Origin of the sequence: Neotamlana laminarinivorans, from assembly GCF_020523925.1 — a bacterium.
Lineage (GTDB): Bacteria > Bacteroidota > Bacteroidia > Flavobacteriales > Flavobacteriaceae > Neotamlana > Neotamlana laminarinivorans.
Genome location: NZ_JAJAPW010000006.1, coordinates 115343 through 173013, shown reverse-complemented (window position 1 = coordinate 173013; position 57671 = coordinate 115343). Strand labels below are relative to the sequence as shown.

Genomic DNA, 57671 nt, shown 5'->3' with positions numbered 1-57671 from the left:
CCTATAAAGGTTTAACAGTGGATTATTGTAAAGAAATGAACGCTGAATTTATTTTACGTGGATTAAGAAATCCTGCCGATTTTGAGTTTGAAAAAGCTATTGCACACACCAACCGAAGCCTCTCGGAAATTGAAACCGTATTTTTATTAACGGCATCTCGAACCTCGTATATTTCATCGTCTATTGTACGTGATGTTATTAGAAATAACGGGGATTATACCTTACTTGTTCCAGATAGTGTTCGGGTAAAGTAATATGTGAATTAAATGCTAAAATCATACACTAGCCTTAATTTATAATTATCTTGCCACAAAAAAACGCATGAAAACATTAAGAGAGCAAACCGATGCTAAAATAGCTGCAGGACGTAAAGCTAAACCGAGTTTTATGGCTGGCGTAGATGAAGTAATTAGTAAAGCTAAAGCTTTTGAAGAAGGCGCTGATGCATTAAAAGTTGGAGAAAAAGCTCCCGATTTTAATTTACCAAATGCAAAAGGCGACACTATTTCCTTATATAATTTATTAAACAACGGGCCTGTTGTGTTAACGTTTTACCGGGGTAGCTGGTGCCCTTATTGTAATTTACAACTTAGAGCTTTACAAGCGAAATTAAACGAAATTGAAGATTTAGGAGCCACTTTAGTTGCTGTTAGCCCAGAAGTTCCTGACGGGTCGCTTACAGAAAATGAAATTAGCAATATGGAATTTACTGTTTTGTCTGATCAAGATGCTAAAACAGCTAAAAATTATGGTGTTGCATGGGAAGTTCCTGAGTTTTTAATGGAACATATGCGCGTAGATAGAAATCTTGATTTAAAAAAGATAAATAACGGTAATTCAAATGTGTTGCCTATACCAGGAACCTTTATTATTAATAAACATGGTATTGTTACATGGAACTATGTTAATGTTGACTACAGAACCAGATCTGAGCCTGATGAAATTATTGAAGCTTTAAAGGCTTTGAAATAGTAAATCAACTCCTAATAGAAATAAAAAAAGCATCTTTAAAAGATGCTTTTTTTATATTATAATTTATAATGCGATAATGGTTTAGGGAATTGTTCTGGATTTGCGGCTAAATGATAACGCGGATCTTCAACATCTTCAACAATAACCTCTTTAAATTTAGGACTCGATTTATAAAGAAGTACTTTACAATCTTCACTTAAATGCTTCAATTTTATTTTTTTTCCGGCAGCTTCATATTTTTCAACTAAATTAAAAATAGCTTCAATAGCAGAATGATCGCTTACTCTTGATTCTACAAAATCAATTTCAACCATTTCTGGATCTGTTTTCACATCAAACTTTTCATTAAATGCTTGAATCGACCCAAAAAATAATGGTCCCCAAATTTCGTAAACTTTTGTACCGTCTTCTCGCATGCGCTTTCTAGCTCGAATACGTTTAGCATTTTCCCAAGCAAAAGATAAGGCAGAAATAATAACCCCAACAAAAACAGCTACGGCTAAATCTACAAAAACAGTAACTAACGATACTGTAATTAATACAACTGCATCAGATAAAGGTATTTTCTTTAATATACGGAAACTAGACCAAGCAAAAGTTTCGATAACCATCATAAACATAACACCTACTAAAGCCGCAATTGGCACCATTTCAATAAGTTTATCTGCAAAAAGAATAAACGATAATAACGTAACCGCCATCATAATTCCAGATAATCTTCCGCGTCCGCCAGCATTTATATTAATAACAGTTTGCCCAATCATTCCACAACCTCCGGTTCCACCAAATAACCCAGACATAATATTTCCAGCCCCTTGGGCAACACATTCTCTATTTCCGTTTCCTCTAGTTTCGGTTATTTCATCTACTAAATTCATAGTCATTAAAGTTTCAATTAAACCAACCGACGCCGCTAAAAACGCAGGTAGTGCAATAAACTTTAAAGTATCTAAATTTATAGGTAAGTTTTGCCAAAGCTCGATATTTGGTGTAGGAAACTCGCCTTTTAAACCTGTCCCTCCACCTTCAATGATATATGAACCAACTGTAGTAACATCTAAATTAAAACCAATAACAATTAACGAAGTAACTATTATAGCGGTTAAAGCTGCTGGTAACTTTTTAGTTAGTTTTGGTAAACCCCAAATAATTCCCATAGTTAAAAGCACTAAACCAATCATGGTGTAAAGCTCTGTGCCTTGCATATAATGACTTACATATTCTTTTACTCCGGCACTAGAAACTTGTAATGTTTTATGTGAAAACATTTTTACCTGTGCCATGAAAATTACAATAGATAAACCGTTTACAAACCCCATCATTACAGGATGCGGAATTAAACGAACAAATCGTCCTAGTTTTAATACACCTGCTAAAATTTGAATAATTCCCATAAGAATTACACAAGCCATTAAATAGAAGAAACCCATGTTTTCTATTGGTGTATCCATAAGCATACCCTTGGTGTGCCCTTCGGCAATCATGTGAACAAAAATTACGGCTACCGCACCAGCTGCTCCAGAAATTAAACCTGGGCGACCACCAAAAATAGCTGTAATTAAACCAATTATAAAAGCCCCAGATAATGCCATTAAAGGATCGATTTGAGCCACAAAAGCAAACGCTACTACTTCAGGAATCATAGCCAAGGAGACTGTTATTCCGCTTAAAATATCGTTTTTAACATTAGGGCGTTGCTTTCTAAAAAAATTTGTCATGATGCATTATTTCTAGCTGCAAATTTACGTTTAATAAATAGCTATGCAAGAATGGCGAACTAAAATGAAAAATAATTGATATAACTCTTAAAAAATCAAATAATTAATAATTTTTAGAGTGATATTTCATAAAATTGAGAAAGGCGCCCGTTAACTAAAACGATGCGCCTATTCTCAGCTATCAAACCAACTCTAAATCAAAAAAAATTATCTTTCTGGACGTTCGCCGCCTTCATGTTTACCGCCACCTCTTGGTTCAGGTTTTGGTGCTTTATCAAATTCTGTTTCAGAAATAAACCCATCTGCATCTGTATCTATAGTATCAAAATCTTCAGCTAAAGGGCCTTCTACTTCTGTTTTTGCAAGTTTACCATCGTTGTTTGCATCCATATCTTCAATAATTTTAGAGAAATCTGGAGGTCCTTCAGGGCGACCTCCCTCTTCTCTTCCTTGTCTTGGAGCTTCGTTATAAGGTATTTCTTGCTTAATTTCTGTTGATGTTTCCGTTTCTTTCTTTTTCTTTGAACCACAAGACACTAAGCTAATTATAGCAATTAACAGGAAACTTGTTTTTATTATATTTTTCATATTGATAAATCTTTTTAAATTATTCACATTCATAATCAGATCCACTTTCAATAGTACCTTGAGACTCTAAAGTATAATAAGCTAGACCTTCATAATCTGATTCATATTTTTCACAACGAAACACGAAGTTTCTACTTGGTGTACTGTATTGATCTACTGCCCCTGTTTCATCAACTGGATTAACGTATTTCCAAACGGTATTTCCATCGTAATCTACCTCAAAGAATGTTCCTGTTGTTCCTTCGCAAATAATTGTATTTCCGTTAGATAAACGACGAGCACCTGAAATATTTGCTGCGTAAAAATCTGTAGATGGATTTGCCTCATAAGTCCATGTAAAATCGGTTGGCGCATAAGTTCCATCTGTATTTAAGCTATATGAACCATCTGTATTTACATTGGTATCTATAACATCAATTGTAGAATAATCTATACCTTCATAATATCCTGTTTGATTATTAAAAACCATAATTTGGCCACCATCTTGATATTCTGAATTTATCCAGTTAGCATTATGCTGTACAAAAAGTTTTTGATCGCTATCATCTCCCATATCATAGGTTTGCGGATTTCCCCAACGGTACAGTATATCGCCTCCTTTACCATAAGTACCTCCAGAATGTGATGCAGCTTCAGTAGTTGTAGTTGAATGATCTATAATAAAGAATTCACTAAAATTACGGCTGCTTACCACAATTTGATCTAGGGTTTCGTTATAATCTACACCATTCATGTGTAACCAATCTGCTTCGTAATCTGAAGCTTCGTATGTATAATTAATATTTAATAATTGTGGATTATCAGACAATATACCATAATTATCTTCATCTGGATTTTCATCTTGTACTAAATGATCCCAAGCATCCCACTCCCAAACAATCTCATCTGTAGATGGATCTATTTCTACAATTCTCTCACTCCATAGTGCAGTTGCATTAGTCCGTCCTGCTGCTTCTACTTCTGCTACGGTATGTTTTTCCCAAACCATTACCATTACAGTTCCTGTACTTTCAATGTACTCCAAATCATGGTGCATAAATTCTGTTGCACTATTAAATTCATAGTACCAATATAAATCGCCATCTGTATTAAATAATTCCACCCTGCCGGTTTGTCCTCCTGCAGATTCGAACTCTGAATTGACTGCTGTTAAAGTAGCCGAACGTAATATATGTCCATTTTCTAGCATATAAACACCTTGTGGTGTATAGTCTGATGACCAAGTTTGCACTAAGTCGCCACAATTATCGATTAAATATGTATTTGTGCTTCTAATTGGAGAAAACAGAGTGTATCCATCTGCAACATCATCAGTTTTATATATTAAACCCACTGTGAAGTCTGAGTTGTTTACTGTTGTTTCTGTTGTTTCATCTTCGTCTTCTTCTGTATCAGTTGCAGTATAATCATCATCACTACAGCCTACAAACATGAAGGCAGACATTAAGGTTAATATTGAGAGTTTAAAAAATGAATTTTTCATTATGTAAATTAATTTTTGTAAAAGTTGAAAGATTGTTTAACTAATTATCTAGGGCCTCCACCTCCGCGTTGTGGTTTGGGAGCGTTTTCCATTTCAGATTCTGTGATGTAGCCATCGCTATCACTATCTATTGTAGAAAAATCATTTTTTAATGGTCCTTTAGCTTCAGATTCTGATATTTTTCCATCACCATCAGTATCCATTTCTTCTAATATTTTAGAAAAGCTTGGAGCTCCTTTTCCTTGCCCTGAGCCACGTTGATTTTGATTAGAAGTTTGTTGTGAACCGCAGGAAACGATTACTAAAGTTATGGCTAGCAAAGCCATACTTTTTACTGTATTTTTCATATCTATTTCTTATTTATCTTAATTACAAGACAAATATGACAAATAGATAAACACAAAATTTTAGCTTTCTGTGAATACAGTTATATTTTTAATGAAGTAGGCTAAATTTTCTGTGAAAAAATAAAGCTAAATTAAATACAAATATTTTCTTGAATATTTAACCAGTTTAAAGCCTCATCGTTTTCATGAAAAATTTTCAAATTTATTTTACGATCTTTATTTACCTCTAATAAAGTTTCAGTAGATAGCAATGCGGCGGAGGTTTTTACTAATATAGCCATGCCTTTTATATTATCAATATGAGCTATGGTTTTAAGCGCACCATAAGTATAAGAATATGAGTTTTTTTTATTGATAAATAATAACATTGGTTTTTGAAGATTACTTAATAAAAAATCATGATATTCATCAACCATAATCTCATTTACAATAACACCTTCATCAACGATAACCTCAGCTAGATTAGGTTTTAAAATTTTTATTTGACAAAAAGAAAGCTTATAACTTTTATTCATTTAAGTTTGTTTGAGAGAATAATAATACAGCTACTATTTTTTGTAACATACCGAACGAATTTAGAAATTTAATTTAAATAACAATAGTTTAAATTGTAGTTTTATAAAAAATCTTCTTTGGATGAAAAAACTCATATTTCTTCTTTTAATAATAAGCTCATGCTCTCAAGCTGAAAAAACTCATAATTTTAAAACAGTTTTTGAAAAAAATGATGGTAAAGAAACAGCAACATATAACGAAACTATAAGCTTTTATAAAAAACTTGCCCAAGCTTACTCTTCAATAAAAATTGATAGTTTTGGCTTAACAGATTCTAACAAACCTTTACATCTTGTTACCTTAAACCCTAATAATGAGTTTAATTTTAAAACAATAAGAAAAACAAAACGAATTTTATTTATAAATAATGGTATTCATCCGGGTGAACCAGATGGTATTGATGCTACCATGATGCTTTTTAGAGACTTAGCTAATGGCAAAATAAAAGTACCTAACAATACCGTTTTAGTAACTATACCTATTTATAACATTGGCGGAAGTTTAAACAGAAACTCCACATCAAGAACTAACCAAAATGGGCCAGTATCATACGGATTTAGAGGAAACGCAAGAAACTACGACTTAAATAGAGATTTTATTAAATGTGATACCAAAAATGCAAAAAGTTTTGCCGAAATTTTTCATTTAGTAAAACCCGATGTGTTTATAGATAACCACGTGAGTAATGGTGCTGATTACCAATACACCTTAACTCATTTATTTACACAACATAATAAACTAGCTGGCAATTTAGGTGAGTTTTTACACGAATCGCTTATGCCTGAATTAGAGCAGAGTTTAGCAGCAAAAGAATGGGATATTACACCCTATGTAAATGTGTTTAACAAAGTACCAGAAAGTGGTTTCAATCAATTTTTAGATTACCCAAGATATTCTACAGGTTACACAACCCTTTTTAACACTTTAGGTATGATGGTTGAAACACATATGCTAAAACCCTATAAACCTAGAGTTGAAGGCACTTACGAACTCATGAAAAGCATGCTTGAAATAACCGATAACGAAGCTGAAGAAATATTAACCTTACGAAAAAATGCTTTAAACACAATTTTAAACACCCCGCTTTACACCTTAGATTGGCAAGTTGATACCACGAAACATACTACATTGCAGTTTAAAGGTTTTGAAGCCGAAACAATAACTAGCGAAATTACAGGGCTTGATAGATTAAAATACAACAGAGATAAACCATTTACTAAACCTGTTAAATACAACAACTATTTTAAGCCAACTACTCAAGTAAGCATCCCTAAAGCTTATATAATCCCTAAAGGATGGCATAACGTTATAAATTTACTTCGGTTAAATGCAATTGAAATGGAAGTATTAACCCAAGATACGATTATAACTGTTGAAAATTATAAAATAAAAACATTTGAAACTAGAAAATCGCCTTACGAAGGGCACTATCAACATTACAATACCCAAGTTGATGCTTTTACCAAACAAGTAAATTTTAATAAAGGAGATATTATTGTAAACACCAATCAAAACGGTGTAAGATATTTACTTGAAACTTTAGAGCCACAAGCTCCAGATTCATTTTTTAACTGGAATTTTTTCGATACAATATTACAACAAAAAGAAGGTTTTTCTCCTTATGTATGGGAAGACAAAGCTCTAGAATTAATAAAAAATGATACCGCTTTACAAAAAGCTTTTAATTCAAAAAAAGAAAAAGATGAAACTTTTGCTAGCAATTGGTACGCACAACTAGATTGGATACATAAACGTAGCAACAACTACGAAAAAGCACATTTACAATATCCTATTTACCGCATTATATCGCAGCCTTAATAATCGAAATACCAATTAAACAAATCGGTACGTAAACCAAAATTAAACCAAACTGTATTACTTTTATAAGTTTGTTCGGTAGTAGCTTCTGGGTTAAAGTTTCTAACTGTAATATCTGTAAAAAGCTTTAAATTACTCGACGGATTTACAACGTAACCTGCTTGTAAGTTTCCATAAAAACTATTGGTTGTTATACCTTGACCTATTTCTACACCTGTATCAAATGGCCTATCATTATAATTTTTATAAATATCGCCACCGTAACTAAAATTATCGGTATCATCATTATAATCAAAACCACGTTTACCAAAAATAAACTTTGCGTTTGCATACCAACGGTTATAAAAATAATTTCCCATTACTATTAACTCACTAAAATTGGCTCCCCATAAATGCGCCATAGATTGGTTATTATGGCCGTAATTTGTAGCAATTGTACTATGTGAATAGGTATATGGCCTTACACGATTATATTCTATTTGTAACATTAAATTTTCAACTTTAAAAGCATTATAATATTTAACACCTAGTTGATAGCCAAACTTATTTTTCCAGCTTTTATTACCAGCTCTAACATCGCTAAGCGAAAATTCATCTAATATAAATTGACTATACAAATTAATGTTATCGTTGTATTTATATTTTGCCGAAGCTCCCATAATTGCATTACCTGCATCTTGTCCTGTTTCAAACTCTACAGCACGATAAAATACAATTGGGTTTAAGTAATTAATATCAAAATTTCGATTTGTTGTATTTGCCCAAATTATAGATTCGAAAAAACCTACGTTAAGTCGTTTTGTAACATTCCAGCTTAAAAAATGTGTAGCCATGTATTTGGTTAAAAAAGCATCATCTACCGTTACTTCTGGCCTAACATCTTTTAACCACATCCAGGTATTAGTGTATTTAATTTTCCAAAATTTTGTATTAAGCTTAAAAAATGGATGCGGACTTGCAACGTCACTTAAAAATAGAGATCTATAACCATCTCCTATAAAGTTTTTACCATGCCCAAACTGCACGTTTACAAAATCTGCAGGAGAGTAAGATAAATAGGCTTCTGCTACCGGGTAATCGTAAGAATCGGTTTTAAAGGCTTTTGCTATACCACGTCCTGGAATTATAGCTGGATCTGGACCAAAAGCTTGTAACGTTTCTGCATATTCATTAAAATATTGAGCAAAACGTCCTTGACTTTCAAAAACTGAAGTATAAAAACTAAATCGTTTACCTAACGCACCTTTTACCAATAACCCACGGGTATTATTGTATGTTGAATTGAAATCTGCTTCGGTATCTTTTCCAACTTCTAAATCGAAAATAGGATCTATAGTAAACCAATAATTTTTACCTTGTAATTCTACCATATGTTCGTTCCAAAGTTTTTTACCAAACCATGTTTTTCTTGATTGAATTACTTTTTCTTTTTCTGCTTTAAAATCGTAATAATTTGAAACTTCGTTATATAAAAATGGCTTTGATGCTGTATGACTATTAGTACCAACTAAATTCATTTGCCTATCGAATTTAGCATAATCACTGTGTGTAAATTGTACATTTAACTGGCTAGTAAAAGCATTATCGTTATAGGCACTAATGCTTCTATTAATATCATCATACTCGCTTTTTAAAGCTGCTTCTAGTTTATTAACTTCTTTTGTTACTTCTATATTTTCTGTATTTGAAGTTTTATAATCTCTTAACGGAATTTTAATTGGTAAACTATATTGCTTAAACGTTTTTCTTCCGTTGTATGAAGCTGGTTCTATTTTAGGAAATGTTTTAAATACGCGTTCTGTTTCTTCCTTTAATGCTTTATAAAGTGTATTAACATAAATAAGCTTAAATACTCCTAATGTATCTACTTCAAAAATCACAGATATTTCGCCTTTATATTTATCTTTTTGTACATTTTCTGGAACCTTAAATTCCGATTTTATGTACTGCAAAACTTTTTGATTAAAACAAATTTTTAACGAATCAGCAGCTATATTTTCACAACCAGGAAACACTGGTTGTTTTTCTTTTACATTATAATTTTGTGCAAAAGTTTTGATTTGAATTACAAGTAGAAATAGGACAATGAATTGCTTCATTTTTACACTTTAAAAATTAATTATTAGCGAAAGATACTATATTTTTATATAAGCCATAGCACTAATTATTTTATTCAATTTTTTTTAATAAAAGAAAAAACCGTTATTTTAAAAGATAACGGTTTTTGTTATGTAAAATTATACTACGGTTATTGTACTTGAAACACAATTGGCAATGTATATATTACACCTACATTCTTATTATTCTGTCTTCCTGGTGTCATTTCTGGAAGTAAATTAATAACACGCTGCGCTTCACTTTCTAAATCTTTATGTATAGCTCTTGTTTTAACATTAGTTATAATACCATTTTTATTTATTGTAAATTGAGTTTGAATAACCTGCTTACCATACAAACCAAGTTCTGAAGCTAGATCTGTATTAAACTTACGCTGTACAATTTTAGATATTTTACTCGTCATACATTTTATTCTTTGGTCGTTTGTTTTTTCATTTTCACAACCTGGATAAATTGGTACGTTTTGTATAAAATTTACAGGAATATCGACTGGAACATCAATGTCAACAACATCAATATCTTCTGGTTTTATAGGGCTATCTGTGGTTTTAGGAGTATCTGGAATTATTAAGTCTTTAACGCCTTCCTCTTCAACATTATCATCAACTTCTTTGTACTTTTCAATAAACCTTGTATTAGCTTTAGATTTAGGTGTTACTTTTTGAGCTACATGCTCTTGATATACTTGGAAATTATTGACTACATATTCGATATCATCATCAGGAGGCAAAACAGTTCCTATGCTTAGAGTTTCTGTTTTAAATTTCATTTCTAATAAACCAAATGCCGATAACAAACACACTATTAAACCTATTTGAAAGTACAAGGTTGTGTTTTTTTGTAAATTTGCATCATGCTTTTGTGATTTTTTCACGTTTTGTCCGTTTTGGCGAGTGGACTCGTGAGAATTGTGAAGATTTCTCATAATAATTATAATTTAAAATGTTAATATTATGATAAAGTCACAATAAGCATACCAAAAAAAGAAAACCCGTTACAAAACTGTAACGGGTTTTTATATGATGCCTTCCTTTTGGTTGGCTTTAATGAAATTTAATCTTGAACTTGGAAAATAATTGGTAAGGAATATGGAACGTTTACTGGCTTTCCACGTTGTTTACCTGGTTGCATTTTTGGTAATAAACCAATAACACGTTTAGCTTCTTTTTCTAAACCTGGATGTGGTGCTCTTGCACGAATACCAGTAATATTTCCTGTTTTATCAATTTTGAAAATAACGTTAATACGTTGTCTACCTGATAATCCTAAATCTCCAGCTAAGTCTGTATTAAACTTTTTGTTTACAAATTTTGAAATTTTTTCTGACATACATTGTCTTTTCGCGTTGTTACTTTTTTCTTTTTCACAACCTGGAAAAACTGGTACATTTTCAATAACAGAAAACGGAACGTCTATATCTTCCTCTACTTCAACCACTTCTACTTCTTCTACCTCAACAATTTCTGTTTCTTGATCAACCTCAGTAGATTCTATAACAGTTTCTTCTACTTCAACTTCATCTTCAACAATTTCAATTACTTCCGGAGCTGCTGGTGGTGGTGGTGGTGGTGGTGGCGTTTGTATCTGCTCAGTTAAAACCATTTCCTCTTCTTCCTCAGCTTCCATTTCAATCATTCCTATGTCTATTTCTTCTTTTTCATAGGTTTTATAATTTATTGCGTAGTTTGTTAAGAATAGCATTAAAGCTAAACCAATAGCGAAATAAAGCGAGCTATTGCGCGATACATTTGCTTTAGGATTTTTTTTAGGTTCCATTTGTTTTATTTGTTTTTCAAGATTGGTAAAATAACTATTTATTTATTAAAAATGCAACAGTTTAATTGTTTTTAACTTGAAACTTGTTGTTAAAAGTTAAGAATACTGATGCCAAAAGAGCTCCTGCTGTGTTTGCAACCATATCAAAAACATCAAATGCCCTTGTGGTTGTTAATTTATCTTGTAATACCTCAATAATTATACCAAATACTACAGAAAATAGTAATGCGTAAATTAATGATTGTTTTCTACTAAAATTAAATGTGAATTTACATGTAAAATACCACAGTAGCATAAAAACAGCATAAGTAACAAGGTGAAAAATTTTATCTGCAAAAGAAAACCCCACATTGGGCAAATCTGAAATATTAATTAAACACACCCATGTTAATGCTCCTGTAAATATTAAACTTGGTATTATTACAAGTTTTTTAAGCACTTATTAAAGCCTTATAATCCTCATCAGACAATAAACCTTCTACTTGAGATAAGTCGCTACATTTTACTTTAATCATCCAGCCTTCTCCATAAGGATCTGTATTAACCTTTTCTGGCTCGTCTTCTAACCCTTCGTTAAACTCGATAATTTCACCAGATAATGGTAAAAATAAATCAGATACTGTTTTTACAGCTTCAACCGTTCCAAAAACTTCATCGGCATCTAAAGTTTCATCTAAAGTTTCAACTTCTACATAAACAATATCACCTAGCTCGCTTTGTGCAAAATCTGTAATACCTATTGTTGCAATGTCGCCGTCTAACTTAACCCACTCGTGGTCTTTTGTGTACTTTAAATCTGAAGGAATAGTCATGTTTTTATTAAGTTTGATTTTAGCAAATGTATTTATTCAAACTTAAAATTAAAACCTTTTTTTATTAATTTCCAAAATTATATCGTAAGGTAATACCTGAACGGATACTTGTTTGCGGATATGCCGTGGATATTGCATAATCTGAAAACGTATAATCGAAGTAAAAAATGCCTGTTAAATTTTTACTAAAAGCATAATCTGCACTATAATTTACGCCCCATATAGTTTGCCCTGAAGTAATTTCGTTATTATCTAAATCGAGATAACGAATAATTGTTTTATTTTCTCGAACCGAAATATCTGCTTTCATATTAAGATCGCTTACAATACGTTTTTGTGGCCCTGCTAGGTTAGAGTTAATTCGTAAGTCTTTTATTCTGTAACCTAAGCCTATGGTATATTCATTGCCTTGCACTTCGGTTAATAGATTATTATCAAAGCTTAAAGACAACAACCTATCTCGTGCTATTTCGGCTAATATTTTTACTGAGTTTTTCATCTCAAAGTCTAAACGCATTAGCGGGCTAAATGATTCACTTAAGTTAATATTGCTGTAAATAGTTTCGTTTTTATAATTGCCATTAGCATCCAGAGCTTCGTCTGGTTGTGCTGCATAAGCAGAACCTGGTATGGGTTGCTCGCCTGCATCTGCATCTAAATTTAAATCTAGGTTAGTATTAAATTGATTTATGGTATAGGTTGAACGATAGCCATGAGTTAAAGAGAAACGCTTAAAACGTTTTTTAAACCATTTAAACTTCATGAAGCCTGTATATTTTAAATCCCAATTTGGAATTGGAAAATCGCGAAATGCACTCGTTGATGTTTTATTTGCATCTTGCCCTGAATATGCAGATAAAAATGCTGGTATTAGAACAGCTTGATTTGTTTTTCCAAAACCTAAAGGATATCCATCTTCATCACGCTCTAACTCGGTTACCGCACCATTATAAAATTTCTGAGCTAATTTATCTGCTATTTTTAATCGGTTAGATTTAAAAGTTTCAAAAACTTTACTTGTACTTTCATCGCTTCTATTAAATGCGGTTTTAATTAGAACTGTAGATATATTAAAATTACCATAGGTATTTGGGGTTAATGATTGATACTCGTAATTACCTCCATCTGTATCTACTTGATAATTTTCGCTGAAATTTTCGTAATAGGCACGACTACCAACCAAGTCTATTTTTAAATCTTTAACGGGCTCTAAACTTGCTGAAAAATCTATTTGCTTTTGTTGAGTTCTTGCAAATTGTTCGTTAAATTCTGGATATAGGGTTAACCAACCTTTTCTAGCTGCTAAATATCTAACATCGCTTTGTACCCCAAAAGTAAAACCTGTTGTTGGCTTTAAAGTACCTATAAAACCGGGTGTTGGTGTATATCCTGGCAAATAGGTTCCACTATTTTCATTGTAATTAAAATTAACACGTTTTACACTTGTTAAAATATCTATACCTGCATTTAGTAACTTTCTAACGGTTTGATTTTGCTTTTTTGGAGCTGGTGCTTTTCGTTGATTTGAACCTGGAGGTCCTCCCGCAGATGTTGTTCTGGTTCTAACCGTTCTTACTGGTTTTTTAACTAAACCTATGTATTTGTAAAAACGTGTCATGTCTAAAGTGGTAACAAAATTATGTACACTAGAGTTTTGAACTGAATTACCTAAATTAAAGGTTCCTGGAATTTCATTGGTTTCATCATCTGGATCTGTATAGTACAATTCTATTTCTCCATATAAATCTGATGTTTTTTGCCATAAGAAATTGCCTGTATATTGATAAGTAGCATCAATAAAACTGAAAGTTGGAATTTTATTAAACGGTAATTGATATGTTATACCTAATGTTTGAGATTGCCTATTTGGGTCTCCTACATCAAATAAGCCATCCCAAACGCCCAAAGTTTCATCCTGTTCTCCTGCTATTAAGTCGTTATCTTTATAATAATTTCTAACAATATTATTGTTTGATGCCGTAAAGTTAAATTGTAACGATTTGGTTAAATTGTAATTTATACCGTATTGAAAATCGAAAGTATATGTTCTACTAAATAGTTCTTCAACAGAAATATCATCATCTGTTAAATCTATTTCTCTAAACTTTTGTTTTGTAAACTGCCTGTTTATTCCTGCATTTACATTAAAGCTTGTTGGCAATAGGTTAAAATTAAACTCTTTTAAAAATTTCCAATACTTACTTCTAAAAATAGAATCGTTATTTTTAAAAGGCTCTACATTTAACTGATTAAAATTATGGGCATAATTTGCACTTAAACTTACACTTTGATTTAAAGCATTTTCAATTTCGAAATCGCGATGTTCTACTTTATTATACGAATAATTTAAAGTTACGTTTTCAACATCATAAAAACGTGCTTTTTTATCTCCGGTTCTATTCTTTTTAACACCTATAAAATTGATACTTTTTCGCTTTGTGTAATCTTGCGAATTTTTAAGAATAGTATCTTTTTCTTCTTCGGTGTCTGCGGCATCAATTCGAGATTGCAAAGTTAAATCTTCGTAATACGCATCGTATTTTGGTGTAATTAATTCTTCGCTTTGTGAGTAAGTAAATGGTAATTGAATGCCCCACTTTTTTGGAAATAATTGTCCGACATTAACATTTGTTACTACATCATATTGCACAACATCCTCTAAACTACGTTCGCTTGGTCCTTGCTCTAAAGAACCAAACCCTGAAGTACTTTGGCTACCAGTTGCACTAATTGTAGCAAAATCTGCAATATTTGAATCCATACTTACTATAGCTGCCCAACCACCTTCATTATCCATATCAGATAAACGTAATTCGTTAAACCATAGCGTACCACAAACATCGTTTGATGTTGCATTTTTTACACCTACCATTAATATTCTAACATCGCCGTAATTAGGATTACCTTTTATACCAACTCTATGCTGACCTGCTACATAACCGGTAAAAGGATCGTTAACCGCCACTATTTCTCCATCAACAACATCATAAAACACAGGATCTTCATTTGTTAAAGTCATGTCTGAAATACCTTGTGCTTTTATTTGTGCTAAAATATCTAACTCAATTTCTATTTCATTATTAGTTGGCCAAACATCGTCTGCTGAAGATTCTGTAATTTCTAAAGGTATTTCAATTTGGTAGAAATTTTCTGTGATATCGCTACCAATTCTAATAAAACCAACTAGTTCATTATCATCAACACTACCAATGCCATCTTCACCAGGTTCGGCATGTAAAAACATACGAAGTTTGTTATACTGACGCATATCTAAACTTACATTTTTATATACTCCACGAGAATCTTCGGTTTCTAATCCGCAAACTTCCATTACTAAAGATTGCTCGTTTTGGTTTACAACCGTGTTGTTGTTATAAAGCTCTTCGGCCTCAATTCCTGGAGGCATTTCATAACTTCCTTCATTATCTAAAGTACCAATATCTCCAATTGAGAAATCGGTTAAATCATCATCAGGATCATCACCATCAAATTCTAAGCTTTGTTCGTAGCGTAACCAGGTACTTCTAACCAAATCTAAACTACCAAAACGAAATACTGTAGCCTGTGAAAACTCTTTCAAATAAATTCTGGCAAATCTAATAGATCTAAAATCTGTAATACCTCCAATTGGTGTAGCTATATCGCCATCAATAGGAATTCTAAATTGATGCCAACGTACAGTTGCAGATTCACCATTTGGCATTGAACGTGTTGTGGTTTTAAAATCTACTAAATAATCGCTTAATGGATTAGCAGAGGATAAATTATTAAAATCTGCTTCAGATTGTGGTAAATTTTGACTCGATATTTCTAATTCGTATTCGTAATAACTATCTATGGTGTTCATAGTGTTATCGCGATTTATATCTTCTACATCCGGTATGGTTGTAGAACCTCTGTTTGTATCTGTAAATGTATCTGGTGAGTTACCATCAACTCCATTGTAACCTTTATACCTATCAAAAATATCTCCTGTAGTATTTAAAAAATAGGTGTAATTATCGTTTGAAGGATCGTCTCCAAATTGAGCTCCAAATGCTTGAATTTCTTGCGAATCGCTGTAACCATCGTAACCAACATCTTGATTGGTTCGTTCGTCTCCAGAGGTATCAAACGCATAAACAAGCGATTGATTTTGTGGAACTACAGACCCCCAACTTGTGGTTTCGTATAAACTAACATCACCATCTTCAGGCAAACCATTTTCATATAATTTTTGACCATCTTTTACTATATCTTCAGAAATATTACCAAGATTAAAAACCAGTTTCCCTCCTGTGTTTGTAGTATTTTCTAAAAACGGATCTTGCAACCAAAACTCGATATACTCAACATTTTGTTGTTCGAAATCTGTTGATGTTAATTGTCTGGTTATACCTGCCCATGCCTCTTGAGGGTTATCTATAACTCCATCAGCAGATGTTGGATTAAAATTATATGGCCCACGTTCGGTTGGGTAATAAGCTAAATCGAGAGTATAAAGTACCGAATTTTGACCAGATACTAAGGTTACATCTGGAAACAATTCGTTTATAAACACACGACTTGTGTAAAGCCCAGAAATATCGTTATCTGAAATATCGTCTGGTTGTTGTGAACCATAAAAAACAGGGTCGATTGTGTACCAGTTAAGCATTGCCCTATCGTATCCGTTTTGTATGCCATTTTCATCTTCATCTCCTTCTGTATAATTTCTTCCCAAATCTAACGGACGACTTGATAAAAACCATGTTGTTGGTGAAGTTAAATCGATGTTAGTCTGCGAACCTTCAAAATCATCAATATAAGATGTGGCTTCGCCATTTAAGTCTGTACCACTAGGAGAACCTGGAGCTAGATACGCAAACTCACCACGAACGGATAAATTAGATTCTACATCGGTATCAATATTTGGAAGCTTGTTAACTAAACGGGTTAAAAAAGGTACCTTGGTTGCATAATTACCATTTATACCAAAAATGGTATTGTTTACTGACTCGCTACCATAATTTGCTTTTTGTGTTATTGGTCGCTCATTTAAATTAAGTAAAGTTCCGCCTAACACAAAATTATCGTTAAACTTATGCTCTACGTTTAAACCTGTAAAACGTTTTGTTTGCTGGCCAAAAACAGAGTTATTTTCAGTAGTTACTTCAATAGGTGTATCTGAAGCTTTTAAGGATTCGTCTAAAATTTCAACTTGTCCTAAATCGTAATCTACTACATAATCTATACCCTCAACAAGTGTGCGCCCTCCTGCTGTAACAACAACCGAACCTCGTGCTACATTAAAGGAACCTATTGAAATAGCATCACTACTTCCTGATGATGAGTATCTTCCTTTTAACTTAAACCTGTTTTTTTCAGATTCCTCAAGTGCTGCTGTTTGTGTTTGGCTGTAAAGTATATTGTAAACATATTTTTGTTGATTGGCATTATAGGTTGCCGTATTATCGTAATCTCCACCACCTAAAACATCAAAAAGATACTCACCAAAAGGCTCGACGCTTGTAAATATAATTTTACCGTTTTCAGACAATACTGTTATGCCTTCTTCGTAATCGAAAAACCCATCGCCATTGGCTTGCGGATCTCCGTTACTATTTAGTTTATCCAAATTAAAAACTCTTAATAGTGGAATATTTTCTAATCTATCATCCTGTTCGGTATCATTAGTTATGGGATTTCCATTAATATCTTGTGCAAAATCATCTCCAACCGGTGTAATATAATTTAAATCTGAAGCTTCGTTATAAAATATATTTAACGTGAAATCATCTTGACTAATATTGTAACCACCTGTGTCGTAAATGTTTTTCATCATTAAATCCCAAACAGGCTCATCTACAACAGTTAAACTACTTTTAAGCATTTTTAAAATTAAACTATTGTTGTCAACAGATGTTGTTCCATCGTCGTTTGTAGTAACTTCAGTGGCATCTACTCCATCACTTGAAAATTCTCCAACTTGATAAACTTTTCCGCCAACTGTATATTGAAAAGCTACTGCTAAAACCTCGTCGTTACTTAAGCTTGAATTTAATGATATATAACCCAGCTCTTCATTTAAAGTATATTCTTGGTTTTCAGTAAGTTTTCTAGCACTTTCTAATTTTCCGTAGTCGTAACCTTCTCGCATATTAGCAACTTCAATGCCCGAAGAAACTGTTGATATATCTCTAATATTATTGTTAATTTGTGAATTTGCTCCACCAATATTTTCTGGGTTAAAGGCATTATTATCGTTATCTGGATACGCACCCGAAGCACCGAAAACATTTACTGCAGAACCCACCACACCTGTTTCTCCTAAATCTTGAAGTGCTACAATATTTCTAACATTATCTGTGGTTCCGTTTCTATTAGTTATCCAAACTTCAATACGGGTAATTTGCAAGCCTTTATTGCTAATATATGGGTAAGTTGCCAAGGCGTTATTGTACTGATCTCTAAAATATTGAGCTAAGAAAAAGTGCCTATTTACATCATACTCACGAATATAAAACTCATATTCTTGGAGTGTACCTCCACCTTGAGCTACAACTGTACTTGATTCTGATTTTTGTTCGGAAAACACACCGGTTACCGTAGTTTTACCAAATTGAAGTTGTGCTTTTACACCAAATAAACTTTGTGCTCCTGTAATTAATGAACTGTTTAATGGCATACTTACATTTCCTACTTCTATTTTCTGAAGTATATCGTCTTCGGTTGGTGTGTATTCTAACTTTATTAGTTGTTGAAAATCGAAGGTAGATTGTGTATCGTAGTTTGCTGTTACTTGCAGCCGTGTACCCACTTTCCCAAGAAGACTTAAACTTATTCGCTGATCGAAATCAAAAGTAAAATTACTTCTGTTTTGTGGCGAAAATGTAGGATTGTCTTGCTTAGAAAACAACACACCCAAATCCATTTCTACACTTCCTGTTGGTATAAGCTCGATGGTATTACTACCAAAAACACTTTCGAAAAAACCAGAGTTTACGTAAAATTCTGGAAGTAAATTCTTTTTTGCTTCTTCGCTTCCTTCCTTTTTACCATCAAAAGCATCAATTTTTTCTTTATAGTAGTTTTTAATATTTTCTTTTGCTACTAAATCAAAATATTCTGAAGGTGTTAAAATTATAGGGTATTTAATGTTATACTCGCCTATAGTTTCGGTATATATATAACGATTTGTAACAGGGTCGTAGGTATATTTAGATTCTATGCTATTTAAGTTAGGCGTTTTTATTTTTCCTAAACTAAAACCTGTTTGAATAGAATCTTGAGGAGTTTGCTGAGACCAAACCGTAAATGCAAATAAAAATAGCATAGCGAACAACAAGTTCTGCATTAGCTGTTTAAATAGATTGGGTTTAGTTATTATCAAAATTAATTATAAATTTTTAAGCGCCTCTTTTATAATTGCTTCAACACTAGCGTCTGGTTGGGCTGCCATAATTTTATTAACTACACGTTCGGCTTGTTTTTTAACATATCCTAACACTTCTAAAGCAGATAACGCTTCTTCTTTATTGGTATTGTCTTTTGTAATAGAAACTTCGTCAATATCGTAAATCTTTATGATTTTATCTTTTAGGTCAATAATAACACGCTGAGCAGTTTTAGCGCCTATACCTTTAATGGACTGAATTAAAGCTACATCTTCTCCTGCAATTCCTTCTCGAATTTGTTTTGGTGTTAAAGATGATAACATAGTGCGGGCAATACTAGCTCCAATACCACTTACAGATATTAATAACCTAAAAATTTCGCGTTCGGCTATTGATGCAAAACCATAAAGTGTATGCGCATCTTCTTTAATTTGAAGATGCGTAAATAACTTTAAGCTTTCTTTATCTGGTATTTGAGAGAATGTATGTAATGAGATATTTAGCATATACCCAACACCATTACAGTCTATAACAACATGGGTTGGGTTTTTCTCTACAAGTTTTCCTTGAATGTGCGTTATCATGAAATAGAACAGTTAGTCTCTGCCAAATGTAATAAAATTATTGTATTTAAGCCGTTATTGTTCTAGTTGCTCTAATTCCCATTTTTGTTTTTCTTGTGCATCTATAACTGCGATGGCCGTCATGTTTACAATTTCATCTACGCTTGCACCTAACTGTAAAATGTGAACTGGCTTTCTCATTCCCATCATAATTGGACCAATAGATTCGGCATCATTTAATTCTTTTAACAATTTATAAGTGATGTTTGCAGAATCTAAATTCGGAAAAATAAGAGCATTCACTTTTTTACCTACCAATTTAGAGAACGGAAATTTTTCGCGTAACATAGTATCATTTAAAGCAAAATCGGTTTGCAACTCACCATCTACATCCATATCTGGATTAGAGCGATGTAAATATGATACGGCTTCGGTTACTTTTGATGCTTTTGGGTTTACTGAGGAACCAAAGTTTGAATATGAAACCATTGCCATTACCGGGTTTAGGCCAAACATGGAAATTACCTTAGCCGTCATTTGACCAATTCTGGCTAAAGTTTTAGCATCTGGATCGATATTTATTGAGGTATCACTTAAAAATAAAGGGCCCCTTTTAGTCATCATTAAATTGGTTGTAGCCACTCGAGATATTCCTTTGGCTTTACCAATTAGCTCTAACATTGGTTTTACTACTGTTGGGTAATTTCTTGAATAACCCGAAATTAAAGCATCGGCATCACCTTCGTTAACCATCATTGCTGCAAAATAATTACGCTCGCGCATTAAACGTTGCGCACTGTAATAAGTTACTCCTTTTCGTTTACGCTGCTCCCAATATACTTTAGCATATTTGTTTTTGCGTTCGTTTTCTTCTTCAGTTTTTGGGTCAATTATTTCTATATCGGCATCAAACTCTAGTTCTGCCATTAAAGACTCTATTGTTTCTTTTCTTCCTAATAGAATAGGAATGGCAATGCCTTCTTCGTATACAATTTGAGCCGCTTTTAAAACATCTAACTGGTCGGCTTCTGCATACACTACACGTTTTGGATTTAATTTTGCTCTGTTAAGCAACAACCTAACCATTTTATTATCTGAACCTAAACGTTCTCGTAGTGTATCTGTATATTTTTCCCAATCTGTAATTGGTGTTTTTGCTACACCACTTTCCATAGCTGCTTTTGCGACGGCAGGAGGAATTTCGGCAATTAATCTTGGATCGAAAGGTTTTGGTATAATATAATCTTTACCAAAAGTTAATCTGGTTTCTCCGTAAGCAATATTTACTTGTTCTGGCACTGGTTCCTTTGCTAATCTTGCTAAAGCTTTTACCGCAGCCATTTTCATAGCTTCGTTTATACCTGTAGCCCTAACATCTAAAGCACCACGAAATATAAACGGAAAACCAAGCACGTTATTAACTTGGTTAGGGTGGTCGCTACGCCCAGTAGCCATAATAATATCGTCTCGAGTATCTATAGCTAATTGATAGCCAATTTCTGGATCTGGATTTGCCATAGCAAAGACAATAGGATCTTTTGCCATAGAAAGCAACATTTCTGGCGAGACTATATTGGCCATAGAAAGCCCGATAAACACATCGGCATCTTTCATGGCTTCATCAAGGGTATCTATTTTTCTATCGGTAGCGAATTCGGCTTTTTCAGATGTTAAACTATCTCTATCTTTTCTTATTACTCCTTTACTATCTAGCATTACCATGTTTTCTAACTTGGCACCACATGCTTGATATAAACGAGAACAAGAAATAGCCGCTGCACCTGCGCCACTAATTACAATTTTAGTGTCTTCTATTTTTCGGTTGGTTAGCTCGATAGCATTTAATAATGCTGCTGCAGAAATAATTGCCGTACCATGTTGGTCATCGTGCATTACTGGAATATCGAGTTCTTCTTTTAAACGACGCTCAATTTCGAAAGCTCCGGGAGCTTTAATATCTTCAAGATTAATTCCACCAAAGGTTGGCGCTATATTTTTTACGGTTTCAATAAATTCATCAACATTTTCGGTATCAACTTCAATATCAAAAACATCAATATCTGCAAATATTTTAAATAACAAACCTTTACCTTCCATAACAGGTTTACCAGCCAAAGCGCCAATATTACCTAAACCTAAAACCGCAGTACCGTTTGATATTACAGCTACTAAATTACCCTTTGAGGTATATTTGTATGCTGCTTCTTTATCTTTTTCAATTTCTAAACAAGGAACTGCAACACCTGGCGAATAAGCCAATGATAAATCGCGTTGGGTGGCATACTTTTTAGTTGGAACAATTTTTATTTTACCAGGAGTGGGTTTTGCGTGGTATATAAGTGCTTCTCTGCGTTTACTTTCTTCGCTCATAAAAGATTTTATTTTGAAAATATATTTTTGAGAATATATTATTTCTTAGATATTTAATTTATAAACAAAGATAGTAATACTATGAAATGATATGGTTATTCTTTAAAAAAAATAGGCCCTATGCAATTATTATTTATTTCTTTAAAATAACACTAAAAGTGGTTTGTTTGTTTAAGATAGAATTAACGTGTATTTCGCCTTGTAATTTTTTTATTATATTTTTTACGGTTGCTAAACCAATTCCATTGCCTGTTCGCCCAAATTTATCGTACTTATTTAATTTGTAAAACACATTGAAAATTTTTTCATGATAATTTTCATGAATTCCTGGGCCATTATCTTGTACTAATATTCTATAATGACTTGCTGTTTCGCATATATTTAAAGCTATATTTACTTGGTTTTTATCATTATATCTAATAGCATTATTAACTAATTCTCTAATAATTTGGTTAAAACCGTATTTGTTTACTTCTATTTCGGATAAGTTTGAATTTAAAGTAAAATTAACTTCTTTATAATGCTTAATAATATTGTCTTGTAAATCTGACTCAAATTCTTTTAAAGAAATGGCCTCTTTTTCTTTATTTAAAATACTGTCACGTGTATTATAACTTAGTAACCCATCTACCAAACTGGTTAAATCTTCTGATGATTTTATTATGAGTTCAAGCATATTTAAACCCGCATCGTCAATATCTAATTTATAATCTTGCTTAATAATTTGAGCTAAATTACTTATGTTTAGTAAAGGTGATTTTAAGTCGTGTGCTGCTAAATATGCAAATTTTTCTAATTCTTCGTTTTTAACCTTAAGCTCTTCTAATGTTTTGCTTAATGTTTGATTACTTTTACGTAATTTAAGTAAATTAACTACTTGTTTAGATAAAACTTTTAAGGTTTCTACTTGCGATTCACTTAAAGATTTTGGTTGATGATCTATAACGCATAAAGTACCTACAGATGATGATTCTCCATCTGTTAATGGTATACCCGCATAAAAAATTACATTAGGCTGGTCTACAACCAAAGGATTGTCGTGAAAGCGCTCATCTATTCTTGCATCATTTATTATAAACGGTTCTAAAGGCTTGTTTATAGCATGTGCACAAAAAGCGTATTCTTTTGGTGTTTCGGTAGCATCAACCCCATAACGAGATTTAAACCATTGCCTTTTACTATCTACTAAACTTACCAGAGCTATGGGTGTTTCGCATATTTGAGCTGCTATTTTAGTTATATTATCGTAATCTTCTTCTGGCAATGTATCTAAAATATTATAAGACTCTAGGTTTTCAAGACGTTCGGACTCGTTTTCTGGTATTGGTGGAGGAATCATAATACTTTAATTTTCAGAAAAGTAATGATTTTACTTGAGTTAGAAAAGAAAATTATATAATTACAAAAGCCTGAAATATTAAAAATATTTCAGGCTAAAAACTTTAAATTAAATTAATAATCTATTTACTTAGTATTTCTGCTCCTTCAGGTGCTGAGAAAAAATGTTTTTCAACAGTTGGTGAAAAACTTATATCTGAAACTTCAATATTCGTAATATATTCTCCTAATCCATTTTCCAACTTACTATCACTCCAGTATGTTTTATATCCTTTTGCAAATACAATTCCATCAACTTTAGTTGTACCTTGAATTACCGTGGTTTTTTCTGGTGCGTGCCCGCCTTCTGGAAAATATTCTGGATAAGAAACTATGTACTTAAAGGCATCTAACAAATTTGTTTTTGAGTTTATGTATAAAATGTAATAATCATCTGGTGCTAAACCTACACCTGTGTTATAAGTGGCTTTTACTACTATTTGCTCAATACCATTAAAAATAATTGATGGCAATAATTCTAAATTAACGCCTTCTCCATCTAACACAAAAGGTTGCCCTATAAAATATAGTGGAGTTAATGCCCAAAACTTAGTATCATACTTAAAGGACATACTATCTTTTGCTTTTACCCAAGCTTGTTTTCCATCCCACCCGTAAATAGATTCTGGATCTTCAATACTATTATGTCTCGCTTTATTACTCCAAGTATCAATAGTTTGGTACGAATCTCTAATTCCTTTCCCGCTTAAGGGCTGGTAATTAAATCTAAATGATAAATAACCATTACTAAACCATCGTTTTAAACCTCCGTGAGCTTCCATAGATTTCCACAAAGCTTTTCCTGCATCGGTTTTAGATAGCTTGTTTTGTGCTGCATTTACTCTTTTATTAATCCATGTTTCTTGAATATGGTATGTTGGTTTATCGGGTTCCGCTTTTTCTTCAATATTAATTTCAAGCTCTTTTTTAGAAGTGTCTTTACAAGACATTACACTAAGTAAAAGTGTAACTGCAAATAATTTTAGTAGTGTTTTCATTGTTGAATGTATTTTATATTTGGTTTTTATAAGTCGATGTAATTAGAATATCTTTCAAATAATTATTTTAAAAATTTAATGTTTCTGGTTAATCCAGAATATTTAGTACGTTTTACTGCAGATTTTTTAAACACTTTTCTAAAAGTTTCTTCGGTAACCTCTTCCCAATCTTTTTTACTCATAGAGAGTAATTCGGGGTGCGGATTAAATAGCGGCTCACTATGTGGTTTAGAAAATCGATTCCAAGGGCAAACATCTTGACATACATCGCAACCAAACATCCAATTATCCATTTTTCCTTTAAACTCTGTAGGCATATTTTCTTTTAACTCAATGGTTAAGTAAGAAATACATTTACTACCATCTACAACATAAGGCTCCACAATGGCTTCGGTTGGGCAAGCATCTATACAAGCTGTACATGTTCCACAATGGTCTGTTGTTGGTAAATCATATTCTAATTCTAAATCAATAATTAATTCAGCTATAAAAAAAAACGAACCCACTTTTTGGCTTAATAAATTACTGTTTTTACCTATCCATCCTAATCCAGATTTTGCCGCCCAAGCTTTATCTAATACTGGTGCAGAATCTACAAAAGCACGTCCAGAAACCTCTCCTATTTCATCTTGAATAAAATGAAGTAACGCCTTTAATTTGTCTTTTATAACAAAGTGATAGTCGGTTCCATAAGCATATTTAGAAATTTTAAAACTATCTGAATTTTGAGTTTTTGAAGGGTAATAATTTAACAATAACGATATTACACTTTTTGAATCTTCCACTAGCTTAGTTGGGTCTAAGCGTTTATCAAAATGATTTTCCATGTATTGCATTTTGCCATTCATGTTTTTATTCAACCACTTTTCAAGCCTTGGTGCTTCTTCTTCTAAAAACTGAGCTTTACTTACCCCACAAGATAAAAAACCGAGGCGTTTGGCTTCGGTTTTAATAAGGTTTGTATGTTTTTGTCTTGTATTCAAGCTTAATTGATTATTTCCAAGTAAACTTTAGTTGCCTCCTCTAAAAATTCAAAATAATTTAATTCATCTGGCTTCACCTGCTGATTGTCTTGTTTTTTTATCTCGTTACACTCAGTATAAAACCTATAGTCTTTACTTGATACATTTAAATTGAAATCATAAGATTTTAAATTTAAGTTTTTATTATTAACACCTAACCTATTTGTATTAAATGTTTCATGTTTTATTAACAAAACAAATTCAGCTATATTATTAAAATAATCTTCTTGATTAAGATATGAAAACCATTGATTATTTTTATTTTTTGCCTTACCAATAGCATTTAACAATTCGTTATTATTACCAAAAAAGCTAATAAGAAAATTAATTGTTAATTCAACTGTTAAATTATATCGTTTAAGAATTGATTCTACCTTGGCTAAATTTCTTTTTTTGTTAGGGTAAAATCGATTCGTATCAAAACCGTTTTTAAAACTAATTAAATCTCTAAAACTAATTATACCCGAATCTAAAAAAGTAAATAACACATATTTGACTTGGTCGCTAAACCTATAATCTTCATTGAAGATATTACCGTCAATATTAGTTTTTACTTTACTTAAATAAGTGTCAATAGCAGCTTTGATTAAAGTCGCAACATCATACCAAAATATTTCATTAAAAAATTTATTTATATATCCTTTAAAATCAGTACCGATCCCATATTTATGTTTATATAAGCTCTCAATATTGGCATAATCACAAACGATAATAACCTTATCAAAATCAAATTTATTATCATTTTCAACTCCTGAAAAATCAATATGAGCCGAGAAAATATTTAAAATTCTAAATATATGCTCAGGGTCTAATCTATCTAAATCGTCAATAACTAAAATAACCTCTTTTTTATTCTTATCTTTTAATTTAAAAATTAGAATTCTAATTAGTTCGGTAAAAAAATCCTCTTCATATATACTTCCTTTTTCATTTTTTAAGTTCTCAAGATAACTTTTAACTTTATTAAAATCATCTTCTTGGAAGCTTTTATGAAATTTGACGAATTCATCTTTTAAATGTTTAATACTTTCATAAATCTTTAAAGAAGCTGATCCATATTTTCCAGCGAAATGTAAAAAAGAAGAAAGAAAATCAACCTTTTTATTTAAATTATTAAAACTAAATAAATAATTATAAAGAGTTAAATGGTATGGAATGTCTAGTTTTAGAAAATCTTCTTTTGGTAATTTTCCTATTAACTGAAATAGAATATCATATTTTATTAGCTCAAATATATCTACATTTGAGGCTATTGAATAATTTACAGGATAAATATGAATAGCCTCATAACTATCATTGTCTTCAAAGAAATCATTTATAAAAGTTGTTTTTCCACTTCCAAAAATTCCAGAAAATAAAATTTTAGAATTATTAGACAATACGTCTTTAAAATTTTCATTTGGAATTGGAATTTTTTCAATCATATTTTGAATTTAGAACAAACCACCCTGTATATTACCTTTAACTTTCCCTAAATGTTTATAAGCTAATTCGGTAACTTCACGCCCTCGTGGTGTACGCATTATAAAACCTTGCTGTATTAAAAAGGGTTCGTATACCTCTTCAATGGTTTCAGAACTTTCGCTTACTGCTGTTGCTAAAGTTGTAATACCTACAGGCCCTCCTTTAAACTTATCTATAATTGTTATTAGTATTTTATTATCCATTTCATCTAAACCATGCGCATCAACATTTAATGCCTTTAATGCAAATTTAGCAATTTCAATATCTATAGAACCATTACCCTTTATTTGTGCAAAATCACGAACTCGTCGCAGCAAAGCATTAGCTATACGCGGTGTTCCTCTGCTTCTACCAGCAATTTCAATAGCAGCTTCCATAGAAATAGGAACACTTAATATACTTGCACTACGCTGTACAATTGTGGTGAGTAAATCGGTTTTATAATATTGTAATCTACTTTGTATGCCAAAACGTGCACGCATTGGCGATGTTAGTAAACCAGATCGCGTGGTAGCACCAACTAAAGTAAAAGGGTTTAAATTGATTTGTACGGTTCTGGCATTAGGGCCAGTTTCAATCATAATATCAATTTTATAATCCTCCATTGCGGAATATAAATATTCTTCAACAATGGGGCTTAAACGATGAATTTCATCAATAAATAAAACATCTCTCTCATCTAAATTAGTTAGTAAACCAGCTAAGTCTCCTGGTTTATCTAAAACTGGACCTGAGGTAACTTTAATACCAACACTAAGTTCGTTTGCTAATATGTGTGCTAAAGTGGTTTTACCAAGTCCTGGAGGCCCATGAAATAATGTATGATCTAATGCTTCATCTCTTAAATTAGCAGCTTGTACGAAAACCTGAAGATTTTCCAACACTTGATCTTGCCCAGTAAAATCGTTAAATGCTAGCGGACGCAATTTTTTTTCTACATCAATTTCTTCAGGAGAAAAATTTTGACTTGATGGATCTAAGTTTTCATTCATATATTATACCACTAATAAGTACAGGTATTATTTAATTTAAACAAATATAAACAAAAAAAAAGCCCACTTAAAAAGTGAGCCTTATATCAATATTTTATTTTTTAATGTTGAAGTTCTTCTTCTCCTTCTTTTAAAGGGATATGTTGAGGAACAAAATCTACATCATGACCTGGTTTACTATAATCGTATGCCCAACGGTGTACCTCTGGAATTGGACCTGGCCAGTTACCATGAACGTGCTCTACAGGAGTTGTCCATTCTAAAGTATTTGATTTCCATGGATTTTGCTCTGCTTTCTTACCGTAGAAAATACTAGAAAAGAAATTATAAAGGAATACTAATTGAAATGCTCCTCCTACTATTGCAAATACAGTAATAACAACATTTACATCAGCTAAATCATCAAATAACGGAAAATTACTATTCGTATAATAACGACGAGGTAAACCTGCCATTCCTATAAAGTGCATTGGAAAAAATACACCATATGCACATATTGCAGTTACCCAAAAATGTAAATACCCTAATTTTTTATTTAACATTCGCCCAAACATTTTAGGATACCAATGGTAAATACCAGCAAACATACCGTATAATGCAGATATACCCATTACTAAGTGGAAGTGAGCTACTACAAAATAAGTATCATGAACGTTAATATCTAAAGCAGAATCTCCTAAAATAATACCTGTTAAACCTCCTGTAATAAATGTTGATACCAAACCAATAGAGAATAACATAGCCGGATTCATCTGTAAATTACCCTTCCACAAAGTTGTTATGTAGTTGAAGGCTTTTACTGCTGATGGTATTGCAATTAATAATGTTGTAAAAGTAAATACTGAACCTAAGAAAGGATTCATTCCTGATACGAACATATGGTGACCCCAAACAATTGTTGATAAAAACGCAATAGCAAGAATTGAAGCAATCATAGCACGATAACCAAAAATTGGTTTACGAGAGTTTGTTGCAATAATTTCTGAAGTAATACCCAATGCTGGTAATAATACAATGTAAACTTCTGGGTGACCTAAGAACCAAAATAAGTGCTCAAATAAAACAGGAGAACCTCCTTGATAATGTAATACTTCTCCTTGAATAAATATATCTGATAAGAAGAAGGATGTACCAAAACTTCTATCCATTATTAATAATAAAGCAGCTGATAATAAAACAGGAAATGAAATAATACCTATTACTGCTGTAATAAAGAAAGCCCATATGGTTAAAGGTAATCTTGTCATAGACATACCTTTTGTACGTAAATTTAAAACAGTAACTACATAGTTAAGTGATCCTATCAAAGATGATGCTATAAATATAGCCATAGAAACCAACCAAAGCGTCATACCTGCACCAGAACCACCTTGTGCCATTGGAAGTGCACTTAACGGTGGATAAATTGTCCAACCTGCAGCTGCTGGTCCTGCTTCAACGAATAACGACAGTACCATAATTACACAAGATAAAAAGAATAACCAATAAGACACCATATTTAAGAAACCAGACGCCATATCACGCGCACCGATTTGTAATGGAATTAATAGATTACTAAATGTACCACTTAAACCAGCTGTTAATACAAAGAATACCATTATGGTACCATGAATTGTTACTAAAGCTAAATAAATATCTGCATCCATAACACCATCTGGTGCCCATTTTCCTAATAAAGCTTCAAATAAAACATTTGGTTGCTCTGGCCATGCAATTTGCATACGGAACATAATAGACATCATAATACCTATAATACCCATGATTGTACCAGTAATTAAATACTGCTTTGCAATCATTTTATGATCTAAACTAAAAATGTATTTAGTTATAAAGGTTTCTTTATGATGATGTCCGTGTTCTTCGTGAGTATCTGCGTGTGCTGACATAATCTTATATCTTGTTAAATCTAGTTATTAGTTAATTAGAGAGTTTTTAAATTCTTTTTGTTCTTTAATCCAAGCGTCATATTCTTCTTGAGTTTCAACAATTATTTTCATTTGCATGTTGTAATGAGAAGTACCACAAATTTTATTACAAAGCAATAAATAATCAAACTCGTAACGTTCTAAAGCATCTTCACCTTTAGCAATTAAGGCTTCACTTTTCTCGACTCTAATATTATTAATATTTTGAATTTTTTCTATCATTTCAGGAGTTTGTCTCATCTCCTCTGTTGTTACAGTTGGTGTAAAACCAAATTGCGTAATCATTCCAGGAACACAGTTCATTTGGGCTCTAAAGTGAGGCATATAAGCCGAATGTAAAACATCTTGAGAACGCATTTTAAATAAAACTGGTTTACCAACAGGTAAATGCAATTCAGTTGTAATTATATCATCTTGTGCATTAGGATCAGATTCGTCTAATCCTAAAATATTAGCTCTATCTATGTCTATTAAACGTACATTAGCCTTACCTAAAGTATTATCTGCACCAGCATATCGTGCTTTCCAATTAAATTGCTGAGCATATAACTCAACAACTAAAGGATCATCACTTTCATCGACTCCCATGATGTTAATCCAAGTGTTTAATCCATATATAATTAAACCAGCTAATACAATTACTGGTATAATTGTCCAAACTGCTTCTAACTTATTATTATCTGCAAAGAATAATGCTGTTCTTCCTTTTTCACCTTTATATTTAAAAGCAAAATAATGCAATAAGAATTGAGTTATAATTTGAACAGTAAAAATGATAACTAAAGAAATAGTCATTAAATTATCAATAGTTGGACCGTGTTCTGAAGCCGAATTAGATAATAATGGTAAATCACCCCATTTTACAACACAAACTATGGTAATGATATAAATAAATGCCAAGAAGCCCATCATTAAATAGCCATTAAGGGTATTATCTTTATCGTTGGCAATTTGTGAGTTTTCTGTTTTAGCTTGAGCTAAATCGAAAATCTTTACCATTTGCCAAATGGCAATTAATATAAATACTAAAATTACAATTGTTAATAAAGCAGTCATTGTTTCGTTCGTCTTTATTTATATCTTAATTAATAATGAAACTCTTCACTCTCTTTTATTAGAGGATAACCTTTAGCAAGCAAAGGTGCTTTTGTTAGTGCTGTAAATACAACAAGTATAAACAAACCAGCAAACAATAATATTGAACCTATTTCAGGTATTCCTATAAACCATCTATCTCCAACGGTTGCTGGCATAATCATATTAAAAATATCAATATAATGCCCAAATAAAATAACTAAACCTGTCATAACAACAAACCAAGGCATTCTCTTGTAGTCTGCATTCATTAACATTAATAATGGAAAAACAAAGTTTAATACGACCATGCCTAAGAAAGGTAATTTATAATCGTTGAATCTTGATACAAAGTATGTAACCTCTTCAGGAATGTTTGAATACCAAATTAACATAAACTGTGAAAACCATAAATACGTCCAGAAAATGCTTATAGCAAACATAAATTTGGCAACATCATGTAAATGGTTTGCATTAACAAACTCTAAATAACCACGAGTTTTTAAATACAATGTAACTAATGCAATTGCTGTGATACCACTAACAAACATACTTGCAAATACATACCAACCAAATAAAGTAGAGAACCAGTGAGGATCAACACTCATTATCCAATCCCATGACATCATTGATTCTGAGTATATGAAGAATACTAAGAAACCAGCAGCAATACGGAATGATTTTTTAAAATTACTTTTGTCTTCTGCAGTATCTTGAGCAACAGAAAATTTACGTGCAAAATAACGATATAAACTCCAACCTGCGATAAAAATTATACCACGAATAGCAAAACCAGGTATATTTAACCAACCTGACTTTCCTTGTATCAATTTATCGTGTGCTACAACTTCTGGATCCATCCAAATAAACAGATTATAATGACCTATTGTACCAGATGCCACAGCAATAATTAAAACAATAATTGCTCCAGGAAGCAGATATGCTGTTATACCTTCCATTACTCTAAAAAGTACTGGAGACCAACCTGCTTGAGAAGCGATTTGAATAGCATAAAAAGCTAAACAACCCAAAGAAATCATCATAAAGAAAAAAGCGGCAACATATAAAGCTGCCCATGGACGATTTGCTATTTGGTGTTGAACATGCTCGATATGTTTGGTATGTTCGTCTGCTTCACCTTGTGCGGATACTTCTGAGTGAACATCATGAGTTGCATGCGACGCTTCTTCTGCATGAGCGTTATGTGAAGTAGCTTCATGTGAATCTACTTCTTCATGACCACCACCATGGTGTGATTCTTCTGCAAGTAAGGTTTCAACTTCTTCAAAAGATTTATGAGACGTGGAAAAACCAATTCCAACACCTACCGCACCTAAAATGATTAGAACGATAGAAAATATCTTTAATTTACTTGAAAATGTGTACATATCTAAACTTATCTTACTTTTCTAAATCTGATTTAAGTTTTAAAACGTAGCTAACAACTTGCCAACGCTCCTCTTCATTTAATTGGTTTGCATAAGAACCCATTGCATTTTTACCATAATATATAGTATGGTAAATACTACCTTCAGTAATGGCTCTTCCAGCATCATCATAACTTGGAATACCAAGAATCTTTTCTCTTTTAACAAGATTTCCTTGACCATTACCTTTTGTACCGTGACAAATACCACAATAAATGTTATATAAAGACTTACCTCTTTCTAAATCAACAACAGTTGAATCCAATGGACTTTTTAATGTTGACTTAGCCAATTCATAGCCTTCTGTCGTATTATCAATATCAAATGGCACAAAACCACGTGCAATAGATCCTTCTGCTGGTAATTGAGCTTCTATTCCGTTACTAAAAGCTGATGCTTCACCATAAGTTTCATAACCTGCAGATTCATACATATTAGGCATAAACTGATAGTTAGGTGCAGAGTCTTTTTTGCATGATACAGCTACAAAACCAACTGCTAGTACTATTATTTTAATTAAGCTTTTCATATTTATATTAATGGGCTTTATCAACTAATTTAATTTCTACAGCTCCAGTTTCTTTTAATAAATTTTCTAGAGCACTTTCGTTACCGTGAACACCAATTTCCATTAAAAAATGATCGTCGGTAGTTCTTGGGTCAGGGTTTTCAGCTTTTTTAAAAGGCCACATTCTACTACGTAAGTAAAATGTAATGACCATTAAATGCGCAGCAAAAAACACTGTAAGTTCAAACATGATAGGAACAAAAGCAGGCATGTTTTCGATATAGCTAAAACTAGGTTTACCACCAATGTTTTGAGGCCAATCTTCAATCATGATGAAATTCATCATTGTAATTGCTACGGTTAAACCAACCAATCCATATAAGAATGCACAAATAGCAATTCTAGTACCTTCTAATCCCATAGCCTTATCTAGCCCATGAACTGGAAATGGTGTATATATTTCTTCTATGTGATGTTTTTCTGCACGTACTTTTTTTACCGCAGACATTAATACATCGTCATCGTTATAAATAGCGTGAATAACTCTTGAAGCTTCCATTGACTATGTTTAGTTAATTAATTTTTTAGCTTGTCCTGACCAATCATCACGTTCTGCTCTTCCAGGGAAAGAACCCGTAATGCTATCTAACAAATCATATTCATTCTTGGTCATTTTACTAACTTGAAGGAATGTATAAATACCTATACTATTTAGTACTTCTTCCATTTTAGGTCCAACACCACTTATTTGCTTTAAATCATCGGCAGTTTGAGTTGTAGCATCAAAAGAACCAATAGATCCTAATAAACTAGTTACTCGTGCTGCTTTTTCTTCCTCAGATACTTCAACAACATCTGCTTTTATTTTAGTAGACCCATCAAGGTTAGATGTTCTTTCATCAGCACCAGATCCTACTAAACTTTTACCAGCTTCTCTAAGATTTTTATATCTTTCACCTGAAGACTTCAAAATTGTTTTCACTTCAGCTTGAGCAATTACAGGAAATGTTCTAGAATATAAAAGGAATAATACGAAGAAGAATCCAATTGTTCCAATAAAAATACCTATGTCAACAAACGTTGGTGAAAACATTGTCCAAGAAGATGGTAAATAATCACGATGTAATGATGTAACAATAATTACAAAACGCTCAAACCACATACCAATATTTACAACAATTGATATAATGAATGAAAACATGATACTAGTTCTAAGTTTCTTGAACCACATAAACTGTGGCGAGAATACATTACATGACATCATCATCCAATATGCCCAAGCATAAGGACCTGTTGCTCTGTTTAAGAAAGCATACTGTTCGTATTCAACACCTGAATACCATGCAATAAACAACTCAGTAATATAGGCTACACCAACTATAGAACCTGTAATCATGATTACAATATTCATTAACTCTATATGTTGTAATGTAATATAATCTTCTAGGTTACAAACTTTTCTCATGATAATAAGAAGAGTATTCACCATAGCAAATCCAGAAAATACGGCACCTGCAACAAAGTAAGGAGGGAATATTGTAGTATGCCAACCTGGTATAACTGATGTAGCAAAGTCAAAAGATACAATTGTATGTACAGAAAGTACAAGCGGAGTTGCTAAACCAGCAAGTACCAAAGATACTTCTTCAAAACGTTGCCAATCTTTAGCGCGACCAGACCAACCAAAACTTAGTAATGCATATATTTTCTTTTGGAAAGGCTTAATTGCTCTATCACGAAGCATAGCAAAATCAGGTAATAAACCAGTCCACCAGAAAACTAACGACACTGATAAATACGTGGATATTGCAAACACATCCCAAAGTAAAGGAGAGTTAAAGTTTACCCACAATGAACCAAATTGGTTTGGAATTGGTAAAACCCAGTATCCTAACCATGGACGACCCATGTGAATAATTGGAAATAAGCCCGCTTGAACAACCGAGAAAATCGTCATTGCTTCCGCAGAACGGTTAATTGCCATTCTCCATTTTTGACGGAATAATAAAAGTACTGCAGAAATAAGTGTTCCTGCGTGACCAATACCTACCCACCAAACGAAGTTTGTAATATCCCAGGCCCAACCTACAGTTTTATTTAAACCCCAAGTTCCAATACCTGTAGATACGGTATATAAAATACATCCAATACCCCAAAGGAAAGCTACAAGTGAAATACTAAATACTATCCACCATTGCTTATTTGCTTTTCCCTCAACAGGCTTAGCTACATCCACAGTTACGTCGTGGTATGATTTCTCGCCAGTTACTAGAGGTCTTCTAATAGGTGCTTCGTAATGAGACGCCATAATTATATAATTGATTCTTTAATTTAGATTTATGCTTCCTTTATATTTCTCACTTTGGTTTGATACTGCACATTAGGTTTAGTACCTACATGCTCCAATAAGTGATACATACGATTATCTTCTTTAAGTTTCGCAACTTTACTTTCTTTGTCGTTGATATCTCCAAATATCATAGCTCCACTACTACAAGCTGCAGAACAAGCTGTCTGGAATTCACCGTCTTTTATTACACGACCATCACGTTTAGCATCCAGAATTGTTTTTTGTGTCATTTGAATACACATAGAACATTTTTCCATTACACCACGAGAACGAACAACAACATCTGGATTTAACACCATACGACCTAAATCGTCATTCATATGGTAATCGAATTCATCATTACCATTGTATAAGAACCAGTTAAATCGACGCACTTTGTAAGGACAGTTATTTGCGCAATAACGTGTACCAACACAACGGTTATAAGCCATGTGGTTTTGACCTTGACGACCATGCGATGTTGCTGCAACAGGACATACAGTTTCACAAGGTGCATGATTACAATGTTGACACATTACTGGTTGGAACGCTACCTGTGGGTTATCAGCTGGGTGTTCCATTTCACCAAATCCGCCTAACGATCCATTATCACCAAATAATCCTGAGAAACCGTCTTTTTTGTCATTATCTTCTTCAAAAGTATCATCTGAAGAATAATATCTATCTATACGTAACCAGTGCATATCACGGCTACGACGAACTTCTTCTTTACCTACTACAGGAACATTATTTTCAGCATGACAAGCGATAACACATGCTCCACATCCAGTACATGCATTTAAATCAATAGATAAATTAAAATGATGACCAATTGAACGATCAAACTCATCCCACAAATCAACTTCTGGAGAAGTAACAGGAGTTTCTTCATGATTTAAAGAAACAACTGGAATAGGATTCCAATGTGATTTGTCTTTTGTGTTAAAAATCTCTAGAGTCGTTTCTTTTAAAATATCACCACGCCCCATTAAAGTATTATGTAACTGTACACATGCAAATTCATGCATTCCAGATGCAGCTTTTACAGTAACATTTTGTACCGCTTCAAAATTATTGTAAAGTTCATAAGCGTTAACTCCTGTTTTCATTTCATCCTTAAGGCCTAACTTACGACCATAACCAAATGAAAGCCCTACAGAACCTTTAGCTTGACCTGGCTGTATTAAAACAGGTACATTTTTTAAAGTAGTTCCATTAACAGTTACATCGGCATAACTACCATCTAAAGCTCCAGTTGCTACATGTACATTTTCTAAACCTAACTTTTCTGCATCACTTTTAGATACCGTTAAGTAATTATCCCATGAAACACGTGAAATTGGATCTGGAAACTCTTGCAGCCAAGGGTTATTGGCTTGTTGCCCATCACCCATACCTGTTTTAGAATAAAATACTAATTCTAAACCATTAGATTTTGCTGATGAAACCAATTCTTTTGCAGCAGTAACACCACTTACAACATTAACTCCATTAACAGTTATGTTTCCATTAGAAGAAACTGTAGTTGATGTACTTGTTCTTATATATTCATCTTTATCTTCTTCTTTTAAACCTACACCTACAGCAGCACCATGTATAACACCGCCAACCCAAGTTCTATCTTTTTTATCTTTTAATTCTGTTTCTGAAGATATTACAGTCCCATGAGAATTAATAATTGAACTATCAGCATTAATACTTGCGTTAAAAACACCATCATGAAGAGCCTGGTTAAATGAAGAACCATAAAGTATACTACTATTCCATGTTTCTTTAATGTAATCATGATAAGAAACAGAATTCTCAGTCCATGCTAATAATGCATCTTGAAACTGTTTTGTATCAAATAATGGTCGAATAGTTGGCTGAGTTAAGGCAAATTGTCCTTTTTTAAGCTCAACATCTCCCCATGATTCTAGATAATGTGGTGCAGCTCCAATAAAATTAACCAAAGTAGAGGTTTCATCTTCTTTCAAAGAAAAGGCAATTGAAAGTTCTGTTTTCTTTAAACCTTCAGCAAAGTCAGCTGCATTTGGCAAGGTATACATAGGGTTTACACCACTCATAATTATCGCCGCAACTTTACCTGCTTTCATATCAGCAACTAATTTAGCAACTTGAGCATTATTACCTTGTCTTGTTTTAATAGGTGTAGCAGGATTGAATGCTTTGCTAGCTAAAGTCTCATTTATTTCTAAAACCAATGTTTGAGCATTTGTATCTTGTAAACCAGTTACAACAACCGCTTTACTTCCTGCTGCTATAAGTTCTTTAGCTGCGTTTTTAACAGCAACATCAATATGTTCTGGCAAAGTTATAGAAACAGAACCCCCTACTATTAAAGTATATAATTTAGCTAAAGCTAATTTTTGCTCTGTGGGTGTTGCTGGTATACGTTTATCTGCATTTGCTCCAGTTAGAGACATATTAGATTCTATCTGAATATGACGCGACATCTTACCGTGATCTGGAACTCTATTTTTAGCATAAGCAGAGTCAAAACCACCACCTTGCCAATCCCCTAAGAAATCAGCACCAACAGAAACTATTGTCATGGCTTTTGAAAAATCGTAATCTGCTAAACCACGTTCTCCGTATTTTGCCTGATAAGCATCTAAAGCAGCAGACTCTGATATAGCATCATACTCTACATGAGACACATTACCATATTTTTCTGAAAATTCTGAAATCAACTTAGATGTAGATGGACTAGCATAAGTTTGCGTTAACAATACTATGTTTTTGTTAGCGGCTGCAATGTCAGTTAACTTCTTTGTTGTTTCAGCATCAAACGTTCTCCAAGAAATAGCTTTATCGCCTTGCATAGGCGACTTTAAACGCAAACTATCATAAAGACCCAAAACAGAGGCATTAACTCTAGCATTAGCACTACCGCTAGAACCCGCTAAAGTATTATTCTCAATTTTAATTGGACGACCTTCTCGGGTTTTCACTAAAACACTCGCAAAATCAAATCCATCAGCAACAGTTGTTGCATAATAATTAGCTACGCCTGGAATAATTTCTGTAGGCTGCACCACATAAGGAATTGATTTTTTAACTGGCCCTTCACAAGCAGCTAATGAAGCTGCAGCTGTACTAAAGCCAATATACTTTAAAAAATCGCGACGTGTTGTAGATGTAGTCTCTAATGTTTCTTTATCTCCTAAAAATTCATCAGTAGGAATCTCCTCTACAAACTCGTTTTGTTTTAGCGTCTCAACAATAGAGCTATTCTCGTTAAGCTCTTCAACACTTTTCCAGTATTTCTTGTTTGATGACATATTATATAATTGAATTACTTCTTGTTAATTAATAGTGACACTTACCACACTCTAAACCACCCATTTGTGCAGCTGTTAATTCATCTACACCGTACTTTTTAGATAATTCTTCATGAATTTTCTCATAATAGGCATTATCTTTAACCGCAACATTAGTTTCACGATGACAGTTGATACACCAACCCATTGTTAATGGCGCATGTTGATACATAATTTCCATTTCTTCAACTGGACCATGACAAGTTTGACACTCAACCCCTGCAACAGTTACGTGTTGTGAGTGGTTAAAATAAGCGAAGTCTGGTAAATTATGAATACGAACCCATTTCACAGGCTTTGATTCACCTGTATATTTTTGATCGGCATCACTCCATCCTGCAGATGCATAAAGTTTTTGAATTTCACCATCATAAAACTCTTTAGAGTACTCTGGCGAAGTCTCTCCATTATATTCATAAATAGACTTATGACAATTCATACAAACATTCAAAGACGGAATGCCTGATGTTTTACTTACTCTAGCTGAAGAATGACAATATTTACAGTCAATACCATTATCTCCTGCGTGAATTTTATGTGAAAAGTGAATTGGCTGAACAGGCTGATAACCTTGATCTACACCAATTTGAGACAAATATCCATAAACAAAATAAGCGCTTGTTAACAAAAAGAATATCGCAACAACAATCATTAAAAATTGATTTTGCACAAACGCCTTCCATAGCGGTGTTCTTTTTGCAGTTTCTGGTAACTCAATGTTTTGGACATCTGCAAAACGACGCAATGTTTTGTTTACTAAGTATAAACCTAAAGCAAGCAATATAAACAATACCGCTAACGCACCTAGAATGATTTCATTTGAAACCCCACCAGAAGCATCAGAACCACCAGTTGAAGCAGCAGCAACAGCAGTATTTACAGGAGGTACAGCTTTTTCTTCAGCCGTATAAGCTAAAATATTATTAATATCATCATCTGAAAGTTGAGGAAAAGCAGTCATTGCAGCACCACCGTATTCATTATAAATCTTATTTGCATAAGCATCTCCAGACTTGATAACCCCTGAACTATTGCGAACCCATGCATGAATCCATTCCCTGTCCAATCCTTGTTCATCTGATAATCGCTGCTCAACTTTACGCAAAGCAGGACCTGTCATCTTTTTATCAAGTTGATGACATGCCGCACAATTGGCATTGAATAATGATTTTCCTTTCGCTGGATCTCCTTCTTGAGCAGAAAGAACAGTTGTAAACGCTAATAAAATAATTAAGCTAGAACGGAGAAAGCTTTTACTTAATCTTCGGTGAATCACCTGTTTCATATTATTGGTTGAATTAACTTCTAAACTTTGGCACAATTTTTTCATAAAACTATGATAAATATCATGCTTGTAAAATCTCAAGCAAAAGTAAGATATAAAGTCGATTTTAGAAATGTTCATTAAATGATAATTAATAATTTAGAGGGATTCTAAATAAAAAAAAGAACATAAATTTAAACTATAGCGTATATATTTGCATAAAGATATCTAGAAATGAAAGTATTAAAAAAGAAAACTTTAATTATAACTGCGAGTTGTTGTTTTATAACCTCATTCAATGCCTTTGCTCAAGAAGGTGAAATTACGCTAAATCAGGATAAAAAAATTGAAACTTTATTAGAAATAAAAAAGGAATTAAATAAAAACGAAACGGATTCTGAACGTTATAAGATACAGGTTTATAATGGTAATAGAAATGGCGCAAAGTCTGCCCAAAGTGATTTTGAACACAATTATGGAAGTTGGAAAGCAAGCATGCAATTTGAATCGCCAGACTTTAAAGTTTGGGCAGGAAATTTTAGAACAAGATTAGAAGCAGAAAGAGCCTTAAAGAAGATAAAAAACACATTCCCTAATGCATTTATTTTAAAGCCTAAGAAAAGCTAAAAAGGCTTAATACCGTTTATCGAAAACAAAAAAGCAACCTTTAAGGTTGCTTTTTTGTTTTTTAATTATATCACTTAAATTATTTCAGTTTCTTTTTCACTTCAACTTCATGGAAAGCTTCAATTATATCACCTTCTTTAATGTCGTTATAGTTTTTAATTTGCATACCACAATCGTATCCTTTTGAAACCTCTTTAACATCATCTTTAAATCTTTTTAATGAAGCTAATTCTCCTGTGTAAACAACTACTCCATCGCGAATTAATCTTACACCAGAACTTCTGAGTATTTTACCATTTGTAACCATACAACCAGCTATACTACCAATTTTAGATACTTTAAAAATTTCTCTAATTTCTGCTGTACCTGTAATTTCTTCCTTAAGTTCTGGAGAAAGCATACCTTCCATAGCATCTTTAAGATCATTTATGGCATCATAAATAATTGAGTATGTTCTGATATCAATTTCTTCTTTATCTGCAATACTTCTTGCATTTCCAACAGGACGAACATTAAATCCGATAATAATGGCATCTGAAGCTGTTGCAAGCAATACATCACTTTCTGTGATAGCGCCAACACCTTTGTGGATGATATTTACATGAATTTCTTCTGTAGATAATTTTTGGAATGAATCTGTTAAAGCTTCAACAGAACCATCAACATCACCTTTAAGTATAATGTTAAGCTCTTGGAAATCTCCTAATGCAATTCTACGACCAATTTCATCAAGAGTTATATGTCGTTGTGTTCTTACAGATTGTTCTCGCTGCAATTGAGCACGTTTTGTAGCTATTTGTTTAGCTTCTCTTTCGTCTTCAAAAACATTAAACTTATCACCTGCTTGTGGTGCTCCATCTAGCCCTAGAATAGATACCGGAGTTGACGGACCTGCTTCTTGTACATCGTGTCCACGTTCATCTTGCATAGCTTTAACTTTTCCGCTATGTTGACCTGCTAACACATAATCTCCAACACGAAGTGTACCTGCTTGAACTAAAATGGTAGACACATAACCACGTCCTTTATCTAAATAAGCTTCAACAACAGTACCTGTTGCAACTTTATTTGGGTTTGCTTTTAATTCTAAAAGCTCTGCTTCTAACAACACTTTTTCTAGAAGTTCTTTTACTCCTGTACCAAATTTAGCTGAAATATCGTGCGATTGAATTTTACCACCCCAATCTTCAACTAAAAGATTCATGTTTGCTAAACCTTCTTTAATTTTATCGGGATTGGCATCAGGTTTATCTATTTTGTTTATTGCAAAAACAATTGGTACACCTGCAGCTTGAGCATGAGAAATAGCTTCTTTGGTTTGCGGCATGATATCATCATCTGCAGCAGCAACAATAATTGCAATATCTGTTACTTGAGCTCCACGAGCACGCATAGCTGTAAAAGCTTCGTGACCAGGAGTATCAAGAAATGCTATTTTTTGTCCGTTTTCTAATTGAACACCATAAGCTCCTATATGTTGTGTAATTCCACCAGATTCACCAGCAATTACATTTTCTTCACGAATGTAATCTAGTAATGAGGTTTTACCATGATCTACGTGTCCCATTACGGTTACAATTGGTGCGCGTGGTAATAAATCTTCTGGCTTATCTTCTACTTCTTCAATAGATTCTTCTATATCTGCAGTTACAAATTCTACTTTATAACCAAACTCTTCGGCAACTATGGATAATGTTTCAGCATCTAAACGCTGATTCATGGTAACCATCATACCTAAAGACATACATGCCGAAATTACTTGGGTTACTCCTACATCCATCATAGTTGCAACCTCGCTTGCTGTAACAAATTCTGTTACTTTAAGAATTTTACTTTCTGCGGCTTCAGCTTGTAATTCTTTTTGTGTTTGATCTCTGTGCTGATCTCTTTTATCTCTTCTATATTTTGCACCTCGACCTTTGTTAGATTTTCCTTGAAGTTTTTCTAGTGTTTCTCTAACTTGTTTTTTTACATCTTCTTCGCTAGGCTCTTCTTTAACAATATTTCTTCGCCCTTGACCTTGCTTACCTCTGTTTTGCCCTGGCCCTCTTTGTCCGGGTCCTCTTTGTCCAGGACCACGATTGTTTCCTGATTGCCCACCGCCTACTTTGCTAATTCTACGACGTTTTTTCTTAGCGTCTCCAGCTTTATTAGCATCAGCTTTTTTATCTTCTTTCTTCTTTTTTGGCTTGTTAAATTGCGATAAATCTATTTTATCTCCTGCAATTTTTGGCCCAGTGAGTTTTTGATATTGAGTTTTAACTCTACCAGAAGAAACAGGCAAGTCTGTTTTAGGAGTCTCGGTTTCTTTTGGTTTTTCTGAAGTTTCTTTTTTAGCCTCTACTACTTTGGCAGCCTTAGACTCTTCTTGCTTTTGTGGAGCCTGCACTGTTTTTTTAACAGGTTCTTCTACTTTTGGTGTTTCGACTTTTGGAGCCACTTCAGGTTTCTTTTGCACCTTTTTGGGCTCTAAATCTATTTTACCTACTTGTTTTGGCCCAGTAAGCGTTTTTGTTGCTTTAACAACTTCGTTGTTTTTAGCTTCTTGCTTAGCTTCTTCTTCGGCTTTCTTTTTCGCTTCTAATTCTGCTTTTTCCTGAGCTTCGCGGGCTTCTTCTTGGGCTTTTTGCTTAGCTTCAAGTTCTTTTTCACGCTTTACGCGTAAATCTTCTTTTTCTTTTAGCTTTGCTTCACTTACTGCTTGCGACTTCACTTTTTTGTTAGCATCTGTTTCAAATTCATCAGATAGAATTTTATAGGTTTCTTCTGATATTTTTGTAGTGGGACGCTTCTCAATATCGACACCTTTAGAGTCTAAAAACTCTACGGCACGATCTAGAGAGATGTTTAGTTCGCGTAATACTTTATTTAATCTTATTGTTTCAGCCATAAATTGCCTTTAAAATACTCAAATATATGTTATTCTTCGAATTCTTCTCTTAAAATTCTAATAACGTCGATAATAGTTTCTTCTTCTAAATCTGTTCGTTTAACCAAATCGTTTACTTCTTGCTCTAAAACACTTTTTGCAGTGTCTAGCCCAGCTTTACTAAATTCGTCGATTATCCAGCTATCAATTTCATCAGAAAATTCACTTAACTCAACATCTTCTTCAGCTCCTTCTCTAAATACATCAATTTCAAAACCGGTTAATTGACCAGCTAAACGAATATTATGTCCACCTCTACCAATAGCTTTACTTACTTCTTCTGGCTTTAAAATTACCTCGGCGCGTTTATTTTCTTCATCTAATTTAATAGATGTTACACGCGCAGGACTTAATGCTCTTGTTATAAAAAGCTGTAAATTATTAGTGTAGTTAATTACATCGATATTTTCGTTTCCTAACTCACGAACAATACCATGAATACGAGATCCTTTCATACCAACACAAGCTCCAACTGGATCGATTCTATCATCATAAGAATCTACGGCTACTTTAGCTTTTTCTCCTGGAATTCTAACCACATTTTTAATGGTAATTAAACCATCAAAAACTTCAGGTATTTCTTGCTCGAACAATTTCTCTAAAAATAAAGGTGATGTTCTAGACATAATAATTGCTGGTTTTGCTCCTTTTAGCTCTACTGCTTCTATTACTCCTCTTACATTATCTCCTTTTCTAAAGAAATCTGATGGTATTTGTTTATCTTTTGGAAGTACTATTTCGTTACCTTCGTCGTCAAGCAAAATAACTGCTCTATGACGAATATGATGTACTTCTGCTGTATAAATTTCTCCTATTAAATCTTTAAATTGCTTATAGATTATTGTGTTATCGTGTTCATGTATTTTAGATATTAGGTTTTGACGTAATGCTAGAATTGCACGACGACCTAAATCTATAAGTTTAACCTCTTCTGACACATCTTCTCCAACTTCAAAATCTGGTTCTATTTTACGAGCATCTGTTAATGAAATTTCTTGATTTTCATCTTCAACCTCTCCATCGGCAACTACAATTCTGTTTCTCCATATTTCTAAATCGCCTTTATCTGGGTTTACAATTATATCGAAATTATCATCGTCTCCATATTTCTTTTTAAGGGCGCTTCTAAAAACATCCTCTAAAATAGCCATTAACGTAACTCTGTCAATTAGCTTATCATCTTTAAATTCTGAAAAAGATTCTATTAACGCGACATTTTCCATAACTCAATTAAAATTTTATCATAACTTTTGCTTCTATAATATCTTGATAAGGAATTTTCATTTCCTTTTTTACTGTTACTTTACCTTTGCCAACTGGTTTGGGCTCGCGCACTTTCCAGTTTAAAGTAATTTGTTTATCTGAGGCTTCTGTTAATTCTCCTTCAATTTCTGTTGAAGCTGTTTTTACTTTTAACGTTCTGCCCTCATTTTTCTTGTACTGGCGGTTATGAACTAGTGGTGCAGTTGCTCCTGCAGACATAACTTCTAGTGAAAAATCTTCTTCCTCACGATCTAAATTATGTTCAATAGCTCTGCTTACAAAAATACAATCTTCAACCAAAACTCCATTATCTCCATCAATTATCACTTTAATATGATTGTCTCCATTAATTGTAAAATTGATCAAAAATAAATCTGGACGCTCTGTTAATGCACCTTCTAATAGTTCTAAAACTTTTGTTTTCAACATTTTTTAGTATAAAAAGAGGGGACTTCTCGTCCCCTCATTTAATTTTTTCGCCTTTCAACGCTGCAAATATATAATATTTTATTGATTTTTAAAGGATTTTAAAACAAAACCCTGAACAAATTATTTATTTTCAAAATAGTAAAACCAACTAACACTAGTTTTAAAACACAAAAAAGCCTTAATTATTAAAATAATTAAGGCTGTATTTGTTGGCCCACTAGGGCTCGAACCTAGACTCTTTGGTACCAAAAACCAACGTGTTGCCAGTTACACCATAGGCCATTCGTGTAATGAGGATGCAAATTTAAAACAAACTTTTATATCTACAAGTTTTTTTTAAAAAAATAATAGATAAAACTTAACGTTTACTTAAAAGCATTTGCTTTAACATAATAATTGTTAAATTCGCCACAGCAATAAAACACATAAAAATGGCACAATTCAATTTTAAAAAATGGAACACTATCTTAGGCTGGTTCTCTTTTTTAATTGCTTTAATAACTTACAGTTTAACCGTTGAACCAACTGTTAGCTTTTGGGATGCAGGTGAGTATATTTTAACCTCGTCGAAATTACAAGTAGGACATCCACCCGGAGCACCACTTTTTCAAATGATGGGTGCTTTTTTCTCAATATTCACGTTTGGCAACAATGAACTTGTGGGCTGGATGATGAATATGATGAGTGCCGTATCTAGTGCATTCACTATTTTATTTATGTTTTGGACCATTACTTTACTACTAAAAAAGTTAGTTGTAAACACTTCTGAAATCTCTCAATCTAAAGCTATTTCTATTTTAGGGAGTGGTTTAGTTGGCAGTTTAGCCTTTACTTTTACAGATTCGTTTTGGTTCAATGCTGTGGAAACCGAAGTTTATGCTATGGCAACATTAATTATGTCTGTATTATTCTGGTTGGGCTTACGCTGGGAACAAGACATGGATAAACCTAGAGGCAACCGTTGGTTAGTATTAATTGCTTTTGTTATTGGTTTATCGTTTGGTGTGCATTTTATGGGTTTACTAACTGTTCCTGCAATTGGTCTTATTTATTACTTTAAAAATTATAAAACAGTAACTGTAAAAAACTTCATTATAGCTAATGTTGTTTCTGTTGCCGTATTACTGTTTATCTTTAAACTATTAGCTCCAAATATCCTTAAAATATTCTCTGCTTCAGAAATATTTTTTGTTAACAGTATAGGCTTACCATTTAACTCAGGATCTATAATTGCATTAATTGTTTTAATAGCTCTTATAAACTATGGGTTGCGTTTTACCAGAAAAAAAGGCTATATACACTTAAACACTGGTATTCTATGTATCACTTTTGTTATTATAGGTTTTTCAACTTGGCTTATGTTACCTATTCGTGCTAATGCCAATGTTGTTATTAATGAAAACAATCCATCAAGCGCCAGAGAACTTTTAGCATATTACAATCTAGAACAATACCCTGAAACTCACTTGTTTTACGGACCTCAATTTACAGATCAATATGCTTATTTAGATGATAACAACCCCTATATAGATGATAAACCTAAATACGAAAAAGATGAAGAAAAGGGTAAATATGTTATTGTAAACGATTACAAAAACGATAAACAAAATTACAACTCGAAGCATGCATCTATACTCCCACGTATGTGGAGCCCAGAACATGCCGAAAATTACATGATGTTCTCTGGATTTTTAAATTTTAAAGTAAAACCTGGATTGCAAAACGATTATTATAGATCGGCTATAAATGCTGGTTTTCCTGAAGACCAAGCTAATGCTTACGCCTTAAACCAAATTACACAATATAAATCGCAAATTTCGGAGTTTAAAAATCAAGTTGCTCAAGGAAATGTTGATTATGAAGACTACAACAACTTTTTAAAAAGCGAAAAAAATAATATTGAAATTGAAAAACCATCTTTAGCTAGTAATATCGCTTATTTATTCGAATATCAATTAGGTTATATGTATTGGCGTTATTTTATGTGGAACTTCTCTGGAAGGCAAGATGATATTCAAGGCAAATACGATAACCACGGTAACTGGATTACTGGAATTAAATTTATTGATGAATGGCACTTAGGCTACTCGCAAGACAATTTACCGAGCGATGTAAAAAATAATAAAGCCAGAAACACCTATTATTTGCTACCTTTAATTTTAGGTTTAATTGGGTTTTTCTTCCTGTTCAACAAAGACAGAAAACAATTTTGGGTAATGCTTGTGTTTTTCCTATTTACAGGAATTGCTATTCAAGTATACACCAATGTTCGCCCATTCGAACCTAGAGAACGTGATTACTCGGTAGTTGGTTCATTTTATGTATTTGCTCTATGGATTGGTTTTGGAGTTTATGCCATTTTTGATGCTTTAAAAAACAAAGTAAATTCAAAATTACTAGCCCCAGTGGTTAGTGTTGCTTGCTTAATTTTAGTACCAACTATTATGGCGGCAAATAACTGGGACGATCATGACCGATCAGACAAATATACAGCCAAAGCTATGGCTAAAATGTATTTAGATTCTTGTGCTGAAAATGCCATTTTATTTACCATTGGAGATAATGATACGTTTGCACTCTGGTATGCCCAAGAAATTGAAGGTTACCGCACCGATGTTCGTGTTGTAAACACCAGTTTATTTCAAACCGATTGGTATATAGACCAAATGAAGCGTAAAGCTTACGAAAGCGACCCAATACCTTCGCAACTTGAGCACAAAGACTACCAATACGGAACTAACGATTACATTGTAATTGAAGAAGTAATTGAAGATACATTAAGTGTAAATCAGTTTTTAGATTTTGTACAAAGCGATAACCCAAGAACTAAGTACAAATATGTTTTAGAGCAAAAAGGTTACGACATTTCTGATATTAGAAGACAAGACTTAACCCGAACATATATGCCTACACCACACTTACGTATTCCTGTAAATAAAATAAATGCATTAAAGTCGGGTATTGTAAAAGCAAAAGATGCCGATAAAATTGTACCTTATATTGATATTGAACTAAAAGGCGGCGCTCTTTATAAAAACCGTTTATTAATGCTAGATATTGTTGCAAATAATGAATGGAATCGCCCAATTTATTTTACTGGAGGAAGTTTTGGTGACGACGATTATTTATGGATGAAAGATTACCTTCAATTAGATGGCATGTGCTACAAATTAGTACCTATAAAAACAGAAATAGACAAAAGCAACCCGTTTGATATGGGACGCGTAGATGCCGATTTAATGTACGAAAAAGTTAAAAACTGGGATTGGGGTAATAGTGGAAGCCCAGATATATATCACGACCCTGAAACTCGAAAAAACGCGATAACCTATCGTGGTAATTTAGCAAGATTAGTTGAAAAACTTATTAATGAAGGTAAACCTGAAAAGGCAGAAGAAATTGCAGATATTGCCATGGATAACATGCCCGTAGATTATTTTGGTTACTACACATTATTAGAACCTTATGTTATAGCTTATTACGAGTTAAATAAAAAAGAAAAAGCAAGAAATTTATTTAAACAAATCGCTTTAAAATATCAAGAAAACCTAAATTACTACAGCAGTTTAAAAACTGATAACCAAGAGCGTTTGTTTGAAGATATTTACACAGATATTCAACGCTATAAAGGTTTGCTAGATGTTTTAGTTGCAAACGATTTGGAGTTTGCTGAAAAAGAAGGTGAAATTTTTAACAACCACTTAAGAGCGTTTAAATATTTCTACGACGATGAAGGCACCAGTGAAGATGAAGTAAACACCGATTTAGATTTACCTGCAGACACAACAAATAACTTGCCTATAGATACAACAAACTAATTAGGCATGAACATAATACCTATTAAAACCCCTTTGGTTGTAAAAAAAATATTTTCCAAATATATCTGGGATATACCTACAACTAAAAGGGTTTTATATTTAACTTTTGATGATGGTCCTACACCAGAAATAACCCATTGGGTTCTTAAAACATTAAAACAGTATCAAGCTAAAGCTACCTTTTTCTGTATTGGTAACAATGTTGAAAAACACCCTGAAATTTTAAAAGATATAATTACCGAAGGCCACATTGTAGGCAACCACACCCACAACCATTTAAAAGGCTGGAAAACCTCAAAAAAATTATATTTAGAAAATACACTTAAAGCTCAAAAAACAATTAGCTCAGTTTTTGATACTTTCATGCATACAAGTAATTTGTTTAGGCCTCCTTATGGAAAAATAACTAACAAACAGGGCAAAAAATTATTGGCTATAGATTACAAAATAATTATGTGGGATGTTATTTCTTTTGATTGGGATAAAAACATAACCCCTGAAACCTGCTTAAACAATGTTATAAAAAAAGCTAAAAGCGGAAGTATAATTGTATTCCATGATAGTGTAAAAGCTCAAAAAAACATGACATATGCTTTACCTAAAGTTTTAGAACATTTTTATAATCTTGGGTTTACTTTTGAAGCTATTAATTTTAATTGAGTTTTAACCACCAGTAAAACCATATTCAATTAGAGGAGTAAAACAAATAATAATATTCTTAGGTAAAAAAGCCTTTATGTAGCAGCAACCCGCGCTAGCGATTGAGGCATTGTTGAAGCTCACCGACGCAGGAGGTAGCGACTGCCGAAAGCGCGACCCTTGTGGTAGCGCCCAAAACAAATTAAATATACTCTTCTACTTTGCTAAGTATTGCATTTACTTGTTGCTCGCCACTTTGGCGCCATTGCATTTCGCCATGCTTATAAATTATTAGCGTTGGTAAGGTTTTTATACGTAGTGCTTTGGCTAAGTCTTGATTTTTATCTACATCAATTTTTATAACTTTTACCTTGTTACCTAAAGTCTCTGCTACGTCGTGAAGATTTTGATGTAAATATTTGGCTTCGTCTGGGTTCCAGGATGTGTAAAATTGTAACAATACCGGAATTTCTACATCTATAAGTTCTCCAAATTTTGACATAAATTATTACATTTTATTATCAAATATAATGAATTATTAGTCAATTAAACCGGTTTATATCCTCGTTTTAACTCTATTACAGTTACTTCTGGCCAAATACCAACACGCCCAGGATAACCTAAGTAACCAAAGCCACGGTTTACGTTTATATATTGGCCTTTTTCTTGATAAATACCTGCCCAGTGTTTATATCGCCATTTGGCAGGACTCCATTTTATCCAACCTGGTATTTCTATACCAAATTGCATACCATGCGTGTGCCCACTTAGGGTTAAATGATAATGATAATCGGCATCTATTACTTCTTCTTCCCAGTGCGTTGGGTCGTGGCTCATTAATATTTTAAAATCGTTTGCTTGCACCTTTTGTACAGCTTTGTTTAAATCACCCACTTTTTTAAAGCCTTTACCCCAATTTTCTACACCCACTAAAGCTATGCGTTCTCCATTTTTTTCTAAAAACTTGGTTTCGTTTAATAATAAGTTAAAACCCATGTTTTTTTGAAGTTGTTTTAATTCTTCTAGGTTTTGTGCTTTTTCTTCTTTTGTTTTCCAGTTTACATAATCGCCATAATCGTGATTTCCTAACACCGAAAAAACACCATCTTTAGCTTTTAAGGTTGAAAACAGGTCTTGCCAGGGCTCCATTTCACTAGCTTTATTATTCACCATATCTCCAGTGAATAGAATAACATCAGAATTTTGTTCGTTAATTAAATTAACGCCATATTCTATTTTCTCTCTGTTATCGAAACTTCCGGAATGAATATCGCTTATTTGGGTTATTTTATAGCCATTGAAGGCTTCTGGCAAATCTTCGAAATACAGTGTATAATTTAATACGCGAAAACGATATTTACCACGATACATACCGTATAAAATAGAAGCTAATGGAATAGCTGCTAAACCCAAAGCTATCTGGCTTATAAATTTACGTCTGGATGGTAAATTAAAATTGCTTTTGGTTGCAAACAATTTGTCGTAAATACCAATAACAAACCTAATTATATCTTCGCCAAACATAATAGGAATTATTATAATATTAAACGCTAAATAGGCAAGCAAAAAACCAAAAGCATAACTTTTTGCAGGCGTTAAAACACGACCTTCTGAAGCTGATAAAAACTGATATAAAAAATTACCTAAAACCAATAACGCTACTGCAAAAAACGCATAGTAAATCCAGTTATTTTTTACTACGGTTTTTAAGGCTTGAAAACCGTAAATGGTTACTAGTATATATAGAATTAAAAATATAACCCAACGTGTCATGCTTAATTTTTTTTAGCAAAGATAACGGTAATAAAACCTAATACAGAAAGCTGTATTTCTATTTAACTAAATGTTAAGGGTTTTAAAGCCATTTTATAATAAAGTCTACTACTTTTTGCTTAAAGTTTGTGTATGGTGGAAATAATACTTTTAATGGTGCCGACCAATAACTTTTTAAAACAGCTCGCTCGTTAGAGAAAGCTTTAAACCCAAAATAACTATGCGATTTACCTATTCCGCTATTGTTAATGCCACCAAACGGCAATTCATGATTTATAAAATGTATTTCGGTACTATTTATACAAGTACCACCAGATCGTGTATTTTTAATAACATAGTTGGTGTTTTTTTTACTTTTGCTATACATGTACAGCGCTAAAGGGCGCGCTTTTGAATTGATATAACTAACAACTTCATTTAAATTTTTATAGGTTTTTATGGGAAGTATTGGTCCAAAAATTTCTTCGTTTAGTAACGGGTTCCTTTCTGGTATTTTTGAGATTAGTGTGGGTTCAATATAATTATCGTTAGCATTATAGTTTCCGCCTTTATGTATTATAGCTTTGTCTTCTTTTGCTGCCTCAATATAACTGGTTAATCGTTTAAAATGTTTTTCGTTTACAACACGCCCAAAAGATTTAGATTTTTCAGGTTTTTTTGAGTAATAATTATCCATTGTCATTTTAAAAGCTTCAATAAAAGCTTCTTTTTTACTTTCGTGTACCAAAACATAATCTGGAGCTATACAGGTTTGCCCAGTATTTAAGTATTTACCCCAAACTATGCTTTTAACAGCGGTTTGCACATTAGCTGTTTCATCTACTATTGTAGGCGATTTACCTCCCAGTTCTAAAGTTACCGAAGCTAAATGTTTTGATGCCGCTTCCATAATAATTTTACCAACAGCAGGCGAACCTGTAAAGAAAATATGATTAAATGGCAATTTTAATAAATGTTTTGAAACCTCAACATCGCCTTCAACTAAAGCAATTTCGTTTTCATTAAATACATCTTTTACAATTTTTGCCATAACACGCGAGGTATTTGGTGTCATTTCAGAAGGTTTTAAAATAACCGTATTTCCTGCCGCAATTGCAGAAACCAAAGGACAAAATGTTAAATTAACCGGATAATTCCATGGCGAAATAATTAAACAAACACCTTTAGGCTCGTATTTAATCCATGAGGTTGTACCTAACAAAGCTAATGGCGTACCTACATGTTTATTACGCATCCAAGATTTTAGATTTGAAATAGCAACTTTTATTTCTTTAATAACAAGATATAGCTCTGTTAAATCGGTTTCTATATATGGCTTTTTAAAATCGGCGTAAAGCGCTTCTCTAATGTCTTGTTTATAGGTTTTCTCAAGGGCAACCTTTAATATTTTAAGTTTTTTTATACGTTGTTTATAATTGGTATTTCCTATGTTAAATTGATTTTCTTTTTGTGAATTAAAAAGTTGTAAATAGGGGTTTTTCAAAGCTTATAGATTTTATTTATCTTAAAAATACAAATTGCAATTCAATTAATTTATAATCTTTCCTAGATTTCGTAGTTTTACGTACTTTCAAATTCAAATAAATGTCAGATAAAAAACGCCTTTTTTTAGTAGATGCTTACGCTTTAATTTTCCGTGGGTATTATGCCTTTATAAAAAATCCTAGAATTAATTCGCAAGGTATAGATACTTCGGCCATTATGGGTTTTATGAACTCGCTTTTAGATGTTATTAAACGTGAGCGCCCAGACCATTTAGCGGTATGTTTCGATAAAGGCGGAAGTGCCGACAGAGTTGAAATGTTCGAGGCTTACAAAGCTAATCGCGATGAAACACCAGAAGCTATAAAAGTAGCTGTGCCGTATATTCAAAACATTTTAAAAGCCATGCATATTCCAATTATGGTTAAAGAAGGTTTTGAAGCAGACGACGTTATTGGAACGCTAAGTAAAAAAGCCGAAAAACAAGGTTATACAACCTTTATGGTTACACCCGATAAGGATTTTGCTCAATTAGTTTCAGAAAATATTTTTATGTATCGCCCAAAATCGTTTGGCGGTGGTTACGAAACTTGGGGCATTCCCGAAGTACAAAAAAAGTTTGAGGTTGAAAACCCATTACAGGTTATTGATTATTTAGGAATGATGGGCGATGCCAGTGATAATATTCCAGGATTACCAGGTGTTGGCGATAAAACAGCCAAAAAATTTATTAAAGCCTATGGCAGTATGGAAGGTTTGTTTGAAAACATTCATGAGCTTAAAGGTAAAATGAAAGAGAAAGTTGAAGCCAACCAAGAACTGGGGTTACTTTCTAAAAAACTAGCCACCATTATGCTTGATGTTCCGGTGGAATTTGATGAAAAAGATTTTGAAATGTGTGATCCAGATATTGAAGCTGTGAAAACCATTTTTCAAGAATTAGAGTTTAGACGCTTAACCGATAACTTTGTAAAAACCTTTGCTTCTGAAGCTGATAACGCTTCCGCAGAAGTAAAAAAAACAGAAACTGAGGTTAAAGCCAAAACAACCTCAACTGCAGGAGCTGGTCAATTCTCCTTATTTGGTGGCGATGTTAATAGTACTGATACCGAAACGAGTTCGGAATCTCATACCCGAAAAACTGCCGACAACACAAGCCATTTTTACCAAAGCATAGCTTCTGGAATGGCAACAAAGCTGTTTATTAAAAATTTAATGAACCAAACCTCGGTGTGTTTCGATACCGAAACTACCGGTTTAAATCCGTTAACTGCGGAATTGGTTGGCATTGCATTTTCATGGGAAGTTGGGAAAGGCTTTTACTTACCTTTTCCAGAAGATAAAACCGAAGCACAAGAACTTATCGAGCAATTACGTCCGTTTTTTGAAAGTGAAACCATCGAAAAGATTGGTCAGAATTTAAAATACGATATTAAAGTTTTAGCCAAATACAACATATCTGTTAAAGGCAAATTGTTCGACACCATGTTAGCGCATTACTTAATTAACCCAGATATGCGCCATAATATGGATGTGTTGGCAGAAACCTATTTGAATTACACCCCAATTTCTATAACAGAGCTTATTGGTAAAAAAGGGAAAAATCAGTTATCCATGCGCGATGTTCCTTTAGAAAAACAAACCGAATATGCTGTTGAAGATGCCGACATTACCCTGCAACTAAAAGAACATTTTCAAAACGAATTAGGCGAAGCCAACACACAAACGTTGTTTGATGATATTGAAATTCCGTTACTGCGTGTTTTAGCAGCTATGGAATTGGAAGGTATTAATCTGGATAAAGACTTTTTAGCATCATTAGCCGAACAACTTAACAACGATATCGCTTCACTTGAAAAAAGTATTTACGAAGCAGCCGGAGAAGAGTTTAATATTGCATCACCAAAACAATTAGGCATTATTTTATTTGAAAAAATGAAATTGGTTGACAAGCCTAAAAAAACCAAAACAGGTCAATATTCTACCGCTGAAGATGTATTAAGTTATTTGGCCAAAGACCACGAAATTATTAGAAACATCATCGATTTTAGAGGTTTAAGCAAGCTAAAAAGCACGTATGTTGATGCTTTACCACTACAAGTTGAAGAAGCTACAGGTCGCGTACATACCGATTATATGCAAACCGTTGCAGCTACTGGGCGACTAAGTAGTAACAACCCCAACTTACAAAACATTCCTATTCGTACAGAACGCGGTCGCCAAGTAAGAAAAGCTTTTATTCCGCGAAGCGAAGATTACACCCTTCTCGCTGCCGATTATAGCCAAATAGAATTACGCATTATTGCCGCTTTAAGCGAAGAAGAAACCATGATTGAAGCTTTTAAAAATGGTGAAGATATTCATGCTTCAACCGCTGCAAAGGTTTTTAATGTGGCTATTGATGATGTTACTCGCGAACAACGTAGCAACGCAAAAACCGTAAACTTCGGTATTATTTATGGCGTTTCAGCTTTTGGTTTAAGTAACCAAACCGATTTATCGCGTAGCGAAGCCAAAGAATTAATTGATACCTATTACGAAACCTACCCAAAGTTAAAAAACTACATAAGCAAACAGGTAGATTTTGCAAGAGATCATGGTTATGTACAAACCGTTTTAGGTCGTCGCCGCTATTTAAAAGATATTAATTCCAGAAACGGTGTGGTTCGTGGTGCTGCAGAACGTAATGCTGTTAACGCACCAATACAAGGTAGTGCCGCCGACATTATTAAACTAGCTATGATTGCTATTTACAATAAATTAGAAGCTGGTAACTATAAAACTAAAATGTTGTTGCAAGTACACGATGAATTGGTTTTCGACGTTTATAAACCAGAACTAGAAGAAGTTTCAAACCTAATAAAAACCGAAATGGAAAACGCTTATAAATTAGCTGTTCCTTTAGACGTTGAATTAGATACTGGAAACAACTGGTTAGAGGCTCACTAAATATAAAACCATTTATGAAAACCTACAGCGCTTGTTTTATAATGTCTTTGCTTTTTTTTACTAAAGCCAACGCCCAAGATATTGTAAAATTAAACGACTATTTAATTACCAAAGTTTCTATAAACCGCCAAACAGAAATTTTATCGGTAAATGAAGACATAAATAACGAGCGCTACACCATTGAAGCTACCAACGATTTAAGAACAAAACTATCGGCAAATTATAAATTTTTAGGCTTTGGGTTTGGGTTTTCGCCACCACAAAGCGATAGAAAATCAAAATTTTTAGAAGCCAAACTTAATCTGTTTCTAAGTAAATGGGTTTTAGGTGCAGATTTTAGTAGAATTAAAGGATTCTATGCTCAAAACATCGATTTACAAAATCCAGATAGAGATTTTCCAGATCTTAAATCTACAAGCTATAGGTTTTCTGCTGGCTATTTATTAAACGACCGTTTTTCGTATAAACATTTGTTTCAGCTTAATGAATGGCAACGAGAAAGCTCAGGTAGTTTTATTCCAAGTTTTACTTACAGATATAACCGTATTTCAGATTTTATTGATGGCGATAAAGTGGTTCAGCATAATTCCGATTTCACATTATCGCCCGCCTATTATTACACTTGGTGTGTAGACCAAAATTGGTTTGTAACACCTGCTATTAGTCCTAAATTTGGTATGCGATTCTCGAAAGACGATACTAATAAAGAAACCTATTTTACCCGCGGATTTAATTTTAGATTACAATTTGGGTTTACCAACGAGCGTGTTGCTGCCGGTGCTACTTTTACTTTTGAGAGCAACAACATAAACTACCGCTCTACAAGAAGTACAATCAACGATAGAAACCATGCACAACTCTATTTTGCTTATCGTTTTAATGCCCCGAAATTTTTACAACGCACCGTAGAATCTATTGAGCGTAAGTTTGGGTTGTAAATAAGATGAAAATGAAAACTATTTTAGTTACTTGCGCTATCATTTTAAAAGATGACAAAGTTTTTGCTTTTCAAAGAAGCGAAAAAATGAAGCTACCTCTAAAATGGGAATTTGCAGGTGGAAAAATAGAACCTAACGAATCAGAAATTGATTGTATTAAACGCGAAATTAAAGAAGAGCTTAATATTGAAATACATGTTACGCAGCGATTAACACCGGTAACACATCAATACCCCGATTTTAAAATTAAATTAATTCCTTTTATTGCTAAATACAATTCCGGAAGTTTAATACTTAAAGAACATGCTAATTATGTTTTAGCAAAAAAAGAAGATTTAATAAATTTAGATTGGGCTGAAGCCGATATTCCAATTTTAAATGAGTTTTTGTTGTTATAATTGCTAACTTCAAAGCCATAAAAAACAAGCTTATTAATGCACGATAAAAATTCCATTCATAAATATTTGTTTCTCAATAAAATATTCTTTTTGATATTTTTTATATTTCTAAGTAGCTGCTCCAAAAACATTTATCAAGAATCTAAAAAAGCATATAAAAAGCAAGCCAAAACTTTAGGTAAAAGCTTAAGAAATATTCAGCCAGATTCTATAAACAATCAAGCGTTTAATGTTATAGAATCGCAAAA

General features: G+C 33.0%; 42 protein-coding genes and 1 tRNA gene (2 of these 43 running past the window's edge). 10 read left to right on the top strand and 33 right to left on the bottom strand.

Annotation, left to right across the window (positions count from 1 at the left end):
• Together coaD and LG649_RS13655 are read left to right on the top strand one after the other, a co-directional pair.
• A protein-coding gene (gene coaD / locus LG649_RS13660) for a pantetheine-phosphate adenylyltransferase (RefSeq protein ID WP_226544378.1) crosses the window boundary here: on the top strand, positions 1–254 show its 3' portion. Its footprint begins 202 nt before the window's first position; the window shows 254 of its 456 coding nt (coding positions 203–456); the start codon falls outside the window, past its left edge; it ends in the stop codon at positions 252–254.
• Positions 255–321: 67 nt separating this feature from the next.
• Entirely contained in the window at positions 322–972 is a 651-nt protein-coding gene (locus LG649_RS13655; protein WP_226544377.1) for a peroxiredoxin-like family protein, read from the top strand.
• Positions 973–1028: 56 nt separating this feature from the next.
• Here LG649_RS13655 and LG649_RS13650 read toward each other — a convergent pair whose 3' ends face one another.
• The 5 genes from LG649_RS13650 to LG649_RS13630 all read right to left on the bottom strand — a co-directional run bounded on the left by LG649_RS13650 (position 1029) and on the right by LG649_RS13630 (position 5623).
• Positions 1029–2690 (bottom strand): SulP family inorganic anion transporter, encoded by a 1662-nt coding sequence (locus tag LG649_RS13650; protein ID WP_226544376.1) that lies wholly within the window; start codon positions 2688–2690, stop codon positions 1029–1031.
• A 207-nt stretch (positions 2691–2897) separates the two neighbouring features.
• Positions 2898–3278 (bottom strand): EF-hand domain-containing protein, encoded by a 381-nt coding sequence (locus tag LG649_RS13645; RefSeq protein ID WP_226544375.1) that lies wholly within the window; start codon positions 3276–3278, stop codon positions 2898–2900.
• 19 nt (positions 3279–3297) lie between these two features.
• Positions 3298–4761, bottom strand: coding sequence for an aryl-sulfate sulfotransferase (locus LG649_RS13640; protein WP_226544374.1), 1464 nt, complete (start codon positions 4759–4761; stop codon positions 3298–3300).
• A gap of 44 nt (positions 4762–4805) precedes the next feature.
• Positions 4806–5108 (bottom strand): EF-hand domain-containing protein, encoded by a 303-nt coding sequence (locus LG649_RS13635; RefSeq protein ID WP_226544373.1) that lies wholly within the window; start codon positions 5106–5108, stop codon positions 4806–4808.
• 131 nt (positions 5109–5239) lie between these two features.
• Positions 5240–5623, bottom strand: coding sequence for a DUF7793 family protein (locus LG649_RS13630; RefSeq protein ID WP_226544372.1), 384 nt, complete (start codon positions 5621–5623; stop codon positions 5240–5242).
• Positions 5624–5744: 121 nt separating this feature from the next.
• Here LG649_RS13630 and LG649_RS13625 point away from each other — a divergent pair, with 121 nt between their 5' ends.
• Positions 5745–7481, top strand: coding sequence for a M14 family metallopeptidase (locus LG649_RS13625; protein WP_226544371.1), 1737 nt, complete (start codon positions 5745–5747; stop codon positions 7479–7481).
• Here LG649_RS13625 and LG649_RS13620 read toward each other — a convergent pair.
• From LG649_RS13620 to LG649_RS13520, 21 genes are all read right to left on the bottom strand, one after another.
• Positions 7478–9580 (bottom strand): gliding motility protein RemB, encoded by a 2103-nt coding sequence (locus LG649_RS13620; RefSeq protein ID WP_226544370.1) that lies wholly within the window; start codon positions 9578–9580, stop codon positions 7478–7480. The genes LG649_RS13625 and LG649_RS13620 overlap by 4 nt on opposite strands.
• A 149-nt stretch (positions 9581–9729) precedes the next feature.
• Complete coding sequence (locus LG649_RS13615; RefSeq protein ID WP_226544369.1) at positions 9730–10524, bottom strand: energy transducer TonB; 795 nt, start codon at positions 10522–10524, stop codon at positions 9730–9732.
• Positions 10525–10652: 128 nt separating this feature from the next.
• A complete protein-coding gene (locus LG649_RS13610) occupies positions 10653–11375 on the bottom strand; it encodes an energy transducer TonB (protein ID WP_226544368.1) in 723 nt (240 codons plus the stop codon).
• Between the two features lie 61 nt (positions 11376–11436).
• Positions 11437–11814 (bottom strand): VanZ family protein, encoded by a 378-nt coding sequence (locus LG649_RS13605; protein WP_226544367.1) that lies wholly within the window; start codon positions 11812–11814, stop codon positions 11437–11439.
• Complete coding sequence (gcvH, locus tag LG649_RS13600; RefSeq protein ID WP_226544366.1) at positions 11807–12187, bottom strand: glycine cleavage system protein GcvH; 381 nt, start codon at positions 12185–12187, stop codon at positions 11807–11809. Before gcvH ends, LG649_RS13605 begins: the two co-directional genes overlap by 8 nt.
• A 64-nt stretch (positions 12188–12251) precedes the next feature.
• Positions 12252–19481, bottom strand: a complete 7230-nt coding sequence (gene sov, locus LG649_RS13595) for a T9SS outer membrane translocon Sov/SprA (protein ID WP_226544365.1) — start codon at positions 19479–19481, stop codon at positions 12252–12254.
• Between the two features lie 63 nt (positions 19482–19544).
• On the bottom strand, positions 19545–20126 hold the full coding sequence (gene ruvA / locus LG649_RS13590) for a Holliday junction branch migration protein RuvA (RefSeq protein WP_226544364.1): 582 nt from the start codon (positions 20124–20126) through the stop codon (positions 19545–19547).
• Positions 20127–20180: 54 nt separating this feature from the next.
• The gene (locus LG649_RS13585; protein WP_226544363.1) at positions 20181–22475 is read right to left on the bottom strand and encodes an NADP-dependent malic enzyme; all 2295 of its coding nucleotides are present in this window, start codon (positions 22473–22475) and stop codon (positions 20181–20183) included.
• A 133-nt stretch (positions 22476–22608) separates the two neighbouring features.
• Positions 22609–23814, bottom strand: coding sequence for a sensor histidine kinase (locus LG649_RS13580; RefSeq protein WP_226544362.1), 1206 nt, complete (start codon positions 23812–23814; stop codon positions 22609–22611).
• A 121-nt stretch (positions 23815–23935) separates the two neighbouring features.
• On the bottom strand, positions 23936–24850 hold the full coding sequence (locus LG649_RS13575) for a hypothetical protein (protein ID WP_226544361.1): 915 nt from the start codon (positions 24848–24850) through the stop codon (positions 23936–23938).
• Between the two features lie 62 nt (positions 24851–24912).
• Positions 24913–25833, bottom strand: a complete 921-nt coding sequence (gene queG / locus LG649_RS13570) for a tRNA epoxyqueuosine(34) reductase QueG (protein ID WP_226544360.1) — start codon at positions 25831–25833, stop codon at positions 24913–24915.
• 2 nt (positions 25834–25835) lie between these two features.
• On the bottom strand, positions 25836–27296 hold the full coding sequence (locus LG649_RS13565; protein WP_226544359.1) for a P-loop NTPase fold protein: 1461 nt from the start codon (positions 27294–27296) through the stop codon (positions 25836–25838).
• Between the two features lie 9 nt (positions 27297–27305).
• Positions 27306–28328: a Holliday junction branch migration DNA helicase RuvB gene (ruvB, locus tag LG649_RS13560; RefSeq protein WP_226544358.1), complete on the bottom strand. Its 1023-nt coding sequence runs from the start codon at positions 28326–28328 to the stop codon at positions 27306–27308.
• Positions 28329–28429: 101 nt separating this feature from the next.
• Positions 28430–30214 (bottom strand): cytochrome c oxidase subunit I, encoded by a 1785-nt coding sequence (locus LG649_RS13555; protein ID WP_226544357.1) that lies wholly within the window; start codon positions 30212–30214, stop codon positions 28430–28432.
• 27 nt (positions 30215–30241) lie between these two features.
• Complete coding sequence (locus LG649_RS13550; RefSeq protein WP_226544356.1) at positions 30242–31309, bottom strand: cytochrome c oxidase subunit II; 1068 nt, start codon at positions 31307–31309, stop codon at positions 30242–30244.
• Positions 31310–31338: 29 nt separating this feature from the next.
• Positions 31339–32715 (bottom strand): quinol:cytochrome C oxidoreductase, encoded by a 1377-nt coding sequence (locus LG649_RS13545; protein WP_226544355.1) that lies wholly within the window; start codon positions 32713–32715, stop codon positions 31339–31341.
• A gap of 13 nt (positions 32716–32728) precedes the next feature.
• Positions 32729–33283, bottom strand: coding sequence for a c-type cytochrome (locus LG649_RS13540; RefSeq protein WP_226544417.1), 555 nt, complete (start codon positions 33281–33283; stop codon positions 32729–32731).
• A 7-nt stretch (positions 33284–33290) separates the two neighbouring features.
• Positions 33291–33821 (bottom strand): DUF3341 domain-containing protein, encoded by a 531-nt coding sequence (locus LG649_RS13535; protein WP_226544354.1) that lies wholly within the window; start codon positions 33819–33821, stop codon positions 33291–33293.
• Between the two features lie 9 nt (positions 33822–33830).
• Entirely contained in the window at positions 33831–35570 is a 1740-nt protein-coding gene (nrfD, locus tag LG649_RS13530; RefSeq protein ID WP_226544353.1) for an NrfD/PsrC family molybdoenzyme membrane anchor subunit, read from the bottom strand.
• Positions 35571–35599: 29 nt separating this feature from the next.
• Complete coding sequence (locus tag LG649_RS13525; protein ID WP_226544352.1) at positions 35600–38875, bottom strand: TAT-variant-translocated molybdopterin oxidoreductase; 3276 nt, start codon at positions 38873–38875, stop codon at positions 35600–35602.
• A gap of 28 nt (positions 38876–38903) precedes the next feature.
• A complete protein-coding gene (locus tag LG649_RS13520) occupies positions 38904–40199 on the bottom strand; it encodes a c-type cytochrome (RefSeq protein WP_226544416.1) in 1296 nt (431 codons plus the stop codon).
• A gap of 213 nt (positions 40200–40412) precedes the next feature.
• Between LG649_RS13520 and LG649_RS13515 the strand changes: the two genes are divergently transcribed.
• On the top strand, positions 40413–40805 hold the full coding sequence (locus tag LG649_RS13515) for an SPOR domain-containing protein (protein ID WP_226544351.1): 393 nt from the start codon (positions 40413–40415) through the stop codon (positions 40803–40805).
• A gap of 79 nt (positions 40806–40884) precedes the next feature.
• Here the strand turns inward: LG649_RS13515 and infB are convergent, their stop codons facing one another.
• The 4 genes from infB to LG649_RS13495 form a co-directional block, all read right to left on the bottom strand.
• Positions 40885–43695, bottom strand: a complete 2811-nt coding sequence (infB, locus tag LG649_RS13510; protein WP_226544350.1) for a translation initiation factor IF-2 — start codon at positions 43693–43695, stop codon at positions 40885–40887.
• Between the two features lie 29 nt (positions 43696–43724).
• Complete coding sequence (gene nusA, locus LG649_RS13505) at positions 43725–44957, bottom strand: transcription termination factor NusA (protein WP_226544349.1); 1233 nt, start codon at positions 44955–44957, stop codon at positions 43725–43727.
• 7 nt (positions 44958–44964) lie between these two features.
• A complete protein-coding gene (rimP, locus tag LG649_RS13500) occupies positions 44965–45426 on the bottom strand; it encodes a ribosome assembly cofactor RimP (RefSeq protein WP_226544348.1) in 462 nt (153 codons plus the stop codon).
• A 209-nt stretch (positions 45427–45635) separates the two neighbouring features.
• A tRNA-Gln gene (locus LG649_RS13495) sits at positions 45636–45708 on the bottom strand.
• Between the two features lie 149 nt (positions 45709–45857).
• On the opposite strand from LG649_RS13495, the gene LG649_RS13490 reads away from it, so the two are divergent.
• Positions 45858–49244 carry a glycosyltransferase family 117 protein gene (locus tag LG649_RS13490; protein WP_226544347.1) on the top strand — a complete coding sequence of 1129 codons (3387 nt, stop codon included), beginning with the start codon at positions 45858–45860 and terminating at the stop codon, positions 49242–49244.
• A 6-nt stretch (positions 49245–49250) separates the two neighbouring features.
• Positions 49251–49904, top strand: a complete 654-nt coding sequence (locus tag LG649_RS13485) for a polysaccharide deacetylase family protein (RefSeq protein WP_226544346.1) — start codon at positions 49251–49253, stop codon at positions 49902–49904.
• Between the two features lie 181 nt (positions 49905–50085).
• Here the strand turns inward: LG649_RS13485 and LG649_RS13480 are convergent, their stop codons facing one another.
• The 3 genes from LG649_RS13480 to LG649_RS13470 form a co-directional block, all read right to left on the bottom strand.
• Positions 50086–50385: a thioredoxin family protein gene (locus LG649_RS13480; RefSeq protein ID WP_226544345.1), complete on the bottom strand. Its 300-nt coding sequence runs from the start codon at positions 50383–50385 to the stop codon at positions 50086–50088.
• Positions 50386–50429: 44 nt separating this feature from the next.
• On the bottom strand, positions 50430–51656 hold the full coding sequence (locus tag LG649_RS13475) for a metallophosphoesterase (RefSeq protein WP_226544344.1): 1227 nt from the start codon (positions 51654–51656) through the stop codon (positions 50430–50432).
• An 82-nt stretch (positions 51657–51738) separates the two neighbouring features.
• Complete coding sequence (locus LG649_RS13470; RefSeq protein WP_226544343.1) at positions 51739–53139, bottom strand: aldehyde dehydrogenase family protein; 1401 nt, start codon at positions 53137–53139, stop codon at positions 51739–51741.
• Between the two features lie 101 nt (positions 53140–53240).
• Between LG649_RS13470 and polA the strand changes: the two genes are divergently transcribed.
• The 4 genes from polA to LG649_RS13450 all read left to right on the top strand — a co-directional run.
• On the top strand, positions 53241–56087 hold the full coding sequence (gene polA / locus LG649_RS13465) for a DNA polymerase I (RefSeq protein ID WP_226544342.1): 2847 nt from the start codon (positions 53241–53243) through the stop codon (positions 56085–56087).
• Between the two features lie 14 nt (positions 56088–56101).
• On the top strand, positions 56102–57025 hold the full coding sequence (locus LG649_RS13460) for a DUF4421 family protein (RefSeq protein WP_226544341.1): 924 nt from the start codon (positions 56102–56104) through the stop codon (positions 57023–57025).
• An 11-nt stretch (positions 57026–57036) separates the two neighbouring features.
• A complete protein-coding gene (locus LG649_RS13455; RefSeq protein WP_226544340.1) occupies positions 57037–57423 on the top strand; it encodes a (deoxy)nucleoside triphosphate pyrophosphohydrolase in 387 nt (128 codons plus the stop codon).
• 90 nt (positions 57424–57513) lie between these two features.
• Positions 57514–57671, top strand: the beginning of a protein-coding gene (locus LG649_RS13450) for an N-acetylmuramoyl-L-alanine amidase (protein ID WP_226544339.1). Its footprint extends 643 nt past the window's final position; only the first 158 of its 801 coding nucleotides appear in the window; its start codon is at positions 57514–57516; its stop codon lies beyond the right edge, outside the window.

What these genes read in the sequence shown, in the direction of transcription:
- LG649_RS13545 (WP_226544355.1), bottom strand. Translation starts at nt 32,715, where the DNA reads ATGTACACATTTTCAAGTAAATTAAAGATATTTTCTATCGTTCTAATC.
- LG649_RS13650 (WP_226544376.1), bottom strand. Translation starts at nt 2,690, where the DNA reads ATGACAAATTTTTTTAGAAAGCAACGCCCTAATGTTAAAAACGATATT.
- LG649_RS13635 (WP_226544373.1), bottom strand. Translation starts at nt 5,108, where the DNA reads ATGAAAAATACAGTAAAAAGTATGGCTTTGCTAGCCATAACTTTAGTA.
- LG649_RS13550 (WP_226544356.1), bottom strand. Translation starts at nt 31,309, where the DNA reads ATGACTGCTTTATTAACAATTGTAATTTTAGTATTTATATTAATTGCC.
- LG649_RS13585 (WP_226544363.1), bottom strand. Translation starts at nt 22,475, where the DNA reads ATGAGCGAAGAAAGTAAACGCAGAGAAGCACTTATATACCACGCAAAA.
- LG649_RS13475 (WP_226544344.1), bottom strand. Translation starts at nt 51,656, where the DNA reads ATGACACGTTGGGTTATATTTTTAATTCTATATATACTAGTAACCATT.
- LG649_RS13615 (WP_226544369.1), bottom strand. Translation starts at nt 10,524, where the DNA reads ATGAGAAATCTTCACAATTCTCACGAGTCCACTCGCCAAAACGGACAA.
- LG649_RS13620 (WP_226544370.1), bottom strand. Translation starts at nt 9,580, where the DNA reads ATGAAGCAATTCATTGTCCTATTTCTACTTGTAATTCAAATCAAAACT.
- LG649_RS13490 (WP_226544347.1), top strand. Translation starts at nt 45,858, where the DNA reads ATGGCACAATTCAATTTTAAAAAATGGAACACTATCTTAGGCTGGTTC.
- LG649_RS13555 (WP_226544357.1), bottom strand. Translation starts at nt 30,214, where the DNA reads ATGTCAGCACACGCAGATACTCACGAAGAACACGGACATCATCATAAA.
- LG649_RS13535 (WP_226544354.1), bottom strand. Translation starts at nt 33,821, where the DNA reads ATGGAAGCTTCAAGAGTTATTCACGCTATTTATAACGATGACGATGTA.
- LG649_RS13455 (WP_226544340.1), top strand. Translation starts at nt 57,037, where the DNA reads ATGAAAACTATTTTAGTTACTTGCGCTATCATTTTAAAAGATGACAAA.
- LG649_RS13480 (WP_226544345.1), bottom strand. Translation starts at nt 50,385, where the DNA reads ATGTCAAAATTTGGAGAACTTATAGATGTAGAAATTCCGGTATTGTTA.
- sov (WP_226544365.1), bottom strand. Translation starts at nt 19,481, where the DNA reads ATGCTATTTTTATTTGCATTTACGGTTTGGTCTCAGCAAACTCCTCAA.
- LG649_RS13655 (WP_226544377.1), top strand. Translation starts at nt 322, where the DNA reads ATGAAAACATTAAGAGAGCAAACCGATGCTAAAATAGCTGCAGGACGT.
- LG649_RS13640 (WP_226544374.1), bottom strand. Translation starts at nt 4,761, where the DNA reads ATGAAAAATTCATTTTTTAAACTCTCAATATTAACCTTAATGTCTGCC.
- ruvB (WP_226544358.1), bottom strand. Translation starts at nt 28,328, where the DNA reads ATGAATGAAAACTTAGATCCATCAAGTCAAAATTTTTCTCCTGAAGAA.
- nrfD (WP_226544353.1), bottom strand. Translation starts at nt 35,570, where the DNA reads ATGGCGTCTCATTACGAAGCACCTATTAGAAGACCTCTAGTAACTGGC.
- rimP (WP_226544348.1), bottom strand. Translation starts at nt 45,426, where the DNA reads ATGTTGAAAACAAAAGTTTTAGAACTATTAGAAGGTGCATTAACAGAG.
- LG649_RS13630 (WP_226544372.1), bottom strand. Translation starts at nt 5,623, where the DNA reads ATGAATAAAAGTTATAAGCTTTCTTTTTGTCAAATAAAAATTTTAAAA.
- polA (WP_226544342.1), top strand. Translation starts at nt 53,241, where the DNA reads ATGTCAGATAAAAAACGCCTTTTTTTAGTAGATGCTTACGCTTTAATT.
- LG649_RS13580 (WP_226544362.1), bottom strand. Translation starts at nt 23,814, where the DNA reads ATGATTCCTCCACCAATACCAGAAAACGAGTCCGAACGTCTTGAAAAC.
- LG649_RS13515 (WP_226544351.1), top strand. Translation starts at nt 40,413, where the DNA reads ATGAAAGTATTAAAAAAGAAAACTTTAATTATAACTGCGAGTTGTTGT.
- LG649_RS13610 (WP_226544368.1), bottom strand. Translation starts at nt 11,375, where the DNA reads ATGGAACCTAAAAAAAATCCTAAAGCAAATGTATCGCGCAATAGCTCG.
- LG649_RS13565 (WP_226544359.1), bottom strand. Translation starts at nt 27,296, where the DNA reads ATGATTGAAAAAATTCCAATTCCAAATGAAAATTTTAAAGACGTATTG.
- nusA (WP_226544349.1), bottom strand. Translation starts at nt 44,957, where the DNA reads ATGGAAAATGTCGCGTTAATAGAATCTTTTTCAGAATTTAAAGATGAT.
- LG649_RS13645 (WP_226544375.1), bottom strand. Translation starts at nt 3,278, where the DNA reads ATGAAAAATATAATAAAAACAAGTTTCCTGTTAATTGCTATAATTAGC.
- LG649_RS13525 (WP_226544352.1), bottom strand. Translation starts at nt 38,875, where the DNA reads ATGTCATCAAACAAGAAATACTGGAAAAGTGTTGAAGAGCTTAACGAG.
- LG649_RS13460 (WP_226544341.1), top strand. Translation starts at nt 56,102, where the DNA reads ATGAAAACCTACAGCGCTTGTTTTATAATGTCTTTGCTTTTTTTTACT.
- LG649_RS13625 (WP_226544371.1), top strand. Translation starts at nt 5,745, where the DNA reads ATGAAAAAACTCATATTTCTTCTTTTAATAATAAGCTCATGCTCTCAA.
- ruvA (WP_226544364.1), bottom strand. Translation starts at nt 20,126, where the DNA reads ATGATAACGCACATTCAAGGAAAACTTGTAGAGAAAAACCCAACCCAT.
- LG649_RS13540 (WP_226544417.1), bottom strand. Translation starts at nt 33,283, where the DNA reads ATGAAAAGCTTAATTAAAATAATAGTACTAGCAGTTGGTTTTGTAGCT.
- LG649_RS13575 (WP_226544361.1), bottom strand. Translation starts at nt 24,850, where the DNA reads ATGAAAACACTACTAAAATTATTTGCAGTTACACTTTTACTTAGTGTA.
- LG649_RS13520 (WP_226544416.1), bottom strand. Translation starts at nt 40,199, where the DNA reads ATGAAACAGGTGATTCACCGAAGATTAAGTAAAAGCTTTCTCCGTTCT.
- gcvH (WP_226544366.1), bottom strand. Translation starts at nt 12,187, where the DNA reads ATGACTATTCCTTCAGATTTAAAGTACACAAAAGACCACGAGTGGGTT.
- LG649_RS13485 (WP_226544346.1), top strand. Translation starts at nt 49,251, where the DNA reads ATGAACATAATACCTATTAAAACCCCTTTGGTTGTAAAAAAAATATTT.
- infB (WP_226544350.1), bottom strand. Translation starts at nt 43,695, where the DNA reads ATGGCTGAAACAATAAGATTAAATAAAGTATTACGCGAACTAAACATC.